The following is a 57,671-nucleotide window of genomic DNA, read 5'->3' on the forward strand; positions in this document are numbered from 1 at the left end:
TCTTAAGAAGATTTTAAATCACCAAGATAAGTTGACTAGAAGCAAAACAGTTTCTTTTACAGAAAAAAAAGATCAAATAAACGAAAGACAATCGCTGATTTTAAAACTTCGATGTGAGGGAAAACAATCGTTTACAACCATTGCTAAGACATTAGAACTTTCTCAGAAAGAAGTACACAATGAATTTATAGTCGCTTATAAATTCACTCAACAAAATAAAGCTCAATCCCTAAACTATTGATGATGGAAAAATCTACTTTAATACTCACTCGAAAAATACGATTAATCGTTGATTTACCGATTGATTTTTGCATCAATAATAAAGCAGGAACGCTTATTTTATTGGATCAAGAAGAAAAGATGGAGCTAGCGAAAGATGAAGAATTTGTATTGAGGAATTGGAGTTATTATGAACTGATGACTAAAATAAAATACAAAGCTGACAAAGCAGGAATTGAGCTTATTATAGCATAAATTATAATTTTGGAGGGTGATTGTACACCCATAAGGTGAGGTTGATTACAAACACTCACTAAATGTAAACAACGTATACAACATTTTTATTCCATGTATAGATAGTAGCAGGATACTCCCAACATAAAGGCAGGATAAAGGGAACATAGTGGCAGTAGAATGTATGTAAACGATTTTTGTAGTTCGTGTGATCTAGAATAGTTGTTTTTTTACACCTTAAAACATTCAATGACTGAAATTTATTATGATCATCGAAAATAAAAAAAAAAACTCAAGTCTTTAATCTTAATAAATACTCCCTAGATAAAAGCAGTTAACTATATTCAAATTTTTGTATAAACTTAAAAATAAGATGAATTCAGGAGTAATAATATTCCTTTATTCATTAAAAATAAGTCAATCAGTTTTTATAGTATAATAAATAACTATTTAATTTACATTCTGTATAAAATAAATTGATTAACTGATAAAACAATTTGATTTTTAATTGATAAGACAAATTATTATATTTATGATATTTACAAAACAAAAGTATTAAACATAAAATATTAATTATATGGAAAATCAAGGAGGAGATATTTCAAAATGTCCTTTTCACAACGGAACTATGTCTAAACCAGTTGCAGGAGAAGGAACACAAAATCAGGATTGGTGGCCGAATCAATTAAAGGTTGATATTTTGCGTCAACATTCAAATAAATCGAACCCAATGGGGGAAGATTTTAACTATGCAGAAGAATTTAAAAAATTAGATTTAGAAGCTGTAAAAGCTGATTTAAAGACTTTAATGACTGATTCTCAGGATTGGTGGCCAGCAGATTTTGGACATTATGGACCATTTTTTATCCGTATGGCATGGCATAGTGCAGGTACTTATCGTGTACAAGATGGTCGTGGTGGAGCAGGAGAAGGACAACAACGTTTTGCACCACTTAACTCTTGGCCAGATAATGTATCGTTGGATAAAGCACGTCGTTTAATTTGGCCAATCAAACAAAAATATGGACGTAAAATTTCTTGGGCAGATTTAATTATTTTAACAGGGAATGTAGCTTTAGAATCGATGGGATTCAAAACATTAGGTTTTGCAGGTGGGCGTGCAGATGTTTGGGAACCAGACATGGATGTTTATTGGGGAGCTGAAAAAACATGGTTAGAAGAGAGTGGTGGACCAAATAGCCGTTACAGTGGAGAAAGAGATTTAGAAAATCCTTTAGCTGCAGTGCAAATGGGACTGATTTATGTAAATCCAGAAGGACCAGATGGAAATCCAGATCCATTAGCTTCTGCTAAAGATATTCGTGAAACTTTTGCGCGTATGGCAATGAATGATGAAGAAACATTGGCTTTAATTGCTGGTGGGCATACATTCGGAAAAACACATGGTGCTGCTTCTGCAGATCATGTTGGACCAGAACCAGAAGCTGCAGGTTTGGAAATGCAAGGATTAGGTTGGAAAAACTCATACGGAACAGGAAATGCTGGAGATACAATAACATCTGGTATTGAAGTAACTTGGACAAGTAAACCAACAGAATGGTCAAACTTATTCTTAAGTTATTTATTTGGATTCGAATGGGAATTGACAAAGTCTCCTGCAGGTGCTCATCAATGGGTAGCAAAAGATGTAGGCGAAATTATTCCGCATGCACATGATGCTTCAAAAAAATTAAGACCAACGATGTTGACTTCTGATATTGCGTTACGTATGGATCCAGCTTATGAAAAAATTGGACGTCGTTTCTTAGAACATCCAGAAGAATTTGAAGATGCTTTCCGTAAAGCGTGGTTTAAATTAACTCACCGTGATATGGGACCGATTTCTCGTTATCTAGGTACAGATGTACCAAAAGAAGTTTTTACTTGGCAAGATCCAATTCCAGCTGTTACGTATGAATTAATTGATGAGGCTGATATCGCTGACTTGAAAGCTAAAATTTTAGCTTCAGGATTATCTGTTTCAGAATTGGTTTCTACAGCTTGGGCTTCGGCTTCTTCTTTCCGTGGATCGGATAAACGTGGAGGTGCGAATGGTGCGCGTATTCGTTTGGAACCAATGAAAAATTGGGAAGCGAATAATCCAATTCAATTGAATAAGGTTTTGACAACTTTAGAAAATATTCAACAAGAATTTAATTCAGCGAATTCTTCAAAACAAGTTTCGATTGCCGATTTAATTGTCTTAGGAGGAAATGCAGCGATTGAAAAAGCAGCAAAAGATGCAGGAAAAACAATTACTGTTCCGTTTGCAGCTGGTCGTGGAGATGCAACGCAAGAAGAAACCGAAGTAGAATCTGTAGCATATTTAGAACCAATTGCAGATGGTGTGAGAAATTACCGAAAAAATGCAAGAAAATCTGTTTCGACAGAAGAATTGGTGATTGATAAAGCACAATTGTTGACATTGACTGCTCCAGAATTAACTGTTTTAGTTGGTGGAATGCGTGCAATGAATGCGAATTATGACGGTTCTAAACATGGTGTTTTTACAGATCGTCCAGGTCAATTGACAAATGATTTCTTTGTGAATTTATTGGATATGGGTACTGTTTGGAAAGCGACTGATGAAACGAAAGAAATCTATATGGGATCTGATCGTAAAACAGGAGCGCCAAAATGGACAGGAACTCGTGCAGACTTAGTATTTGGATCAAATTCTGAATTGCGTGCCGTAGCAGAAGTTTATGCACAAGCCGATGCACAAGATAAATTTGTAAATGATTTTGTTTCAGCTTGGAACAAAGTGATGAATGCAGATCGTTTTGATTTGAAATAAATACACACATCATTAAATAAAAAAAATGAGCATCACAAAGGATGCTCATTTTTTTTATTTTTGCTTTACACTTAGAACGGATATCCAATCGCGATATTAAGGATTAAGTTATCTTTTCGCCATGCTTTGTCTCCAAAATCTATTTTATCAAAAGTCCAGCGGTCATTCTTTTCATAATATGGAACTCGAAGAGGTGTTGCTAAATCTAATCTTAATACTAAGATACTAAAATCAAGTCGTATTCCTAAACCAGCTCCAACGGCTATTTCGCTCATGAAATCTTTTGAGAATTTTGCGCCTGGACGTGTTTCATCTTCGTTAATTAACCAAATATTTCCTGCATCAACAAATAACGCAAGGTTAAGAAAACTGAATAATTTTTGTCTAAATTCTGCATTTACTTCTAATTTAATATCACCCGATTGATCAAAAAAGAAATTTGCATTTTGATTGCGTGGATCATAACTTCCTGGTCCTAATGTTCGTGCTCTAAATGCACGAATACTGTTACTTCCTCCTACAAAAAATTGTTTGGAATAAGGAACAAACTCAGAGTTTCCATACGGATAGGCTATTCCTCCAATGAATCGTGTAGCGATTGATGATTTTTCTGAAAATTTGTGATAAAAACGGAAATCGTGCTCCATTTTTGAATATTGACTAAATGGTATTTTGAAAATTTCTTTTTCCTTATCTTTTTTCGCATTCGCACCTGTAATTAATCCTGTTAAATTTCCAGCCAAATCAATTAAACCTCGGTAATAGAATGTGCTTTTTCGAGGTAACATCGTTGTCGTGTAAGTGTACGAATATTGTGGTCCAAAAATTAATTGTTTGTCAACAACGCGTTTCAAACTTGGATTGATGATATTTCCAATTGAATCGTAAATCTTGCTATTGTATTCGTCTGTCACTTTTTCTGGAAATAATAAAGTCGCACTAAAAATCTTTAAATTATGTTCTTTCTGCGCATTCTCTTTCCATACATAACCAAAAGAAGTATTGAAATTGTGAAGCGTATATAATCTCGATCTGTTTTGATATTCGTAACCAATCTCAATATTGGTTCTCGGTACAAACGCACTTGATGAGTGAAATTTGAAAGGCGCTACAATTCTTGGAATAGAAAGTTGCGTATTGAAACCAGCTCTAAAAATATTATTAGCATCTTTTTGTCCACCCAATTGCATATCAAACGCTCCATATAAAGCCATTTTAAGCTGTTCTGCTCCTTTGAAAATGTTTCGATGTGTCCAGTTTAAATTTAATTCACCACCACCATAACTAGCGGAATTTGTTCGTCCTAAAACTTCAAGTCGCAATGATTGAAATTCGCGTGGTGTTAAGGTATAATATACATCAAATTTATTGTTAATAGAATCAGAGATCACAAAATCATTTTTCACAAATTTGAATACACCCAAATTAATTAATCTATTTAGTGTTAAGTTATGATCCGCTCGGTTATAAATTTCACCTGTTTTAAAATATAATGCACGATCAAAAACTTTTGGTTTAAAAATCTTTTTCGAATCGACCATGTAAAAACCATTTTGCTCATATTTTGTTAAGGAATCATTTTCCATTGGCATTTTATACAAACCTTTACGCGCTTCTCGAATGTTATAATCAGGGAAAACAATTACTTTATCAATGCTATATTGTTGTTTGGCTTGCTCTGGTGTCTTATCTTTTAACTTTACAAAAAGTTCGACATCTTGCTTATTGGTAACTGTACTATCCGCTTGCACAATGATGTTATCGGGATGAAAATAATAGTAACCATTTTCTTTCAGACGCGCATCTATTCGTTCGCGTTCAGCTTTGATCACATCCAAATCGAAAGGTTGTTTATCTTTCAGTAAGGTATTTGCTTGCGTTTTTTTAATTTCCTTGTTGACCGCTAAAGTGGTATCTTTTGGGAAATTAACTTGGTTGATGTAATAACGTTTGCGCGGTTGTAATACATAATGTATTTCTGCTTTTTTGTTTTTACTTATTGTATCATCTTGTGCTTTGGCATTGAAATATCCTTTGTTTTCTGAATAATTAACCAGAATTTTTTTATTGAATTCGATGTCTACATTACCCAATAAAACAGGTTTTTGTCCTACTTTATATTTTAACCAATATTTCAATCCTTTTTGTTTTTTCGGTTCACTTGTGATGTTGTAAATGTACAAGCGAGGACGAAGTCCAAAAAAGCTCGAATTAGGTTTTGGAATAATATTTTTTTCGAGATTATCTTTTAATTCAGCTTTATCAGTTTTACTCAACGAATCGCCTTCTATTGTTAATTTAGAACCTGTGTAAAGCATTTCACCATCTTTCAGAAAACGTGTATTGCTACAAGAAGAAATCCCTAAAATTGAAATTGAACAAGCAATAAATTTGATATAGGTTAAAACTGATTTTTTCATGGTTTCACTTCTTGATTTTGAGTATTTCTATTTGCTCTGTTCGTTCTATTTTTTCTTCTTTTCTCGAAAATTTCTTTGAATTTATCGTAATCTAATGTGATGATAAATCCAACACCTGTTTCTACAATTTGTCCTTGTAATGCGACTTGGTATTCATCTTTTCGATAAGCTCTTAACATGTATCGACCATCACGAGATAAGCTATAATCAATTGTAATATCACCCGCAATATTAGTCATGTTTTCATTTTCTCGTGCATCACCATCTAAACCAAAATTACTTCCAACCGAAACTTTCAATCGGTCGTTTAATAAACGTTTGCTCACAGCAACATTCAGGTCAGTTCGTGTGTTTTTAGAGCCAGAAGAATAATCGTCTTGTGTGTCTAATCCCAAATCGATATCAATTCCTTGGATTAAATCATCCGCCAAATTATTCAACTGTTGTGACAAAATATTACTTACACTTTGTAGCGCCATTGTTTCTGCGGATACACTTGTTTTACTTTCGAACGGATTTTCGCCAATAAAACGATTCAATAACAATAATGCAAAAACCTGTTTGTTCATTTCAGCTTCATCATTTTTCAACTGATCCAATTTCGATTGTGTATTTTCAATAACTGCAGTTGCAATGGACGGGTTGTCTTTATCCATTGAAATATTGAATTTAATATCAGGTTTTAATAACTCACCTTTCAAAATTAACTCGGTATTAAACGGAATTCGTTGTTTGTACATGTTCATTTCAGAAGAAGAATAGCCCGAAATTTGTTGTTCGATTAAATCAATAGGAGCGGCTTTTGTTTTGTAAATCGCCGTAATGTCTAAATTGGCTGTAGTTGGCTCACCAGTCCATGTAATGGTACTTCCTTTCTGAATATCAAAACGACGTTTTAACAAGCTTACCGAAAGTTCGTACGCACCTTTTTCTACTTGATAAACGCCAACCAAAGTCATTTTTCCTGAAGGATCCATTCCGCCTGTTAATTCGGCTTCACCTTGTATTTCTACAAAATCTCCGTTGGCTTTGTCGATGATAATAGACGTTTTGGCTTCTTTACTGATTTCAATGTTTACACTTACATCCAAGCCTTTTATTTTAGATTCGGCTATTAATTCATCTGTTTTAATCGTTTCTTGAAGCGCCACTTGATCTTGATCGATGAACTCGACAATTCCTTCGCGCTCTTGTAAAGAAGGCGAGGATTGAGGTAAAACAAATGTAAAATTCGTGTCATCAGTTACTGTTAAACTTCCGTTTACTTTCGGTAAATCTAAATCACCTTTTATCGTTAAGTTTGCATTGACAGCTAACTTTCCATACATAATCGCATCGTTCGATTTTTCTGAATTTACGACATTGAAATCTCGTCCATTTGCTGTTAAATTGAAGGCAAAGTCACGGTAAGTTTCCGTTAAAATTTCTCCTCTTATCGTTAATGAATTGCCATCGTTGTCATTAATTTTGAATCGATTGAACTCAATTCCTTTGTTCGTGAAATCAATCGCGTCATCAATTTTTCTGAAATTACTTCCTGTTTCAGCAATCGTTAAACCAACTTGATTAAATTTGACTTGACCTAAAATACTTGGTTTATCTACTGTTCCAGCGATTTTTAGATTTCCAGAAATATAACCTTCTGTGTCTTTGATTTGATTCATTGCAAATCCTTGTACCGATTTCATTTCTAATCGATTGATATCTAAAGCTAAATCAAACGCACTTTCTTTGGTATTATAATCTCCAAAAATCTTCATGTTGTTACTGTTTCCATCTAAGGTAACATCAGCGTTAATCATAGTTGGAGAAGTGTTTTTTACTTTTGCTATAATATTTCCAATAGGATTTCCGAAAGCTTTTAAATCTGAAACGGTCAAATCAGCATTAAAGGTCATTTCTTTATTTAAATCTTTAATTTGAGCTGTTCCATTGATTGTTCCCTCGGCAGGTAAATCATCTTTTTTAATGATTTCTGCAATGGTTTCAATTTTGAGATCTTTGATAGTAATATTCAGCGGACTTGTTCCTTTTTCCGATTCAGATTGCAATAAAATTTGACTTCCATTGTTCATCAAACTGAAATTATGCGCGACAATTCCGTCTTTTCTCAACTGAATTAAATTTCCTTCACCAACTTGCCATTGATCGTAGTTTAAAACCAATCCATTCGGATTTAGACTAATTTCCGTTATATCATTCAGTGTTTTTAGATTTCCAGCCACCAAAAATTGCGTCGCATCTTTCGCATCCTTTGTCGAAACATTATAATTGATGACATTATTTGTAATATCACCATTCAAATCAATTTTTTGTAATTGAAAACTTTCACTTTTTAACGCATCCACATTCAACGAATACAACAAGGCTTCATTTTGGTTGGATAGTTTTAAAACTCCGTTGTTAATTGTATTTGTTCCGTACGTTAAATTTGGGATTTTTCCATCAACATTGATTTGTTTTGAATCTGCATCATAAGTTGCGTCAAGTGTCATGGTTTCGAAACTTTTCAAATCTGGAACAAATCTTCGAATCAATTCATCATCTTTTATTTTTGCATTCAAAGTAAAGAATTGATGAGGTTCTATTTTTTCTTCTTTATTCGGTTTCTGAAATTCATAATATTGGTTAATAGTTGAAGTTAGCGAACCAAAAATTTGTGTCAATTTAAATTTTCCTTTCATATCCAAATCAGCCAATTGCGAAGTCAAATTAATACGATTAGAATCAGCAGTTGAAGTTGTAATTAAACTCACTTCTTGCATTGGAAAAACATCTTTTGTATTGGATAATGCAAAGTTTTTCAGGTACAAAGAACCATTTAAATAATCTGGATTTAAATCAGCAAAATTGGCATCAATTTCTCCTGCAACAATCATCGGTTCGTTGTAAAAACCAAGTTTTTGAACATCTAATTTGACAATATTTCCGTTCAATTTTACATCAGATAAATCCTTTTTGTAAACGCCAGAAGCAGTCAAATTAAGATTCGCGTTTGGATCTTTTGAGAAAACATGCGCATCAAACGCTCCATGATTCACTTTTGCATCAAGTGTTATATTTTGATAAGTGTATTTGTTGTAATAAGCTGATGAAATAGTTCCTGAAAGTTTTGTAACCATTTTTTCAGGGTTGAAACTTGTTCCAATAGCGTTAATTTTTCCTGTTATTTTACCTAATTCGTTGTTGCTAATAAGTGTTCCAATATCCAAATTTTGTAGGTCTGCTTTGACATTATATTTCTCAGCATCCTTTTTTAGCATGTCCACAATTGCATCAATTTTAGCATTTCCCAACGTAGAATTGATAGCCAATTGTGTATTGATAATTTCGGTTGTTCCTTTCGCTTTTCCTTTGACAGAAAGATTTGAAGGAATTCTAATGTTATTTGGAATAGTATTTTTCGGAACTAAATTATAAATCGTTTTTGAAGATGTCGAAAAGTTTTTTATGTTCAAATCATAAAATAAATTCTTCGGATTCATCGCATTTTTAACTCTTCCAGAAGCCGAAAGTTGCAAATCATCTAAACCAGAAACTTGTAAATTATTAATCAATAAATCGTTTACTTTTCCTTTTACATTGGTGTTAACACTCAGAATGGCGTTTGGATATTTGTCGAAAGGCGTCGTATTTCTAAGGGTTGGAGCAAGATTTAGAATATCTGAAAAACCAATTTTTGAGTTTTTGATATTCGCATTCACTAAAACATTTTCTGGATGAGAAGTTAACTCATTAATCGTATTGTATCGCAAAATAACTTCGTCACGAAGAACAGTTCTTGGTGTTTGTAAATAAAGGTTTTTCAGATACGCTTGTGTGTCAGCGTACAAGAAATCTGTTGTCAATTTCTGAATATTCAACCCTCTTGATTCCTTTATTTCAGCACTTTTTATTTGTCCAGCAAATGTGTTATTTTTCATTTCGAAATCGCGCAAATCAAGATTTAATTTAGAAAAATCCAAATGATTAAAATCCATTCCTTGAGTAGTTCGACGTTCAGCGGTATTGTTGTATTTTACTTTTACATTTTCTAATTTCGTTTCGTTCAAAACCAAATTCATTGGTGATGAAGTGGAAGATGAAGTGGAAGTAGAATTGTTCGAAGAAAGGAATAAATTCGCTTCAATATCAGCGTCTTTCAAAAGAATATTTTCGATGTCGAAAATTGAATTTTCAAGATCAAGTTTATTGACTTTCGTTTCGAATTCGTTTAAGTTAATTTTGACAAAAGTCTTCGAGTTTTCATCCCCATAATTAACTTTGATATCATTCAAATTAATCTTATTCACCCCAATTTGCAATGGAGTTTGTTTTGTATTTGGATCAATTTTATCAACATTATTTTCTTTGATTTTATTAACCATTTTTTGATTAAAATCAACCAATAAACCATTCACTAAAATATCATCAACCGCATAAGAATTTTGTTGTAAATCAAGTTTTTTAACACGCGTTTTGAAATCTTTGAACTTTACTTTTGCAAACATTCCCGAAATATCATCGCCATAATCGACGTCAAAATTGGTTAAATTAATTCCATTCAACTCAATTTTCATTGGCTTTTGATCATTCAAAGAATCCACTTTTTCTTCTACTTTTTTCGCAACTTCTTTTACAATATCTTGTTTCAATTTTAGCTTTAAACCATCCAAATTAATATCGCCAATTCCATACGAATTTTGCTCTAAATCGAATTTTTTGACACGTGTATCAAACGAATTTAGATGAACTTTTATGTTATTTGCTGTTTGTTGATCATTGAACGAAACATTAATATCATTCAGTTTTATTTTATCTAACGAAATGATAAATGGCTTTGAAGGACTTTCATCTTTTTCATCTGTTGCAAAAGCATTGATAATATAATCGAAGTTGAATTTCCCATCTGGTTTACGGATAACGTTTGCGTGAACGCCACTCAAATCAATAGATTTTATATCTGCTTTACTTTTGGTCAATTGCCAAATATCTAACCCAACGTCAAACTTTTTGACCGATAAAAGCGTGTCGACATCTTGTCCTTGTAAGTATAGATTTTCCATTACCAAACTGTTTGGGAAATCGACATAAACACGATCTAATTGTACTTTTGTATGTATTTTATTTTCGAGGTAATTGACTAGTTTATTTTTTACAAAATTTTGTACAGCGGGAAATTGTAAACTAAAAATTGCAATTATCAATAACAAAATTATTGACAAGATAGAAATTGAAAAATATTTGAGTATTTTTTTTAAGTTGAATTTCAATTGGTTAGATTTTATTCGTTTTGGATCGTGATTATATAACAATTTTCCTACAAGGATGATACCAAAAATATTGTTTTATAATTACTTAATAAATGTTTTGAAGATAAATATTTTTACCTAACTAAATTACTTTTGAGTAAACTATTTTTGAATTGTTTTTCGTAGAAATAATAATCTTCTGAATCATCTGGCATTATATTTTGCAAGACAATCAAACTAACTTTTGATTTCGGAAAATAGATGTTTAAAGAAGAAAAACCATCACCTAAACCTGTATGTCCAACATAATTGACATTATTTTCGTTTACATTTCTGATGTTATATGCGTATCCTTGTGGTGTTTTTCCAAAAACATCGTGTTGCGAAAGAGTAGAAGGTGTTATCATAAGTTGATAAGTTTCCGGTTTTAAAATCTTGCCATTATGTAATAAATTATTCCATTTTGCTAAATTATTTGTAGTCGAAATTATTCCGTCAGCCGGTAATTCTTCTTCTGTAATCATTGTTTGATAATTGGGAACAAGCGAATCATTTCGGTAAAAGTATCCTTGTACTAATTGATGCTTTTCGGTTTTGGAATAAACAAAAGTTTCATTCAATCCAATTTCTTTGAACAAATTTGTAGCCAATTCTCGGAATGTTTTATTGGTAACATTAGTCAAGATTTTGCCTAAAAGTACATTCGAATAATTTCCATATTTGAACTCTGTTCCAGGTTTAAATAATAAAGGTTTTGTAATGTCTTTTATTCCATGCGTGTGATTCAGTAATTGATGTACAGTAACAGAATCTGCCCAAGGTTGAGAGATTTCTGGTAAATAAGTTTTAATTGATTGTTGCAAATTGATATTTCCTTTTTCGGCTTCTTTCAAAATCAAAACTGACGTAAACAATTTCGAATTTGACATAATCTCAAATTGATTTGAGTTATTTAAAGCAATTTTATCTTCAAAATTCTTAAATCCGTGTACTTTTTCATAAATCGTTTTACCATTTTTGGAAACGATCACAACTCCATTAAAAGGAAATGAATGTTTTGAATTGATAATTTTTTCGAAGTCGTGTTTTACTTGTGCATTTTTTTGTGCAAAAATTGGTTGACAAACAAGATAAATTATTCCTAAAGTTAATATTTTTAGAAGAGTTTTCATTTTTGTGTTTTGGTTGATGTAAAAGTAAAATATTATCTGTTTTGAAATTGATAATATTTTAAAATTCTCTTAAAACTTTTTAATTTTCATTGGTGAAACCAATATTCTTTTATTAAATTTGAGTCAAACAATAGAAGCTATGAGAAGAATTTTTTTTGAAAAAGATAGCCACAAAGATTACTTATTTGTAATAATAGATCATGAAAGAGAATTAGATCAAATTTACAAAGTAGACAACTTCACAGATGAAACAGGTCGTGAGTATGTATATACTTTGATAGGAGAACGTAAAAAATTAACTTCAGATTTATTAAAGGATCATGTTGTTGCTCAAGAGAATGGAAGTTATATAGATTATAATGGAAACGGAATTGTTGAAGATCCACATTCTTATATAGAAAGTATTATTGATAATAGAGAGTTGAATAGAGAACAAGAAATATTTGTTTATGTTCGAAATAAATAAAATTTAGAAAAGGCTTTGAAGTTTTACTCAAAGCCTTTTTTTATGAGATTTCAACTTGATTGAAAATTAATTTCTGAACAACTTCGTCTAATTCTTCTTTATGTTTTACAACATAATCATTTGCTACATCCAATAATGTTTTGATGTTACTATTGGAAACATTTCCTAAATCCAATGCAGATTCTGGAATTTCTGGGTTGAAACGATAATAATTTTGTTGATATTTTGGTTTTAGTAAAGCATACATACTTCTCATTTCTTGATCGACCATATCTACACCAGTAGAAATAAATATGTCAACCAAAGGATCAACCCATTTCGATTTCGATATTCCACTTAAATGTTCATGCTTGTATGATTTTGCACGAGAGCCATTTCCAATAGAAATTATAATAAACTCTTGTAAAGTAGCAGTTCCATTAAATTTTAAATCATCTTTGAAATATTTACTGAAGTTTATTTTTTGAGTTTCTATAAAGCCTATAAAAGTAGGATTGTTTGCAAAAACTCCTCCATCAATACAACAAAACTCCTGATCTGCAAATGATTTTATTTTAGCTGGTTCAAAATATGTTGGAGCAGCAGATGAGGCACGACAAATGTCTTTGATATAAAAATTTCGGAAAGGAGAAATTCCATCAATTGAATTGAATATTTTTGGTTTCTGATGTTCTGTATCGTACGAAACAATTGCACAAGGTCGAATAAGATCTTTTAATTCGTTTTTTTCAAATACTATTTTTAATTGTTCTTCTAAAACAATAGTTGCTAAATTATCTTTAAAAACACTTAAAGGATTATTAAGAATAGTCCAAAATGTTTTAGAAAAAATATTTTTTCCTTCGCCTAAATAAATATTAAGAGCATCTGTGATTGAATGTTTAGCTTTCCTTGGATTTTCTGTAGAAGGAGATAATAACAAAGAGGCAATTAAAGCTCCAGTGCTTGTACCAGCAATGAAATCGACATAATCTCCAATTTTAGCATTTTCGTCATGAATTTCTTTTAATTTATCTTCTATGTATTTTAAAATTACACACGATATAATTCCTCGAATTCCTCCGCCATCCAAAGAAAGTAAGATAATTTTTTTCTCTTTAAATTCCATTTTTGATGTTCTGATTGCTTAAAGTTAAACTTTTCATTTCAAATATTCTCAATTGTATCTATTTTTACAGTCAAGAATTCGCTCAATTATGACAAAAAAACTGTTTCCTACATATGATATCTGTAATTTGAATACAGAAAAAAATAGTAATGAGTTGTTTTCTGTTGATCGGTTTAGAGGTTATGTTGATAGTAATCCACACTTGCAAGAAGTGCATAGCCACAACTATTACCACTTGGTTTATTTTACAGAAGGAAGCGGAGAGCATTTAATCGATTTTGAAAAATTTGATGCTAAATCGGGGACGATGTATTTTATGAAACCTGGACAAGTACATCAATGGTATTTTAAAGAAGAATATGATGGATTTGTTGTTAATTTTTCTGACAATTTTTTGGATTGGATCGGAATAAATTCTTCGTTGTTGCAACAGTTTAAGTTTTTACAATCTATTTTGGTTCAAGATCATGTCGTAGAAATTTCTAAATATTTACGAGAAAGTGTAGCGAATGCTTTTGAGGAAATGATTATTGAAAATCAACAAAATAATCAATTTTCAAATTTGAAGATAGGGTTTTATTTAATCAATATGTTGATTGATATCGATAGAAGTTTAAAATCATCAAATCATAATACAAATGATTATCAATCGCTGTTATTGAATAATTTTCAAGCATTAATTGAGCAAAATTTTAAGACAAAAAAATTACCAAAAGAATATGCTGAACTTCTTTACATAACACCTAACCATTTGAATGCTCTTTGTAAAGATGTTTTAGGAACATCAGCAGGCGAATTAATAAGAAGTCGTATTGTTTTAGAAGCAAAAAGATTGCTTGTGAATAAAGAAGTTTCTGTTACGGAAATAGCTTATTTACTAAATTTCCAAGATGCTTCTTATTTTGTGAAATTTTTCAAAAAATATACCAATTTTACTCCTGAACAGTTTAGAAAACAATATTATTCTTAACTTTTAATATTCTTTTATTTGTTGGTATAATGAACTGAAATATTAAAATACACTTTTACAGGATTTCCGTTAACCAATGCAGGTTTTATTTTTGTTGAATTTTCTTTTTGTTCTCTGTTTATTCTATATAGAGTTTGAGTAGAGATTCGAGCTAATGTTTCGTTTCCTTGAGACGTTATATTGGTAAAATATCCATTTTCGTCAATAATAAAATTCAATTTTGCAAAATAATCACCAGATCCGTGCAATATTTTATCCAATGTCATTTTTGACAGTTTATCCGAAATCTCTTCGTTAAGTTTATTTTTAAAGCATTCTAAATAACTATTTGAATCATCTTCACAGCTTGGATAAACAGCAAATTCATCCACATTATTAGAATTGTAAATGTCTTGAGAAAAAGTGAAAACGGTAATCAATAAGGTAAAGAAGGTTAATAATTTTTTCATAAGTAGGTAGTTTAAATGTATATTAGTAAATCTTTATGAATTAATGATTTATATCAATCCGTAAATACTACCATAAATACCATAAATAGTGCCAAACTCTAGAGGAGGTATAGTGGTAAATTTGTATACTAATATCAAATGTAATATGAACGAGCTGAATAAAACTGCTTTTGAGGAAAATGTAGCTGAAGAAAATGAAAAGTTTAGAACAGAGGCTGCTACTTTTACGAAGTCAGGAACACGAAAATGGGTGTATGCTAAAAAACCATCAGGAAAATTTACGAACTATAGAACAATAGTAACAACAATATTATTAGTTCTGCTAGTTGTTATACCTTTTATCAAGTTACCAAATGGTAATCCGTTGTTTAAATTTGATGTATTTAATACCAATTTTATTTTATTTGGGTATCCTTTTTTTACGACCGATTTCTTCTTATTAGCATTCGGAATGATTATTAGTGTTGTTTTTGTTATACTTTTTACATCTGTTTATGGACGACTTTTTTGTGGATGGGTTTGTCCTCAAACCATATTTTTAGAAGGAGTATTTAGAAGGATAGAATTTTTAATAGAAGGAGATCGAAATAAACAAATAAGACTTGATAAACAAGATTGGAATGAAGAAAAAATATTGAAAAGAGGGGGGAAGTGGTTTGTTTTTTATATTATTTCTTTTTTAGCAACGAATATTCTTTTTTCATACATAATAGGAATGGATGTATTGATCCAAATGTATAAAGATGGACCTGCTGAACATGGAGGAAAATTCTTTGGAATGTTTATTTTTAGTTGGTTATTTTATTTTGTTTTTGCTTGGTTTAGAGAACAAGTATGTACATTGGTTTGTCCTTATGGTCGCCTACAAGGAGTTTTACTTGATAAAAAAACAATGCAAGTTTCTTATGATTATCTACGAGGAGAAGGAACAAATGGACGAAGTAAATTTAGAAAAAACGAAGATAGAAAAGCTTTAGGAAAAGGAGATTGTATTGATTGTGGACAATGTATTGCAGTTTGTCCTACAGCGATTGACATCAGAAATGGATCTCAGCTAGAATGTGTTAACTGTACAGCATGTATGGATGCGTGTGATGAGATTATGACAAAAATTAATTTACCAACAGGTTTAATTAAATATGCATCAGAAGAGAATATAGCAGAAGGAAAACCATTTAGAATTAACGGACGTTCAATTGTATTTTCAATAATTTTAGTTTTGATGATTTCGGCTATGGGAATTTTTATGTCAAAAAGAAGTGATGTTGAGATTAAATTTTTACAAGTTCCAGGAAAAGATTATGTTGTAGATGGTGATTATATAACTAATACAATGCAATATAGTTTGATGAACAAAACAAACAAAACGTATAAATTGATTGTAAATGTCACAGAATTTAAAGGAGGTAAAACTGTCTTGTTAGTAGAACCAAATAAATATATAGAAATAAATGAAGGAGAATTAAAGCAAGGTTTAATAGATATTAAAATTCCTAAAAGTGAGCTGAAATCATATAAAGTTCCAGTTATTTTAGAATTGAAAGATTTGAATGGTAAAACAATTGATCATTACACAATCAGCTTTATGGCACCATTCTAAATTAAATAAAAAAACGTCTTACTATGTAAGACGTTTTTTTATTTTAAAATTATTAGTTATAAAATAATAACTAAATTTCATCTATCCATTTGTATAAATCAACATCTGAAGATATATTAAAAGATTTTCTAAGTCTACTTTTTCTAGTTTGAACGGTTCTAATAGCTAGATTGTTATATTCAGCAATATCTTTTGTTGTAAAACCTAATTTAAGAAGAGAGCAGAATTTAAACTCATCAGGAGTTATTTCAGGATTTATTCTTATGAGGTTATTGTAAAGTTCTGGAAATACAAGTTTAATTTTTGGGATGAAAGCTATATCATCTTTCATAGCTAGCTTTACGATGTCTTCTATAATAATATGTTGAGAGTCAACTTGATTTTTTCTTCTTAATTCTTTGATTATATTTTCGCTTCGTAGAGTTTGTTTATATAGTACAGCAATTTTAAAGTGTTTTGATAAAATAAAATATGCAAAACAAATTATTCCTATAAATGTTTCTAGAAAAGTGAAAATCCTTTGATTTTTAGTAAATTCATCGTTATTATTTTTTTCTATTGTAAATATTTTAAAATCAAAATGATGACTAACCATAAATAAGATTAAAACAAGCATGTATAATACAATGTTGTATTTTACAGTGTTTTTTTCATTAAAGATAAATAATGAGGAGATTAAGATAACAAAATAATAGAGAGATATTCCATTTTCAAAACCTTTTGTAGTGGAGAAAAAAAATATAATAAATAATATGAAGACTAAGTTTAAAAACCATGTAAGTGGGTTAAACTGAATTTTAGTAAAGAAAAAGATAAGAAAATATATAGTTCCTAACCCAATTAAGACAAAGAAATAAATAGTGTATCCAAAGTATAAATCGCGTATACCATTTATAAAAAATATCACACTAATCGCTAAAGAAAATAAATTCATTCTCTGAAAATAGATTAACTCAAGCTCATCAATATCTTTTGGAATGTACCGATTAATAATATAATTCCATGTTTTTTTCATTTTTTGTTGTTGATGTTTTTTATAAATTTAAGTAAAAAGAGGATGTTTTAATTGTATAAGTTTATTTTTTTGTGATTAAAATCATTTTTATTTAATTGTATTATTAAAAAAAAGATTTATTATAGAGTGAAATAAAATACCCATTGATAAATACCTTTATCAATGGGTTGAAAACACTATTTAGGTGAAAACTGAAGTTAAAGATTAAAGATGTTTAATCATTTTTATTTTATTAGAACATTCTAGTAATTCTACAAAACCATCTACGAACATTATCTGTGTCACTTGATGTATTCATATTATCAACAGTAAAAGACATTTCTACTCTATACCATTTGTTACCTTCTAATATGAAGTCAAAGCTATAGCCTTCAGTAGCATTACCATATGCTAATGCTGTTCCAGGAGTAGAAGTCCCCATAATCATGTTTTTTCCGTATCCTAAATACATTCCATTGTCTAGATTTTGATATCCACCAGGAGCAAGTATAACGTTAGCATCTCCACGACCTTCTATAGATGTCATTCCCATCCACCAAAACTTTTGAGGTTTATTAGATACATTATAAACTCTTGGAATAATTGAAACAGGTCCAGTTGCATTTGAACTTGTGTAAGCTTGAGCATCAAATCTAAAAGTATCTTCAATAGTAGGCATTTCTTGATTTGGACCAAGAAAATCACTAAAAATCACATTTGCCCCATAAACATTTGCAGGAAGTTGTCCATCCCAGTATTCTGATTCACCACGAGCAAGTTCGTTTTTACCAACAGTAGCAAAACAAGATTGTCCAAGAAAATCAATATTGAAAGTAGCTTCTTCTGGAGAATTAGCACTAGGAGTTCCAGCTATTGTATATACTAATTGTCCTACTCCAAATTCTAAATCACCATGTTGTAATGTAGCAGTAAGTCCAGTAACACCAGTTGATTGAATAGGAGCTCCTGGAGAATAAGAACCTCCATTTCCACCAGAGTACGGTAAGATTAAAGTACCTACATAAGGCACTCCAGCTTCGTATTTTTTTGGATTAATATAAGCTAAGCTACAATCTAGTCTATTAATTGATGGAGAAATACTACTTCTTGTAGAAAATTTTACCCATTCAACTCCATTCCAATATAAATAACCTTCAGTAGTTAAACCTGCAGTACCTAAATTATAGATTAATAAACCTGTTGCTGGATTAGGTATAGTTATTATGTCTGTATTGCTTTCAAGAGCGACTTTAGGACCTAAAAATCCTTTTTTGTTTCCATTAGAAGCATTTGTTACATTGATATCTAAAATAGCAGATGGATCAGGTGAAATAGTTCCGATACCAACACTTCCTGAAGATGTTATTATAAAATCATCAGAAGCTTGTAATCCATTAGGTATTCCAGTTTCTGGGTTTGTTGTTTCGGGCGTAGATTTACCATCTACATTAAAAATTCCTTGAGGATTTGATGTATTAATACCTACTTGAGCATACGAACTACTAAAAATTAGTATTGTTAAGATAATAAATGATTTTCTCATTCTAATTTAAATATTTGGTTATTGTATTGATTAAAGTAAAAAAGAGTATAAATAATGAGTGTTTTAACTAATTTATTTTCAGTTATTTATTTCTTGTTTGCATTTGAATATTGGCGCAATTTAATACATTTTTGAAGTAATATTTTGAATAGTAGCTAAGATGATGTCTATGTAGTATGACAAAGTATTTTTGATGTAGTTAAACGTATATATAACGTATGTAATTTACAAGGTTTAAGAGAAGTGATAGAGTGTGTTTGGTATTTAAAAATTAGAAAAAGTAACCTTTTATATTCAATATTTAATTTGCTTTTTTATTTTTTCTTTAAAACTTCATTTTCGAATTTAATTCCTTCCCAACCATTTAGCATAAATTGACGAATATTGTTATGATCTACTCCTTTAGGATTCTCTAAAACAGATTGATAATGTTCAGCAAATAATTTTAATGTATCTTCTTTAGAAAAATCGTTCAATTTGGCAAAGGCAAATACTTTTGCGCTTCCTTGATTTTGATCTTTTGAATTTTCTTGATTTCCATTCAAAAAAGCAGAAGCAGTATAATTATAATTTTCTTCGATATAATTTATAACATCTACAAAATTGGCTTCATTTAAGTTTAATTTTTCTAAAATCATATTATCTTTTTTTCAAAAATATGAACTTATTTTTAATACAATAAATCATTTACTATGTTAATTTTTTTACTTGCTTAAATAGTTAACGAATGTTTAACAAAATACTGTAAATTAATTGATTAGATTTATGATTATTAACCAATAAAACTATTTTTATGTTTGAAAGAAGGCAATTTAATTATGAAACTTCTAGTGTCGCACTTAGAGAGTTAGCAGAAAAAGGATATCAAGAAGATTTTAACTTGTTGGAAAGTGATTTAATTGATCATCCTCACGATTTTAAGATCATATATATATATCGCTACGAAGGAAATTCAAATCCTGAAGATGAATCAAGTGTTTATGGAATTGAGAAAATTTCGACAGGAGAGAAAGGTGTTTTGGTTGTAGGTAATTTAGGATTTGTTCAAACGAGTTTAGCTTCAATACTTATACAGTTGGAAATAGAAGGACGAGGAACTATTCTGAAAAATTAAATTCGAAGAGAATGTATAGACTACTAAATATTACCATAACAAACTAAAAAGCGTTATCAAATGAAACTGATAACGCTTTTTAGTTGTGAAATATTTTACTTCTCTATTTCAAGCAATATTTTATATTCTTGAAAACGATGTTCGCGAATTGGACGAATAAAAGGTTCGGTTTTAAAATGTAAAAGTAAACATGGGCTTATATTTTTATATTTCGTTACGAATTCATAGGAAATCAATTCCCCATTTTTAATTCGTTGTTTTATTTTGTTATGATATGGATACATTTTGAATCTTAAATAATCATAAACAAAGATATTGAAAAACATTAAAAATATTTAGAATCTTAAATCTTAAGCTCTGTAAATAGTCTATTACTTCAAAGGAATGATTTTTAATATTTCTTTTAAAAAATATAGATTTCATTAGAAAAAAATATTTTGTAAAAAAGGGCTTTCTAAATTAAAAAGAGATCACATTAAAAAAACCACCAATTAAAGATGGCATCTTTAATTGGTGGTTTTTTAATAAGGAATTTGTTATCTAATTTTATTTAGCTTTTCTACATAAAACTTTAAAAGGTATAGAAAATGCGCTATTATATTTTGATTTCAAACGACGAATATCTTTAGAAGCAGAAGCTCTTGTGAAATAATCTCCTACTAAAACACGATAATCAGGAGAATAATATACAGTTTGAGCAGACAAGTCAGGGTATGAACGCATAAACTCATTTCTTACTTTATCAGCATCTTTTCTGTCTTTAGAATAATAAATCTGGATTTTAAATCCATTAATTTGTGGATTTCCTGCACATGGATCACTTGATTGTACTGTAGCTTTTTTTTCCGTATTTTTTTTCACTGGAGTAGCGTATGTACAAGTAGCATCCTCTTTTGTTTTTAGTATTGTATTTATTCTACTATCAATCTCGATATTTAAAGTACCATTATTAATAAATTGAACAGTATCAATTTTATCTTGTGCAAAAATAAAAGTCGAAAAAGAGACAATGAATAAAAAGATAAATTTTTTCATAGGATGAAATTAATTTGTGCAAATATACTTCTTACAATTAAGTTATTAAATTTTATAGTCTTTTATTTTCCTACAACTAATATTGTTCCAATTTTTAAAATAAATTAAAAAAAGAATTTAGTTGAATATTATTGATTGACAATTTGAAAGAGTTTAAACTTTATATTTTTATATAGTTATGTTAAATGGGACTTTTTTTCAAGTTAATCATCTCTTATGTTGATTGAATAAATATTATTTATAGAGCTATATTTTTTAACAATTAATTTAGAATTGTTTTAAATTAAGCTCAATGATAAAGTTCAGTATATAAACTTTATGATTTTGTTAAGTATTGAAGCTATTTTTGCTGTTGTTAAGTGTTCAAATAAAAACGAGTTAAAAGAAACAACGAACTGAGATTATTTAAGTAAATGAAGGCAAGATTTCTAAAAAGAATACGTTTATGGAGCTGCGCGATAATACTATCGACGTTCTCCCTAGCAAATGCCCAAGATGCAGGAAAAGGCTACGAGTTATTCGAGGCTAATTGTACTGCTTGTCACCAGATTGATGGTAAATTAATTGGGCCGGAATTACGTGGTGTAGAGAAACGCGTACAAGAAGAAGCTGGACTTGGAAAAGAGTGGTTACACGCTTGGATTAAGGACAATAAAGCTTTACGCGAATCTGGAGATGCATACGCAAACAAAATTTATGCTGATTACAATAACACTGAGATGTTAGCTTTCCCTAACTTATCAGATGGTGATATTGATGATATTTTAGCATATACTGCTGATCCTGATGGAGGGGTTAAAGCTTTTGAAGAAGCTAAAGCTGCTAAAAAGAAAGAAGCTGCTGCAAAGAAAGCTGCTGAAGCTGCACAAGGAGGTGGAGCTAATTCAGGAGTTATCGCAGTAGGTTTTGTTGTTTTAGCAACATTGTTATTGTGGATTTTAGTTCGCGTTAATGCGTTAGTAAAAGCTACATCTTCTGATAGAATTGGTCTAGATGAAGAAAAAATGGCATTCTCTTTCGCTAGCTTATTCCAAAAATACCAAAAAGTAGGTAATGTTCTAATTGCTGTTTTGGCTTTCTTTGCATTATATAATGTGTATTGGGGATTAATGGGAATTGGAGTTGATAAAGGTTATGAACCTGAACAACCAATTTATTTTTCTCATAAAGTTCACGCAGGTGTACAAGGTATAGATTGTCAGTACTGTCACAGCTCTGCTAAATACGGTAAAGTGTCTGGAATTCCTTCTCCAAATGTATGTATGAACTGTCACAAAACAATCAAAGAATATAAAGGAGATTACTTCGAGGAAGAATTAATTACTTCTGGCAAATTCGCTGATGAAGATGCAGTAAAAACATTCTATACTGGAGAAATTCAGAAAATGTACAAAGCTATTGGATGGAATCCTGAAACAAATAAATACGATGGTCCACAAAAACCAATCGAATGGGTACGTATCCATAATATGCCAGATTTCGTATTCTTTAGCCACGCGCAACACGTTGTAGCAGGAGAGAAAGCGATTAAGAAAGCGATTAAAGACGGAACTATTCCAAATGCTAAAGAGTTGAACATTGGGTCAGGAGATCAAGTTTGTTTCGCGTGTCACGGACGTGTTGATGAAATGAACGAAGTGAAAATGGCGAATGATTTTACAATGGGATGGTGTATCGAGTGTCACAGAACTACTGAGGTAGATATGGACAACGAGTATAACAAAGAATATTACGCAGAACTACACGAGAAATTGAAAAAACAGTACGGTGACGCAACTAAGATTACAGTTGATGCTATCGGAGGTTTAGAGTGTGGTAAATGTCATTATTAATATAAAAAAGAGAGGAGTATAAATGGCTTCGAAGAAAAATTACTGGAAAAGTTTTGAGGAGTTAACTGACAATACATTAAATGAAAAGTTAACTACCAATGAATTTGCAGAAGAAATTCCTGTAGACAATTTCTTAGGGAATGATAACGCCATGGAGAATAGTCAAACTTCACGACGTGACTTTTTGAAGATTTTAGGGTTCAGTACAGCTGCTGTTACTTTAGCAGCTTGTGAAGCTCCAATCGTAAAATCTGTTCCTTATGTAGTGAAACCAGAAAACATTATGCCTGGTGTACCTACTTATTATGCATCTACAATTTTTGATGGATACGATTATGCGAACGTATTAGTACGTACAAGAGAAGGTCGTCCTATTAGAATTGATGCAAACAAAGGCGCAAAATATTATGGTTCTACAAATGCACGTGTTCAGGCGTCTGTATTATCATTATACGATTCTGATAAAATAAAATCACCTTTAACAAATGGTGGTGAAAACTTCAAAGCAACATCTTGGAAAGAAGTTGATGCACGTGTAACAAAAGCATTAGCATCAGTAGGAGGGAAAAAAGTAGTTATTTTAACTTCATCTTTACCTTCACCAACAACTAAAAAGTTGATTGCTGAGTTTGCAACAAAATATCCAACAACTCAACACGTTGTTTATGATGCAATTTCTTCTACGAATGCATTAGACGCAGCGCAAGAAGTTTACGGAAAAAGAGAAATCCCATTCTACGATCTTAAGAATGCTGAATTAGTTGTTTCTTTCAACGCAGATTTCTTAGGTGATTACAATGGTGGTGGAATGGAAGGTGATTATGGTGTTGCTCGTAAACCAGGAGCAAACATGATGCGTCACATCCAAGTAGAATCTGTTTTATCTTTAACAGGTGCAAATGCTGATACACGTTATCCATTAAAACCAACTGATACTGAAAAAGTATTGGCTGAAGTTTATAATAAATTAGCAGGTGGATCAGCTTCATCTAAAGAAGCATTAGCTATTGCTGCTGAATTAACAGCAAAAGGTTCTAAAGCGGTTGTTATGGCAGATGGTTCGAAAGAAGCATACGCAATTGCATACGCAATTAACCAATTGTTAGGATCAGCTGCAGTTTCTGATAAAGCTGTTTTATTAAAAGAGTCTAACGATGCTGTATTTAATCAATTTGTTGCAGAAGCTAAAGCTGGACAAGTTGGGGTTTTATTAAACTTCCAAACAAATCCAATTTATAATGCTAAAAATACAAAAGAAATTGAAGCAGCTTTCAAAAATATTGGACTTAAAGTTGGTTTAGTTGAAAAATTAGACGAAACTGCATCAGTAATGGACGTTATAGCTCCAGTTACTCACGGTTTAGAGTCTTGGAATGATTTCAATCCATTAACAGGTGTATATTCATTACAACAACCAACAATTCCACGTGTATTTGATTCTCGTCAATTCCAAGATTCATTAATCGCATGGATGACAGGAGTTACTAAAGTAACAGAAGTAGAAGATCCAAATGATCCAATTATGGTGATGGCAGTTTCTGCAACTAAACAAAAAGTTTCTCCATATTATTTATATGTAAAACAAAACTGGGAATCAGCTATTTTACCAAAATTAGGTGTAGATTTCAACAAGGCATTATACAATGGTTATAATGAAGCTACTGAAACATCTGTATTTACTGCTAATACTGGTGTTGCTGCTGCAGCTGCTACAAAATTAGCTGGTGCTAAAGCGACAGAATGGGAAATTCAATTCTATTCTAAAGCTGGTTTAGGAGATGGTACACAAGCAAACAATCCTTGGTTACAAGAATTACCAGATCCAATTACACGTAACTCTTGGGATAACTATTTAACAGTTAACCCAAATGATGCGGAAAAATTAGGAATCAAAATTCAAGATAACTACAACGTTACAAATGGAAGAATGCAATTTGACGGTGAGTATGTAAACTTAACTGTTAATGGAGTTGTTTTAGAAAACGTTCCAGTATTCATTCAACCAGGTCAAGCAATCGGAACTGTAGGTTTAGCTTTTGGTTACGGTCGTACAAAAGCTGGTAAAGTTGCAAACAATGTTGGGGTTAACGCTTTCGCATTATATACGGGTAATGTAGGTGCATCTAACGTTAAGATCGAAAAATCTTCTCGTTCAGATAAACACGAATTTGCTAATATGCAACAGCAACCAACATTGATGGGACGTTATGAAATTGCAAGAGAAGTTTCTTTAGCAGATTTCATCAACACAGATCGTCAAGAATGGAATCCAGTTGCTAAAATGCCAACTTGGAGAGGAGATTCTCCAGTAGGAGAGGTTGACTTATGGGCTAGTTTTGATCGTTCTACAGGACCTCACTTCAATTTAACAATTGATATGAACTCTTGTACAGGATGTGGAGCGTGTGTGATTGCTTGTCAAGCAGAAAACAACGTACCAACTGTAGGTAAAGAGCAAATGCGTATGTCAAGAGATATGTATTGGTTAAGAATTGACCGTTACTACTCTGATGTTACTTACAACGATCCGAATGGAAAATTAACTCAAAAAGTTGCGTTAGAATCTGATCCAGATAACGAACCACAACAATATACACGTTTAATTAAGCCAGAGGCTGAAAATCCAGATGTGATTTTCCAACCATTAATGTGTCAACACTGTAATCACGCTCCTTGTGAGACTGTGTGTCCAGTAGGTGCAACATCTCATGGTCGTCAAGGTCAAAACATGATGGCTTATAACCGTTGTGTTGGTACTCGTTATTGTGCAAATAACTGTCCTTACAAGGTACGTCGTTTCAACTGGTTTAACTGGGCGAATAATGACAAATACGACTTCCACATGAACAATGATTTAGGTCGTATGGTACTTAACCCAGATGTTGTTGTACGTACACGAGGAGTAATTGAGAAATGTTCATTCTGTATCCAACAAACTCAAGCTGCAATTTTAAAAGCTAAGAAAGAGAACAGAGTAGTTAAAGACGAAGAGTTTATGGCTGCTGCTGCTTGTGCTGCTGCTTGTGGAACAGGTGCGATGAAATTTGGAGATATCAATGATGATAAATCTGAAGTAAGAGCAGCATCGAAAGATAAACGTTCTTATGTTTTATTAGAAGAAATTGGTACAAAACCAAACGTTATCTATCAAGTAAAAGTTAGAAACAGAAAAGAACAAGCTTAATTAAATTAGTAAAGAATTAATAAGGTAAACAAATATGTCACATTACGAATCACAGGTAAGAGAACCCCTTATTTTAGGACATAAAACCTACCACGATATCACAGTAGACATTGCTCGTCCAATTGAGACGCCAGCAAGTAAATTGTGGTGGACATGTTTCAGTATAGCAATGGTTGCTTTCATTTTCGGGATTGGAGCAATCGCATATACAGTTGGAACTGGTATTGGTGTATGGGGATTGAATAGAACGATTAACTGGGGTTGGGATATCACCAACTTCGTATGGTGGGTAGGTATCGGTCACGCGGGTACATTAATCTCAGCCGTTTTATTATTATTCCGTCAAAAATGGAGAATGTCGGTTAACCGTTCTGCGGAAGCCATGACAATCTTCGCCGTTGTACAGGCAGCGTTATTCCCTGTAATCCACATGGGTCGTCCATGGTTAATGTATTGGGTATTCCCAATTCCTAACCAATTTGGATCTTTATGGCCTAACTTTAACTCACCATTATTATGGGACGTATTCGCGATTTCTACGTATTTCTCTGTATCAACAGTTTTCTGGTTGATGGGATTAATTCCTGACTTCGCTATGATACGTGACCGTGCAACAAAACCATTCGCTAAGAAAATCTACGGAATCTTATCATTCGGATGGGGTGGTGGAGCAAAACACTGGCAACGTTTCGAAGAGTTATCTTTGGTATTAGCTGGTTTATGTACACCATTAGTATTCTCGGTACACACGATTGTATCTTTTGACTTCGCAACGTCAGTAATCAAAGGATGGCACTCAACAGTATATCCTCCATATTTCGTTGCCGGAGCTATTTTCTCTGGTTTCGCTATGGTACAAACATTATTAAGTGTAATGCGTAAAGTTTTACACTACGAAGATTATATCACACGTAAACATATCGAGTACATGAACATTGTAATCGTTGTTACAGGTGGTATGGTTGCAGTAGCTTACTTAACAGAGTTATGGATCGCTTGGTATTCAGGATCTCGTTACGAAGACTTTACATACTTCTCTCCAGGAGCAGCAACAGGACCTTATTGGTGGGCATTCTGGGCGTTAATTATCTGTAACGTTTTAGTACCAGGATTATTATGGATTCGTCCAATTAGACGTTCATTCTTTTGGACATTCGTTATCTCTATCGTAGTTAACATCGGTATGTGGTTCGAGCGTTTTGATATTATTGTTATCAACTTAGCACGCGACTACTTACCATCGAGCTGGACAATGTTTATGCCTTCATGGGTAGACGTAGGTATCTTCTTAGGTACTATGGGATTCTTTTCTGTGTTATACTTATTGTACGCACGTACATTCCCAGTTATTTCACAATCTGAATTAAAAACTATTTTGAAATCATCAGGCGAAAGCTATAAAAAACATCATACTGAAGATGAGCATCACGAACACTAAAATCGTTTATGGTCTTTACGGAGACGATGATGATTTATTAAAAGCAGTAAAATCTATTCGTAAACAAGGTATTACGATAGACGAAGTATATACACCTTTCCCTGTACACGGTTTAGATAAAGCGTTAGGATTAAAGAAAACTCGTATTTCTGATCTTGCTTTCTTTTACGGTGCATTTGGTACAACATTAGCATCTTTGATGACATGGTTTATTATGAATCATGACTGGGCTCAAGATATTGGAGGTAAACCATCTTTTTCTTGGGGTGAGAATATGCCAGCTTTCGTACCTATTATGTTCGAGTTGACAGTATTCTGTGCTGCGCACTTTATGTCATTAACATATTTAGTACGTAATAAAATGTATCCTGGTGCAAAAGCTAAAAACCCAGATCCTCGTACAACAGATGATAAATTCTTAATAGAAATCAGAACTGCTGATGTTGAGAAAATCAAAAATGTATTTGTAGAAACTGGAGCTGAAGAAGTAACTGTAAAAGGTGATGTAGTCGTAGAATCAAGTGTTAACAATTTAGTACAAGAAGCATAATGAAAAAGATAGCATTACTTATAGGATTAGGAAGTATTATCATCACTTCTTGCTCTGATAAAAAACGTCACGCAAGTATTGTGTTTATGCCGGATATGTATTATCCAACAGCATATGATCCATACGAAAAAGCAACTTACGGTTATCCTGAAGATAAAGAGAATTCTGAAGTTCCTGTAATGAGTAAAAATTACAATATGTCAGCATTAGAATCTGTAGATGGCGCTGTAGCAAGAACAGATGGTGATATTTTACCTTGGACTTTCAAAAATAATAACGCTGGTTATGCACAAGCGAAAGCTATAACAACTTCTCCTTTAAATGCAGGAAATAAAGCAGCTGATTTAGAAAGAGGTAAATTATTGTATGGACAAAATTGTGCTGTATGTCATGGTGACGCTGGAGATGGACAAGGATCAATAGTAAAATCTAAAGCTTACTCTGGAGTTCCTACTTATGGAGAAAGAGATATTACAGTAGGTTCAGTTTATCATGTAATTATGTATGGAAAAAATGCGATGGGTTCTTACGCATCTCAATTAACTCCTGCAGACCGTTGGAGAGTTGCTGAATATGTAATGAGTTTGAAAGGTGGTTCTGCTACTGCTGCTCCATCTGGAGAAGCAACTGCTGAAGCTAATCCTGCAACAGAAACTGAAACAGCAACTAATAAATAATAAAATAAGTTAATTATTATGCAATATACATTTTCCCCAAGATTAAAAAATGCATCACTTATCTTAGCTGTTATAGGTGTTGTACTTTACGGGATAGGATTTTTCTTACATCAACAAGATGTTGCTAATTCAACTGAATATATTAACGGTTTGATTGAAGCTCACCCAACTCAATTTTTTGGTGACTACATTTCAGATTCTTATGCATCTATGAATACAGATCATGCTGGACACATGGAGCATTTGACAAATTTATTGAAAAACAGACCTTGGGCTGCTTTCTATGTACCAGCTTATTTATCGTTTGGTATTGCGGCGTCTGCGTTGTTTTTCTTATGTATTCAATTCGTAGCTAACGCTGGTTGGTCTATGGTAGTATCTCGTGTTATGGAGGCTATCGCATCATTTTTACCAGTTGGTTCTGTACTTGTTGGTATTATCGTTTTAGGATCTTATTTTCACATGAATCACTTATTCCACTGGATGGATGCTGATTTAATAAATCCTGATAGCGAGAAGTATGATATCTTCATGGCGAACAAAGCTCAACTTTGGTTAAGCCCTAACTTCTGGTTAGTACGTTGTATTATTTACTTAGTAGTATTATCTTTAATGTTACCAGTAATTAAAAACGCAACACGCAAATTAGATGATACAAACGGAGACTTAAAAGTGTACGCTCAATTGTACAAAAAATCAGTAATTTACTTAGTGATTTTCGCAATTTGTTCTGCAGCATTTGCTTGGGATTTCGTGATGTCTTTAGATCCACACTGGTTCTCTTCATTATTTATGTGGTACGGAATGGTTTCATATTTAGTTTCTGCGGTTTCTATTATGGCAATTATTTCTATCTATTTAAAAAGAAAGAATTCTTTACCATTATTCAATGACAACCATTTACATGATTTAACAAAATATATGTTTGGTTTCTCATTATTATGGTCATACTTATGGTTCTGTCAATTCATGTTACAATGGTATGCAAACATTCCTGAGGAAGCTCAATACTTCCAACAACGTATGGCGCAATACCCATTATATTTCTGGATGTTGATTATTAACTTAGTAGCTCCATTCTTGATATTAATTTCATCAAGTATGAAACGTCGTTACCAAATCGTTTTCGTTATGGGATTCGTTATCATTTTTGGACACTACTGGGATTTCTACAACCAAATTATGCCAGCAGCTGTTGGACCATTCCACAACTTCGGTTTAATGGAAATTGGAGCATTAGTTGGAATTGGAGGATTATTTACATTCGTAGTTATGAATGCAGTTTCTAAATTAAACTTAGAAGCAAAAGGTCATCCTTACTTCCACGAATCAAAAATTTATGAATATCCTTTCTAATCAGAAAGAAGTTATAAAACTTAAAAAGCTCGATGCAATTGCATCGAGCTTTTTTATATTTATTTAATAAATATTACTGAATTGTTTTGCGCTTAATTTCTAAATTGACTAAGAAATGATCAACATCATCATCTGTAGATAAGTTTCCTACAACGTAAACACCTTTATCTCCGTTTTGGCTATTGATAATTCCATAAACAGAAGATTCATCATCAGGATCAGACATGCCTTCGTAACGATAAATACAAACTATGTCAAAATTCTCAGGGTTTTGCTTTAATTGCTCTTTTTCGATATTATAGTCAATTGTGAACCCATTTTCATTTAACTCTGTTAAAGCCTCGTTAGTCGTTTTATAACGATATTGAATTTTTTCTTTCATAATTTTGATTGTTTAACAATTGATTCTCAAATACTATTCCATTAAAGTTTTATTGAAAAAGAACAGATTATTTTTTTGGTAAGGTTCTTGTCTTACTCAGTAAGAATATAATGAATGTGATTATGAAATTAACAGTATTAAGAAAAATTAATCTAATAGCAATTTTTGCTCTTGCTGCTTTGTTTTTGACATCTTGTGATGGTTCAACTACAATTTATGGTATTGAACATCAACATAGAAATAAGAAGAAGTATAAAAAACAGCGATATGATAATAACCATAGAAATTTACCTCCAGGGCAACATAAAAAGGTTCATGGTGAAAAATCTGCAAAAAGATATGCTCCTGGACAACAAAAAAAACATGATAATAAGTATTATAAAGAGAAAAACCATCATAAACATCATGATGATTAAATAAAAAAAGGGATTGAAGATATTATCTTCAATCCCTTTTTTTATATCTATCTAAAAAATCGTTTTATTCTACAACTTCCATTTCTACGTTTAATGTTCCAGAATTTGTAGAACCTATAGAAGAAAACGCTGCTTTACTTAAATCTAATAATCTTGATTTTGTATGCGGTCCTCTGTCATTTATTTTTACAACTACTGATTTTCCGTTATTTGTGTTTGTAACTTTTACTTTTGTACCAAATGGTAAAGTTTTATGAGCAGCAGTAAAGTTATTTTTATTATATAATTCACCACTTGAAGTCTTTTTTCCATGGAATTTATCTGCATACCACGAGACGATTCCACTTATTTTATTTCCTGCTTTTTCAACAATTTCTGCAACAGTTGTATTATCTACTTCATTAAAATCTGAAACTTTTTTTAATAAGTTAGATTTTATATTTTTAGTATACATTGAAACTGGTAAAGGTAATGGACTAACTGTTGAAAAATTTGATTTTCCTTTTGCATGAGCTATAGGAATAATCATCAGCATTACTAATAATGTTAAAAAATTCTTTGTCATTCTTTAGTTTTTTCTGAATCTTTATCTAAAATAAGCATTATAGAAATTATTTAGATAGGAATAGTCTTTTTTGATAGTTTTATAATAAGAATATACATCTAAACCTTTATGTCTAGTAATATTAAGAACGATTGTTAATGATAAGTTAAAAAAATAAAGACTTATTAAAAATTTTAAGAAATAAGAATGATATTTATTTAATACATAGAATATCAGGTTGTTATATGTTTATTAAAAAAAAGTTAAATTAAATAACACGATTAAGATGTTGATTTAAGATATTTTTTAAACCAGTAAAATGTATTATTTGTTGAAGAATTTGATTATTCTCTTCAGTAGTTAATTCTGTTTTTTTTGTTTGTAGCATTAACTCTTTTATCACGTTATCAATGTAAATAATTTTGAATCGGAGTAAAACATCAAATAAATCTTTGTGAACAAATTCCTCTTTCTTTTTAATATTAATCCCTTGTTTGACAGTCCAGTTTTCACTTAAACTGTGTTTTTCTAACATCATTTCCGATGCAAGATTGACAATTTCAGGATTTGTTAAACGAGAAAAATAAGTACCTGTGCGTAATTCGTCATTTTCTAAACCAATTTTTACGTCTTCTAATATTGTTTGAAAAAGTGGATTACTTAAACTTAAATCGTTTTCTTCAAATTGAGAAATGATTTCCTGATTGACTGTTGTTTTATATAGTTCGTTGTTTTCATTTTTTAAATCAACTTCTAAATCACCAAATTGCATGATTAACTTGATAATTTCATTTTCAACAGTTTGCTGAACATTTATAATTTCTTTTGTTGAAGGAACAATTGAAATATTCGTTTTATTTGTTCTGGAATTATCCGAAATATGGGATATAGTTGAAGTCGATTTGTCTCCAGATTTTTGAAGTTGTGCCAACTCTTTAAACAAAACTTCTTCTCGAATTTCCATTATTTTAGAAGTTTCAGCAATGTAAACTTCTTGTTTGATGATATTCGGAATAAGTGAAATCGATTTTACAATTTCTCGAATTAATTCAGCTTTTTTGATTGGATCATTCTTTGCATCTTCCAACAAAACATTTGCTTTAAAACGAATAAAGTCAGTAGCATTATCTTTAATATATGCTTCGATTTCTGTTGTAGAATGTTTTTTAGCAAAAGAATCAGGATCTTCTCCTTCTGGTAACAAAAGAACTTTAACGTTCATTTCTTGTTCCAAAATCATATCAATACCACGAAAAGAAGCTTTAATTCCAGCATTATCACCATCATACATGACAGTAATATTTTCAGTTAAACGTTTTATTAAACGGATTTGTTCATTTGTAAGCGCTGTTCCAGAACTTGCAACAACATTCTGTATCCCCGATTGATGAAGAGATAAAACGTCAGTATAACCTTCAACCAAAAAACATTGATCGGCTTTTGTAATATGTTGTTTCGCCTGAAATAATCCGTAAAGGGTTTTACTTTTATGATAAATTTTATTTTCAGGAGAATTTAGATATTTAGCAGCTTTTGCATCATTTCGCAAAATTCGCCCACCAAAACCTAATGTTCTACCTGAAAAACTATAAATAGGAAACATAACACGCTCGCGAAACTTGTCATATTTCTTATTATCTTCTTTGAAAGTTGCTAAACCAGCTTCTTCTATCAATTCTTTGGAATAACCATTTTTTATAGCATATTCTGCTAAAGCATCCCATTGTTTTGGAGAATAACCAAGTTCAAATTTTTCGATAGTTTCTTTGGTAAAACCACGTTCACGGAAATAACTTAAACCAATTAAATTTCCTTCTTCCGAATTATGTAATTGATTAATAAAAAATTTCTTTGCAAAATCAGTTAATATATATAAACTTTCTCTATCTTTTTCTTCTTGCTGTTGCTCAAAAGTATATTCACGATCTTCTTCAATTTCTATATTGTATCGTTTAGCTAACCAACGTAAAGCTTCTGGGTAAGTGAATTGTTCTACTTCCATTAAAAAAGTAACAACATTTCCTCCTCGTCCAGATGAAAAATCTTTCCAAATTTGTTTAGCAGGTGAAACAACAAAAGAAGGTGTCTTTTCATTACCAAAAGGAGATAGCCCTTTTAAGCTAGAACCAGCACGTTTTAAAGTAACAAAATCACCAACAACTTCTTCTACACGGGCGGTTTCGAAGATTATATCTATTGTTCTTTGAGAAATCAAACTGAATTATTTTTTGAGAATTTTATAAATAAATTATTTATCAAAATTAAAACAAATTCTTAATATCAATTCATCTTTTCAAAACCTTTATTGAAAACCTTTAAACAAATTAGAAAATTGGTATGATATTAGCATATTAGCTAGAAACTTGAAATTAAATTTTTATGAAATCAACAATTTTAAAAATATCTTTTGCTGCGATTTTAGCAACAGGTTTTTTATCGTCTTGTTCTACTGTAAGTAACGTGATTGAAAATAATGAAAACACAAATAACAACTCAATTTTAGGAAAATGGGAGTTGAGTCAAATTAATTTTATGAAGGCTGCATCTATTGCAGAAGCTTATCCAATGGGAGCACCTTATTTAAATTTTATTTCTAATAGTATGTTAAATGCTTCAGACGGTTGTAATACTTTGAATGGAGGGATAACAATTTCTGGAAATGAAATAACTTTTGGAAACATGATGTCTACAATGAAAGCTTGTCAAAATGTAGAAGATTCTAATTTCAGTTCAAAATTAAATGGAAAATTAAAATATTCTATTTCAGATAATAAATTATTATTAATCCAAGGTGATATTGTGATTATGACTTTTGTACGTCCTGGTACCTTAGCAGGTTCTTGGGAATTAGAAGAATTTATTGGTAAAGATAGAAGTGCAAAATCATTAGATGATCGTTTTCCAAATCAAAAACCTACATTAACATTCCAAAATAACAAAGTCTCTGGTAATGATGGATGTAATAATTTAACTGGAGGATATTTAGCAGTAGGTAATTCGTTGACTGTGAAAAATATTGCAACTACGCGTATGGCTTGTCAAGGAGTAGATTCTGATGCTTTTGGAGAACGTTTTAATAATGTAAACAAATATGAAATTAAAGACGGAAAATTAATATTGTTTGCAAATGATGTTAAAACAATGGTTTTCAAGAAAAAATAATGAAATTCAAATCATAAATCATTAAAGCTGTCATTTTTTGACAGCTTTTTTATTTTTATATTTGTATACTTTTTAAAAGGAGAGAAAGATGAAATTTCCACAAACACATCAATTAAAAGATATAGCATCAATTATAGATGCGAAATTTATTGGAAACGAAAATTTTCCAGTCGAAGGAATCAATGAAATTCACCGAGTAGAAGCGGGAGATATTGTTTTTGTTGATCATCCAAAATATTATGATAAAGCGTTACAATCAAATGCAACAATTGTTTTGATTAACAAAGAAGTTGATTGTCCCGAAGGAAAAGCTTTGTTGATTTCTGATGATCCTTTTCGTGATTTTGTCAAAATTGGACAACATTTTATGGCATTTGAAGCTGCTACAAAACAAATTTCTGATTCAGCTGAAATAGGTGAAGGAACAATTATTCAGCCAGGTGCATTTATCGGAAATCATGTGAAAATTGGGAAAAATTGTGTGATTCATTCTAATGTTTCAATCAATGATTATGCAATTATCGGTGATAATGTAATTATTCGTTCAGGAACGGTTTTAGGTGCTGATGCATTTTATTACAAAAACCGAGAGACTGGTTTTGATCGTTTAAAATCTGTCGGAAATGTTATCATTGAAAATAATGTAGAAATTGGTGCAAATTGTACGATAGATAGAGGAGTTTCTGCATCTACAATTATTGGAGAAGGAACAATTATGGATAATTTAATTCAGATTGGTCATGATACAATTATTGGTAAAAAATGTTTGATTGCTTCACAAGTCGGAATTGCTGGTTGTGTAAACGTAGAAGATGAAGTTTCTATTTGGGGACAAGTTGGAATTACGAGTGGTGTAACAATTGGTACAAAAGCAGTATTGTTAGCACAAGCTGGAATTAGTAAATCTTTAGAAGGAGGTAAAACATATTTTGGTTATCCAGCAGAAGAAGCAAGAGGTTTGTATAAAAAAATGGCTGTTACAGAATTAATGGTTCGTGATTATAGAAAAAAATAATTTATAGAGAGAATAAGATAAAAGCTGAGCTATGCTCAGCTTTTTTATGATAAATATCTTATGCTTTTTTGTCCTATTAAAATAAAGGCTTAGTGTATTTTTTACATTGAATATTTTTTAAAATGCAAAAGTCCTTTTATATTTGTGTAAATTAAAAATCACAATGTCTGTATTAGTAAACAAAGATTCAAAAATAATCGTTCAAGGATTCACAGGGAAAGAAGGAACTTTTCATGCTGAACAAATGATTGAATATGGAACTCAAGTAGTAGGTGGTGTAACTCCAGGAAAAGGAGGACAAACTCACTTAGGATTACCAATTTTTAACACAGTTAAAGATGCTGTAGATCAGGCAGGAGCTGATGTTTCTATTATTTTTGTTCCACCAGCATTCGCTGCGGACGCTGTAATGGAAGCTGCAGAGGCAGGTATTAAAGTTATTATCTGTATCACAGAAGGTATTCCGGTAGAAGATATGGTAAAAGTACAAGCGTATGTTGATCAAAGAGATGTAACATTAATAGGACCTAACTGTCCAGGTGTTATTACTTCTGAGGAAGCTAAAGTAGGTATTATGCCAGGATTTATTTTCAAAAAAGGTAAAGTTGGTATTGTTTCTAAATCAGGAACTTTAACTTACGAAGCTGCTGACCAAGTAGTAAAAGCTGGTTACGGAATTTCTACAGCAATCGGAATTGGTGGAGATCCAATTATCGGAACTACAACTAAAGAAGCTGTTGAATTATTTATGAATGATCCAGAAACGGAGTGTATCGTTATGATTGGTGAAATTGGTGGACAATTAGAAGCTGAGGCTGCTCGTTGGATTAAAGCGAATGGAACTAAACCAGTTGTAGGATTTATCGCAGGTCAAACTGCACCAAAAGGTCGTACAATGGGACATGCTGGAGCTATCGTAGGTGGAGCTGATGATACAGCACAAGCTAAAATGGCAATTATGGAAGAATGTGGAATCCACGTTGTTGCATCTCCTGCTGATATCGGAGCTACAGTTGCAAAAGTTTTAGGATAAGAATATTCTTAATCAAAAATAGTAAAGGAACTCAAATTTGAGTTCCTTTTTTTATTCTCTTATTCAAACCAATATTTACTCATTTCTGTTAAGAAAATTGGGTCATTAATGGGAAAACTGTCGTCAATAATAGAATCTATTCCACATTTTGGACAAACTGCAGTTTCATCTTTTCCTTCTATTTCTTCAAAATATTCTTTAATTTCAGCGGTAGAGAAAATTTCTTCACAACAAAAACATGCACAACCATTTGTATTCAATATTTTTGATTTATTAAATATAGATTCTCGATGGGCTTGTTTTAAAAAATCAATTGTATATTTCATATTATTTACAAAAACTCATCTTCATCATCAAAATCATCCTCCATTTCGTCATCGTCTGGAGAATAATCTTCGATAAAAACTTTGAATAATCTTGGACAAATAATTTGTAAATTTATTAAATTCTCATCATCCCAATCAAAATCAGGTTTTGGAGATTTTTCGGTAAAAAATTTAAAATATTCTTTGTCTACAAAGTCAATAATTTTGTGTTGAAATTTATGGTAAAAAACAGTGTCAGCGATCAAATGAAACTCTTCAAATTCATATAAATCATCTTCGTTGAAACCTTCATTAAAATAATCTGCTAAATTATCAGGATTTAAAATTGCTTTTTCAAATAATTCTTGTCCTTGCGAGATAATCCAATTCTTAAAATAGAAAAAATGTTTAGGATCTGTATCATCATTCATTATGCAAGCTGCACACCATATTTCAGGAGAATGTAAAGAATATGAATAAAACTCTAATCGCAATTGAAAACCAATAATATCTTCTGCAGTTAAATTTTCGAGTTCCTGAATCAAAGCTGTTTCTTGATCTTGTAAATTATTTGCATTTAATAAAGAATTTTCAATAATCAACCAAAATAAATCCTCTTCTAGCATACGTGAAATACGATCAGAAGGAAGAGTGGAAGAATTGAATAAATCATCTAAAAAATCCATATTTCTACTTTTTAGTTTTTATTTAGTTGGTTTTGATTTACTGAAACTTGTCTAACGTTTTATTTCTTAAACATTTAATTTATAAAACATTTTAACAAAATCTTTTTATAATTTATAAATAAAATATGATGAAACCTATCAAATTTTAAACTATTTACAATTTTTAAGGTAATTATTTGATTTTGTTTAAACTAAAAAAGTCTAATTCGAAGTAGAATTAGACTTTTAGTGTTGTGAATGAAATTATTATTTGTTGTAATAATTCCAAACAGCTTTTGTAATATCAGCAATTACTTTTTCAGTTTCAGTTCTTTCTTCTGTTATATTTTTCAAATAAATAGATAAAATAATTGGTTGATGATTAATAGGTTTTATTATTCCAATATCATTCATCGCAACTCTTAGATTTTGGTTATTTGTATCACTAATTCCTGTTCTGTGAGCTAACTCTGTGTTTGTAGGTAACCCAGCTTTCATCCAAGTTAAACCTCTGGATGTTTCTACCATAAGTTGATATAAATAGGTTGTAGAAGTTTTTTTGAGTACTTTATTCGAATAAAATTTCTCAAGTAATTTTGTGGTAGCATTTGCGGAAGTTGTATTGAGATATAAATTATCCCAAGTCTGCATTTCTTTCTCATTTACTTTTATAACAAAATCTTTAATTCCTTGATTATTAATAAAATTTTGAACAGTTTTAGTTCCGCCAATAATCTTTAAAAGTATATCACAACCATTATTATCGCTATGAGAAACTGTATATCTTAAAAGTTGGTCAAGTGTTAGATACATATTTCCTTCTGGATTATCTTCAAGAATTGGACTCCAAGTATTAGGTAATAAATCTTCTTTTTTTATAAAAAATTGTTGATTAAGTTGTAATTTATTTTGATCAACTTCATGTAAAACAGCCAATGCAATATGAAATTTAAACACACTCATCATTGGCATCATTTGGTTTCCGTTGATACTTAAGGTGTCTTTATTTTTAAGATTTTTTAATGAAATACCTGCTGTTAAATTTTTTGAAGAAATAATTTGATTGATTTCTGTTCTTAAACTTTCAATGGATTGAGCATTTAAACAAAAACCTAAAAGGATAAATAGGAAAGAAAAAATCAGTTTATTCATAGTTGTGATTAATATTTTGACCAAATTAGTTAATTATTTAAATTTGATCAAACTAAAAAAGTCTAATTCGGAGAGGAATTAGACTTTTTGATATATTACTGCCACTTTTTGTTTAGAGTATAATTTTCGGGAATTTCTGAAATTTCATGCCCTAATTTATTCCATATTTCAATATATATAATTTTGTTATGGATAATTGAAGTACTTATTTCACAAAGTAAATTTTTATCTTTATTGATTAATTCTAAGGCATCGAATAATAATTCATCTTGACTTATATTTTTATTAAATGATTCCATTTCTAAATTAGAATTTTTATGATTTAGATTAATGTAACATCCATTTGAGGTATATTCAATATTAAGAATAGAAATATTTTCAAGGTATTTTATAATACTAGATTTAGAATATTCTGTTTCTAATAATTTGATTGATACATCAATCATAAAATCTTTTAAATTATTCATAATTTAAATTACTCAATAACATGCGGAACAAAACGACTTTTATCAGTTGTAATAAATTGGTCACTTTCGCGGAATGTAATTCCACACGATTCTTGTCCAATAATCCAACTTCCGATAATGGTATAACCCGTTTCTTCGTGATGTAAATTAGCCAATGCTTGATAAATAAAACCTTCTTCGCCATATTCGCCAGAAGTTTGTTCAGAAATAGTTCCGTTTTTTACAACTTCTACATTTGCTCCTTCACGCGATAACAATGGTTTTTTGACATAATTTTTCATCTCTTTTGGTGAATCTGTATAAGCTTCTAACAACAGCGGATGATTTGGATATAATTCCCACAAAATTGGCAAAATAGCTTTGTTTGAAAGGATCATTTTCCAAGCTGGTTCTATCCAATTTGCGTTGATTTCATCATTTTTGATGTTGTAGGCAAACAACTCGTTCACCATCCATTCCAACGGATAAAGCTTGAAAATATCTGTAATTGGTTCTTCTTCTAAATCAACAAAATTGACATTATTCCAACCGATTTCGTCGACGTAAATTAATTTGGTATTAATTCCGGCTTGTATTGCGCAATCTCTGATATATTCGATATTTGTCAAATCTTCTAACGATTCTCTCACACAAGAAAAATGCAAGGTTTCACCTTTCAAATAAGGTTTTAACATTTTCCATGTTTCAATTAATTTATCGTGAACAGAATTGAATTGATCTTTCGTTTCTCCAAAATAATTTTCCATCCAAAGCCATTGTACAACACCACATTCGAACAACGAAGTTGGCGTATCAGCATTGAATTCTAACATTTTTAATTGATCATTATCATAAGCAAAATCAAAACGTCCATAAATACTTGGCGCATCATTTTCCCATGTATCAATCAAATAAGGTTGAATAAATTTTGGAATTTTAAATTCGTCCAAACGATTATTTTGAATCACATGTTCCACAGCATTCAAGCACATTTCCCACAATTCGTTTGTCGCTTCAAAGATTTTATCTGCTTCTTTTTCTGAAATTGAATAATAATAATCTTCTACCCAATAGGTTTGTTTATTTTCGTCTGTATGATAGCCAAAGCCGATATTTTCTAACCTTTCTTGCCAGTTTTCGTCCGCTTTTATTCTTTTTAATTGCATAAAATTAGTTTAAGATGAAACTGAACGAGAAGAAGCAGATTTTCCGAATCCACCGCGAACAGTTTGACTTTTATACGCTTGCGCTTTTGCTGCGTTTGTTCCGACATTAGATTGTTGATGCAAACCTTGACTTGCATAGCCCATTCCGCCACCAGTTAAGCTACGAAAAGCCATAAACCAAAGTAACGAACTTCCCATTCCGCCATGATGCGAACTACTAGAATTCGAGGAATAATTTGACGTAACATCTGTGTAAGGCGCAGTAGAATCTGCACGCATATATACCTTTTGCGCATTATTTGTAATGGGCGCTTCTTCACGATTCATACACGAACTAAGAACCGAAGAAATTAACACTAAAGTCACTACTTTACTTGCTCTTTTTTCTCTTTTATTCATGATAGATTATTGAATAGTTACGTAAATAGGAATTTTGGTAGAATCGGTAGGTGTATATTGTTTGTGCGTAATCAACGTATCTACTTTTTCTGCAATCATCAAATCGTTTGCCCAAATTTTTTGTTTGGTAATATGTAAAACTGAATCGCCTTTTGTTTCGGTTGTTAAAACAACTTCACGAGCAGATTTTTTATCAATTTGTTCTAAATTCTGATTTTCGTTTTGATTAGATTGACACGCAAAAAAAGTTGTCAATGGTAGTGTTATTAAAAGTATTTTTTTCATGTTTCTTAGACTTCTAACAAAGTTACATTATTTCACAAAAAAAGCACAATTCAGAAATTCTGAATTATGCTTTTTAAAAAAGTATAGTTTTATTATTTATTATTCTAATGATTCAAAACTAATAATTCTTCTTTTTTCATAGAACCTGTTTGTTTCAATCTTGTGTGCCAAGAGAACGCTTCTTCTAAGATATGTGGCGTTTGACCACCTCTTTCGGCACAAGCTCTTTCGAAATAAGATAATAATTCTGCTTTATAATCTGGATGAACACAATTATTGATAATTTCGATGGCTCTTTCGCGTGGTGCTAAACCTCTCAAATCAGCTAAACCTTGCTCAGTTACAATAATATCTACATCATGTTCTGTATGATCTGTGTGAGAAACCATAGGAACGATAGAAGAAATATTACCACCTTTTGCGATAGAAGCTGTAACGAAGATTGAGATAAATGCATTACGAGCAAAATCTCCAGAACCTCCAATACCGTTCATCATGTGTGTACCAGAAACGTGAGTTGAGTTTACGTTTCCATAAATATCACACTCTAAAGATGTATTGATTCCAATAATTCCTAAACGACGAATAACTTCGGCAGAGTTAGAAATAGATTGCGGACGTAAAAGAATTTTTCCTTTATAACTTTCGATATTTCCGATTACACGATCATAACATTCTTGTGAAACTGTCATAGAAGATGCCGAAGCAAATTTCATTTTTCCAGAATCGATTAAGTCAAATGTAGAGTCTTGTAAAACTTCTGAATACATCACTAAATTTTCGAAATCAGAATGCTCTAAACCACCTAAAACTGCGTTAGCAACTTTACCAATACCACATTGTAATGGCATTAATGATTTTGTAAGACGACCTTCTTCAACTTCTTTCTCGAAGAATTTTACAATGTTTTCTGCAATTGCAGCTGTCGCTTCATCAGCTGGTTGAATGTCTCCAGGAGCATCTTGAATATCGTGAAAAACAATTCCAACAATTTTAGAAGGATCTACTTTTATTGTTTCTGTTCCAATTTTTGTATCACAAGAAGTGATGTTAATTGGAGTTCGTTTCCCGTATTCTTCTACACTATAAATATCGTGTATCCCTTTGATATTTGTAGGAATAGATGTATTAATCTCAATGATTAATTTGTCTGCATTTGCAGCAATTTCTGCATTATTACCAATAGAAGTAGTAGGTACTAAAGAACCATCTTCTAAAATTTCAGCAACTTCTAAAACACCTAAATTAATTTTAAATTGTCCATCTAAAATATGTTCAGCTGTTTCTCCTAAATGCTGATCGATAAATAATATATTACCTGCATTTATATTTTTACGCATTACAGTGTCAACTTGGAATGGTAAACGTTTTTTTAAAGCTCCGCTCTCTACTAAAGCAGCGTCTGTACCATGTCCTAATGAAGCTCCTGTGACTAAAGTGATTTTTAAATTTTCAGATTTGGCACGCTCCGCAACAGCTTTTAATACAACTTTTGTATCGCCTCCTCTTGTAAAACCACTAGAACCTACAGTCATTCCATCTTCAAAAAATTTAGCAGATTCTTCTGCTGTCATTACTTTTGACTGTAAGTCAGTTAATTTTATTCTTTCCAACATAATGCAACTTTTACTTTCTAATACTTTTCAATAATTGTACCCTTCTAATTAGAGGGAATTACAAATATTGGATTATTTAATAAAAAGTTAATATTAAAAATAGTCAAATAATTATTTATTCCAGACACTTTTATTTGTGTATATAATACAATATATCAAATTAATTATTATATTAGTTCGCAGATTAAAGAAACTATGAATATACATTTGGATAATAAGTTCGAAACACGATACTACTTAACCGAAATAGATAAATTACCTACATCAATTTTCTGTTATCACAAGGAAATTTCGGAAGCATACGTAATAGAACATAAACATAATAAAGCACAATTTCTTTATTGTGAAGGAGGAATTGTTTATGTCAAAATAGGAAAAGATACCTTTTATTTACCAGCAAGACATTATATGTGGATACCTCCAAATGTGGAACATAGTATACACCCAAATACACCAGAGGTCGTAATGAGGAATTTATATTTTCCTATCAATGAGAGTGATAATTCATTTTATAAAAAGGTAGGTATTTATCCTGCAGATGGTTTACTATTAGAACTTTTGTTATTTTCTAATCAATGGAAAGGAGATATTATACCAGAGAATAGAAGCGAGTATATTATAGCACAAGCTTTCAAAGAAATATTACCTAAAGTAAGTAAAAGTAGTTTGCGATTAGCTTTACCACTTCCACATGATGAACGTTTGAAAAAAATTGTTCAATTCTTAGATGATAATATGGATACTTCAATAACAATGAAGAAAATTACAGCTGAGTTTGGATTTTCAGAACGATCATTATCACGATTATTTCAAAAAGATTTAAATATGACATTCGTTCAATATTTTACAATTTTAAGAATGTTACGTGCATTACAATTGTTAATTGATAATACGTATTCAATCAGTGAAATTTCGACAATGGTTGGTTATAATAGTTTACCAACATTTAGTAATACATTCCAAAAAGTAATCGGTGTTCGCCCAACAGATTACTCAAAGAAAAAAGATATATTATAAATTTAAGGTATGAAAATTTATCAAGTAAGTGGATTAGGTGCAAATGCAAATGCTTTTCGAAATCTACGCTTGGAACAAGATTTTGAGCAAGTTTATATTCCTTGGTTAGATCCAGAGAAAGATGAAACTTTGGCTCATTATGCCGAAAGATTATTAGATAAAATAAATCCCACAGAAGATTTTCTTTTGATGGGATTATCTTTTGGTGGAATAATTGTGCAGGAAATGAATCGTTTTATAAATCCGAAACATACATTTTTGATTTCTACGGTAAAGAATAGGGCAGAGCTTCCAAAGTTATTTCGATTTTCGGCTTCTATTAATGCTCACAAAATAATTCCGATGAGTTTTTTAACTTCAGACCGAACATTTTCGTATATGATGATGCGTAAATTATATTATACTGGTCGAGAGAAAGATAATATTGATGATATTTTTGAGTTTCGAAATGAAGAATATTTACGTTGGTCGATTCATAAGATTGTAAATTGGGAACATTCTATGGCTTATCACGAAGATAATATTACGCATATTCATGGTACGAAAGATATTGTTTTTCCAATAGAATATATTAAAGATGCAATACAAATAGAAGGCGGAACGCACATTATGGTAATGCAAAAACCAAAATTAGTGAGTGAAGAAATAAATAAAGTATTAATTACTTTATAAACTAAAAAAGCTTGAACATTTGTTCAAGCTTTTTTAGTTTATAATTCTTCTGTTGTATTTTCTTCTTCAAAATAACTTTTTTCTAAAGCGAAATTTTCAGCATTCATGACATCAAATTCGCCAATTTTTGTACGACGAAGTGCTGTTAAATATCCACCTGAATTTATTGCTTTTCCAAAATCAAAAGCTAAAGAACGAATATAGGTTCCTTTACTGCAATTCACTTCAAAATCTACAAAAGGTAAATTTATCTTCGTGATTTTAAAATCGTGAATCGTGATTTTACGTGCTTTACGTTCTATTTCTTGACCTTCTCGAGCTAATTCATACAAACGTTTTCCATCCACTTTTACAGCTGAATGCATTGGTGGAAATTGTTCAATCTCTCCTATAAATTGTTTCGTCGCTTCGTGAATGATTCCTTCTGTGATATGTTCAGTAGGAAAAGTTTGATATTCTTCCGATTCCAAATCATACGTTGGTGTTGTAACACCTAATTTGATTGTACCAGTATATGTTTTTTCTTGCGCCTGAAATTCATCAATTCGTTTTGTCCATTTCCCTGTACAAACCAATAAAAGTCCAGTTGCTTTTGGATCTAAAGTACCAGCATGACCGACTTTTATTTTCTTTAAATTATATGCTTTTCTAATGTTCCAACGAATCTTGTTCACAACATCAAAAGATGTCCAATCAAGAGGTTTATCAATCAAAAAAACGTGACCTTCTTGTATTTTTTCTACATTCATCTTATTTGTGCTGAATCATTGTAGTTTCTACTGAAGCGGCATTATCTTTTTCTGCTTGTGTTGGAGAATTGTATGAGAAATAAATCAGTAAAATAATACCGATGATAATTCTGTACCAACCCCAAAATTTGAAACCGTATTTTGTTAAAACTGCGATAAATGTTTTTACAGCAATTAACGCCACAATAAATGCGACAACATTTCCAATTACGAATAACATAATATGGTTTTGATCTTGCAAAATCATTTCGTAACCTTTCATAGGTGTTGCAGTATCTTCTCCCCAAGTTTTCACAAAAACAGAATAAACTGTAACCGCTAACATTGTCGGAACCGCTAAAAAGAATGAAAATTCTGCAGCTGCTTTACGCGATAAACCTTGCGTCATACCACCAATAATAGAAGCGGCAGAACGAGAAGTTCCTGGCATCATCGCCAAACATTGCCAAAAACCAATAATAATTGCTTGTTTTAATGTAATGTCTTTTTCATCATTAATTTTAGGATTTTTGAACCATTTATCTACAAATAATAAAATGATTCCTCCGAAAACTAACATTCCAGAAATAGCAACTTGATTTCCTAAAACAGCTTCGATTTTATCATCAAATAATTTTCCTAAAATAAGTGCAGGAACAACAGCACAAGCTAATTTGATATAAAAATTGAAATTGAAATTTTTGAAGTCAAAGAATTTTTTCCAATATAAAACTACTATTGATAAAATTGCTCCAAATTGTATCGAAACTTGAAACATTTTTAAGAATTCACTTTCTGGCATTCCCATCAAAGCTGCTGTGAACCCCATATGTGCTGTAGAAGAAATTGGTAAATATTCGGTAAGGCCTTCTATAATAGCAATTATAATTGCTTGTAAAGTATTCATTATTTTTCTTTATTCGGATTGATTAAAATGGCATAAATCTCTACAATGAAACCAACGACAACTAAAAATGGCGCTAATCTAATTCTACGAAAAGAATAGATTTCGTCGTTCCAATAATTTGCATCCCATGTTCCATCTGGTCTTGTGTTTGCATCATGTCCTGTCATCAATAAAAATCCAAGACCAATTAGTGCAACACCAATTGCCATGAAAATGTAATTTCTTTTTCCAAATAAAAAAGTAAAACCAGCATCATTTGTAGATGCTGATTTTTTTGTTGTATCGATAGAATTTGTTTTCATTAATAAAGTTGATCAGTTTTTAATCTTAAATAACGCCATGCCGCAAATAATGTACTGAATACGGCAATAACAACTCCAATCCCAATTAAGATAATAATAAGAGGAGTGAAGCTTGGGTTCCAAAGTACTAAACCAACTTTTGTTGCTAAAATGTACCATAAGAAACCTAATCCTACAGCTGCAATAAATGCTGCCAAGAAACCTAAAAGCGCAGCTTCTATCAAGAAAGGTTTTACAATGAAACGTCTACGCGCTCCAACTAATTGCATAGTTTTGATACTGAAACGTTTTGCATAAATTTTCAGACGAATAGAGTTGTTGATTAATACGACAACGATTACCAAGAAGATAACAGCAAAAATCATAATCCAGAATGTAATTTTATTGATGCTGTGGTAAATCGTTACCATCGCTTCTTTGTCACTTTTTACTTCGTCTACAATCGGATTTTTAGCCAATACCTTATTAATAGAATCAATTTGTTCAACAGATTGTATTAATGCAGGATTCAATGTAATTTGAACTGATGCAGGGAAAATACTTTCTTCGAAGAAATCGCTACCATCTGTACCCAAATCTTTTTTCGCAATTTTAGCTGCATCCTCTTTGCTGATATACTGTGTAGCTTCAACAAAAGGATACTTCACTTTCAACGAATCGATATAAGATTTCTGTAAATCAAGCTCCTTATCTTTTAATTTTGGATCTTCGACATCTTTAAAATATGCCTCGATTTTTAACTCTCTTTTTAGATGTTCTGCGTAACTTTGTGCATTAATGACAATTAAGCCGAAAATACCTAATAGAAATAAAACAAGCGAAATACTAATCACAACAGTGATGTTTGAAGATCGCAGTCTTTTTTTCTCAAATTTATCGTTCGTTTTTGACATTTGGGTTAATTTTGGGGCTAAGATAAAAAAAACTTATTTCGCAAGAAAGATATTCCGTATATATTCTACGGTAAGTTGGTTAAAGAAAACTTAAAATTTAGAATTTTTGAAAGTAAAAGCTAAAAAACATTTAGGTCAGCATTTTTTGAATGACGAAAATATTGCACGAGACATCGCCGAAGGTTTAACTTGGGAAGGCTATGATCGTGTCTTAGAAATTGGTCCAGGAATGGGCGTGTTGACAAAATATATTTTACAAGCAAAGAAAAATATAGAGGTTGTGGAGATTGATACAGAATCAGTCGAATATTTAAAAGAATATTATCAACCATTTTATCCAGGATTCAAAATTCATTCCGAAGATTTCTTAAAAATGGACTTTTCATCAAAGTTTGATGAACAAATTGCTATTTTAGGAAATTTTCCGTATAATATATCTTCGCAAATTATTTTTAAAGCTTTAGAAGAGCGTTACACCGTTCCCGAAGTTTGTGGAATGTTTCAGAAAGAAGTTGCAGAACGTATTGCATCAAAAAAAGGAACTAAAGATTATGGTATACTTTCTGTATTAGCTCAGGCTTATTATCATTGCGAGTATTTATTTACAGTACCAGAACATGTTTTTACACCGCCACCAAAAGTGAAATCGGGTGTAATTATTATGAAACGCTACCGAACAGAAATTGAAGGAGTCGAACAAAAACGATTTTTTCAAGTGGTAAAAGCTGGTTTTGGACAAAGAAGAAAAACACTTCGTAATTCGTTAAAAGCTTTGGGTATTCCTGAAGATTTAAACGATCACGATTTTTTGAATATGCGCGCAGAACAATTATCTGTCGAAGATTTTATTGAGTTAACGAAAAGAATGAAATAGATTATGGAGATAAAAATTACAAAAGATTTTATTGAGTTATTAAATGAAAGAATTGATGAACAAAATGCAAAAGAAGTTAAGGAGATGTTGCAAGATTTGCACCCCGCTGATATTGCAGAATTGTTTGATGAACTTTCAACCAAAGAACAATCTTTTGTAATTGATTTGCTTGATAATGAGATTTCTGCAGATATTCTTCTTGAGTTAGAAGAGGATGATCGACGGAAGTTTCTGAAAACACTTACAGCTAAAGAAATCGCTGAAGATGTCATCAACGAGATGGATACTGATGACGCTGTTGATGTAATCAATGAACTTTCTGATGAAAAGAAAGATGAGGTAATTGCACAATTGGAAGACCAAGAACATGCTCGTGAAATTGTAGATCTTTTACGTTATGATGAAGATACTGCAGGTGGTTTGATGGGAAAAGAGCTGATTAAGGTAAATAAAGATTGGTCAGTAATTACTGCTGTTAAACAAATGAGAAAACAAGCTGAGGATTTTGAAGAAGTTTTTTCGATTTATGTAGTAGATGAAGATGATAAATTACTTGGAACTTTAAGTTTGAAGCGTTTATTGACAACTTCTGCTAAGACAAAAGTAGCTGATGTTTACAATGAGAAGATTCAATATGTAAAGACCTATACAAAAGATATGGAAGTTGCGAAAGTAATCGAAAAATATGATTTGTATGAAGTTCCAGTTGTGGATGAATTAATGCGTTTGGTAGGTGTAATTACCGTGGATGATGTGATTGATGTAATTCGTGAAGAAGCCGAGGAAAACTATCAATTAGCAGCCGGAATTACCCAAAATGTAGATTCTGATGATAATATCTTGAAATTGACTCGTGCTCGCTTACCTTGGCTTTTATTGGCTTTGGTTGGTAGTTTTGTGGCAGTTAATGTTTCGCAAAGTTTTAGCGATGCGATGAACTTGTATCCTCAATTGTTCTTTTTTACCCCACTTGTAGCTGCTATGGCAGGAAATGTAGGTGTGCAATCTTCTGCAATCATTGTACAAGGTTTGGCAAATAGTAATATCTCAGGTTCTATTTGGAAACGATTAGGAAAAGAAATGTTATTAGCATTGCTTAATAGTGCATTATTAGCAATGGTTTTACTATTAGCAACACATTTTCTGATGAGTACGAGTTATGAAATTTCTTCAACTATTGTATTAGCTTTAGTAATAGTTATGATTTTAGCAAGTTTGATAGGGACATTTATTCCAATCATGCTGCATAAATATGGTGTTGATCCCGCAATTGCAACAGGTCCATTTATCACAACAAGTAATGATATCTTTGGGTTATTGATTTATTTTTCAATTGCTAAAATTATTTTAGGATTTTAAAAAAAAATATAAAAATGAACACGTTAAAGATAATAGGAATAGCGACTCAAACGTCTAACAATAATAGTCAAGCGATTGAAGATTTAGGAAAATTGTGGAGTCAATTTTTTGATGAGAATGTAATCGGTAAAATTCCAAATACAATAAGTTCAAATATTTATTCTGTTTATACAGATTATGAAAGTGATTTTAAAGGAAAATATACGACTATCATTGGTTTAGAAGTTTCTTCATTAGATGAAATTCCAGAAGGTATGGTTGGTCGAGAATTCGAGCCACAAATATTCAAAAAATATATTGCCACAGGAGAATTGCACGAAGCAGTTGGGAAAACTTGGACAGAAATTTGGAATGATGATGCAAATCTAAATCGTACGTATAAATATGATTACGAATTGTACACTGAAAAAGCTCAAAATCCTGCTGATGCCGAAATTGAGATTTATATTGGAGTGAAGCAATAGTATAATTTACTTGTTGATTCTAACTTAAAAAGAGATGAAAGAACCAAATCTGAGATTTGTAACTAATAAAGCAATAGAGGAATTAACAAAAGGTTTAAATCTTATATATGATTTAGATGATTATCAGGATTGGGAATATATTGTAGGTAAGCCAGCAGATGTAGAAAAGTATATCAATTATTACAATTCTGAAATTAATGATGATTGTAAATTTGCATTGATGGAAATTATAATTCAAACGATTGAAGATCAGGAAAAGAAAAGTGATTTTTTGAAATATTTAGAAATTACACAAAAAATACTTTCCATAAATTTCAAAATACATGAATATTCGATATTTTATTGGTGTTGTTTTGATAATGAAAATTTAGAAGATTGTTGGAAAGTAACTCCATATTTGAGAACTTTATGGGAAAAAAATAGTATTAATAATATGAGCTGAAAGTTTTACTTTCAGCTCATTTTTTATTTTGGATATTTTGTAGAATTTCTATGTGTATTAAAAACTGCTTTAATAAGAATTATTTTTGTTGCTCATCTAAGGTGAAGAAAATAATATATGGAAACTTCTTTATTGGTTTGCCTCTAAACTTTTTGTAATAAACATTGTAAAAAGGATTTTGTCTAATCATTTCTACGTTTATTTCATAATCTTTCAAAAAGCTTTGCGCGACTTTTAGTGTTGCATTTTCCTTGTAATAAGTTATTGCTTCTCTAATATTTGCTTTTGCAATAGAAGAAATACTAACTTTATAATCCGTATTCATTTTTAACTTCTGCTAAAAAATCCGCATTATTTTGGTATTGGCTTAAAGGTAAATTTTCTTGATTATCCAAAATTTCTTTTTGTTCTTCTATTAACTGAAATTCAGTTTCTTGATTATGTTTATAAGTCAAAAAATCAATATAATGTTCAACAACTTCCAAAAGTGATTCAGGAAGTTGTTTCAATTTAGAATTCACTTGTTCAATAGTCGTTGCATTCATGATTATTAATTTTCAAAACAGTTGTCGTTCTAATAAAGTCACAAAAAGTATACCTTATTATATAATCAAGATTTTGTGTGATATTTCTAATTATTTTTTCAATAAAATCTTAAACTCAGTTCCGATTTCTTTGGATGATTTGGCAACAAATATTTTTCCTTTGTGATAATCTTCAATAATTCGTTTTGCTAATGATAACCCCAATCCCCAACCACGTTTTTTGGTTGTAAAGCCAGGTTGAAAAATCTTTTTCTGTAATTTGGTCGGAATTCCAGAACCTGTATCAGCAATAGAAATTTCGACAAATTTACCTTTCGTTTTTATATCGATATCCAAAACGCCTTTATTTTGCATTGCATCAGCTGCATTTTTCATCAAATTTTCGATTACCCAACTGTATAAAGAAGTGTTAAGATTGATATTAAATTCTTCGACATCGGTAGCAAAATTTACTTCAATTCCTTTTGAAATGCGTTGCGAAATATAATCCACTGTTTGTTTGGAAGTTGAAATGATATCGGTTTGTTTGAGCTCAGAAGTAGAACCAATTTTCGAGAAACGTTCGGCTATATGTTTTAATCGATCTACATCTTTTTCAATTTCTATGACCGAAGTTTGATCGATTTCTTCCAATTTCAATAATTCGACCCAACCCATTAAAGAAGAAAGTGGTGTTCCAATTTGATGAGCAGTTTCTTTCGCCATCCCAGCCCATAAATAACTTTTTTCGGTGTCACGAATCGTTTTGAAATACCAATATGAAAATCCAAAAAACAGTAAAATCAGTAAAATAATGATGAGCGGATAATATTGTAATTGATTGAGAAGTTTTGAATTTTTGAAATAAACATAATTTTTAGTTCCGATTAACTCAACATCAATTGTTTGTTCGGATGATTTCATTTTGTTGACATATTTTTTTAATTGAACCGAATCTTTTACGATTGATTCATCAATGTTTTTAGTGTCTACAATAATGCCTTTTTCATCTACAAGTGCAACAGGAATAGATTTGTTATCTTCAATTAATTTGAACAAAAAATCTTGTGTTTTAGAATCTAAAAATTCAGATGAGCTAACCAATTCTAATGATCGTGCATAATTCTCTACACGTTTGTGTTCTTCACGTTTTAGTTCTTGTACAATTTTGTTGCTCGACCATATTGTAATGGCGAAAATCACAAATATTATGAAGAAGCCAATCCAACGTTTACTTATTTTTTTTGTTAGAAAATTTCTCATCTAAATGTAAAATCTTTCTTAAATTTATATCAAATGTAATGATTATTTGATTATAATATATTTTTATGGCGAGATAAGATAAATATGATGAAAGTAATTTTTTTTAAAGCCTTAAATAGTTTATTTTTGTAGCTAAATCTCATAGAGAGTAAAATTTATGGATCGTTTTTCGTTTTTAAATGCCGCTCATTTAGAGTTTATAGGCGACTTATATGATCAATACGTCCAATATCCGGATAGTATTGAACCAAGTTGGAAAGCTTTTTTCCAAGGGTATGACTTTGCAAATGCAACATATGATGGAGAGCCATTATTTGCACCGCAAGCAACATCTAATAGAGGTAGTCAAACACCACAAGCAGTTGTAAATCCTGCTGTTTCTAATCAAGTTCCAGACAATGTACAAAAAGAGTTTAAAGTAATCAATTTGATTGATGCTTACCGTACACGTGGACATTTGTTTACGAAGACTAACCCTGTTAGAGCACGTAGAATTTTTGAACCTTCATTAGACATCAAAAACTTTGGTTTGACTGATGCTGATTTAGGTTTGACATTTAATGCTGGTGAAATTTTAGGTATTGGTGGACCAATCACTTTACGTGAAATCATTGGACACTTAGAAAACATGTACTGCGAATCTATAGGAATCGAGTATATGTATGTAAGAGAACCTCAAAGAATTAATTGGATCCAGAATTGGTTAAACCAAAATTTGAATCAACCAAAATTATCTAAGGAGGAGAAAGAGCGTGTATTAGAAAAATTGAATGAAGCAACTGCTTTTGAAAACTTTATGCACACGAAATATGTTGGACAAAAACGTTTCTCAGTAGAAGGAAATGAATCTTTGATTCCTGCTTTGGATACATTGATTAATCGTTCTGCAGATCACGGCGTACAAGAGGTTATCGTAGGGATGGCTCACCGTGGACGTTTGAATGTTTTGGCTAACATTTTTGGAAAATCATATTCTCAAATCTTTTCTGAATTCGAAGGAAAAGCTTTTGATACAGATTTAATGGCTGGTGATGTTAAATATCACATGGGATCATCTAATCAAATTAAAGCATTGAATGGAAAAGAAATTTTAATCAATTTAGCACCAAATCCATCTCACTTAGAAACTGTAGATGCAGTTGTAGAAGGAATTACACGTGCAAAAGCTGAGGAAGATTACAAAGATGATTATTCTAAAATTATTCCAATCTTAATTCATGGTGATGCTGCTGTAGCTGGACAAGGAATCGTTTACGAGGTTGTTCAAATGGCAGGATTAGACGGATACAAAACAGGTGGTACAGTACACGTTGTGGTAAATAACCAAATCGGATTTACAACAAACTATTTAGATGCACGTACATCTACATATTGTACAGATGTTGCAAAAGTAACATTGTCTCCTGTAATGCATGTAAATTCTGATGATGTAGAGGCTGTAGTTCACGCTTTCCGTTTCGCAGCAGATTATCGTGCAGAATTCGGTTCTGATGTATTCATCGATTTATTAGGATACCGTAAATATGGACATAACGAAGGTGATGAACCAAAATTCACTCAACCTAAATTATATAATTTAATCTCTAAACACCCAAATCCTCGTGAAATTTACAAGGATAAATTATTAAAAGAAGGTGTAATTGGAGAAGAAATCGTTAAACAAAAAGAAGCTGAATTTAAAGCTTTATTAGAAACGAATTTCGAAGCTTCTAAAGAAATTGAACGTAATCACATTTTCCCTTTTATGCCAGAAGAATGGGAAGGATTTGAAATTGCTGATGATATAAAAGTTTTTGAGCAAGCAAATACTGCTTACGACGAAGCAAAATTGAAAGAAATTGCAAAAGCTGTTTCTACAGTTCCAGAAGGTAAAAAAATAATCAAAAAAGTTTCTCGTTTAATTGAAGGACGTGGAAAAATGATTGAGGAAGATAAAATCGACTGGGGATTAGGAGAAGCTTTAGCTTTCGGTTCTATCTTAACAGATGGGCGTAACGTGCGTGTTTCTGGGGAAGATGTAGAACGCGGAACGTTCTCTCACCGTCATGCAGTTGTAAAAACTGAAGACACAGAAGAAGAAATTATCTTATTAAACCATATTAATGAAGAGCAAGGTCAATTAAGAATCTACAACTCATTATTATCTGAATATGCAGTTTTAGGTTTCGATTATGGATATGCAATGGCAAATCCTAAAGCGTTAACTATTTGGGAAGCTCAATTTGGAGATTTCGTGAATGGAGCGCAAATCGTAATCGATCAATATATTTCTGCAGCAGAAGATAAATGGAAGTTGCAAAACGGTTTAGTAATGTTATTGCCTCATGGATACGAAGGGCAAGGAGCTGAGCACTCTTCAGCACGTTTAGAGCGTTTCTTACAAATGTGTGCTGGTAACAATATGTTTGTTGCTAATATCACAACTCCAGCTAACTTCTTCCACGCATTAAGAAGACAGGTTGTAACAGATTACCGTAAACCATTGGTTGTAATGTCACCAAAATCATTATTACGTCATCCATCAGCAGTATCATCATTAGCAGATTTTACAAATGGAGGTTTCCAAGAAATCATCGAAGATGTTACAGTAGATGTGAAAAAAGTGAAAAAAGTAGTTTTCTGTTCAGGAAAAATCTACTACGATCTAGATAAAAAACGCCAAGAATTAGGAGATAAAGAAACTGCAATTATTCGTTTAGAGCAATTATATCCTTTAAATGAAGAAAAAGTAGATGCTATCATCTCTAAATTTGGTAATGCTAAATTGATTTGGGCACAAGAAGAACCAGAAAATATGGGTTCATGGATGTATATCTTACGTAAGTTAAGAAAATATCCATTCGACGTAGTTTCTCCAGCAGAAAGTGCTGCAACAGCGCCAGGTTCAAGTAAACGTTGGGCTGCAATTTACGAAGATGTAATTAATAAAGTATTCAATTAAAAAATAAAGCTAATAGATATGTTAGAAATGAAAGTCCCATCACCAGGGGAATCAATCACAGAAGTAGAGATCGCTACGTGGTTAGTAAAAGACGGTGATTACGTAGAAAAAGACCAAGCAATTGCAGAGGTAGACTCAGATAAAGCAACATTAGAATTACCAGCAGAAGAAAGTGGAATTATCACTTTGAAAGCGGAAGAAGGTGATGTTGTAGAAGTAGGACAGGTTGTTTGTCTTATTGATACATCAGCTGCTAAACCAGAAGGAGGAAGTGCTCCAGCAGCAGAAGCACCAAAAGCTGAGGTTAAAGAAGAAGTAAAAGCTGCTCCAGCTCCAGTTGCTACACCAGCACCTGCTGCTCCAGCTGCAACTTACGCTACGGGAACTCCATCTCCAGCGGCTAAAAAAGTTTTAGATGAAAAAGGTATCGACGCTTCTCAAGTAAAAGGTTCAGGACGTGACGGACGTATCACTCAAGATGATGCAGCTCGTTTTACACCAGCAATGGGAACTTCTACTCAAGGAACTCGTGCTCAATCAGAGAAAAAATTATCATCATTACGTCGTAAAATTGCACAACGTTTAGTTTCTGTTAAAAATGAAACTGCAATGTTAACTACATTCAACGAAGTTGATATGTCTGCAATTTTTGCTTTACGTAACCAATATAAAGACGAATTCAAAGCTAAACACGGTGTTGGTTTAGGATTCATGTCTTTCTTTACAAAGGCAGTTACACGCGCATTAGAGTTATACCCAGACGTAAACTCTATGATTGACGGTGACTACCAAGTAAAATTTGACTTTGCTGACATTTCTGTTGCAGTATCAGGACCAAAAGGTTTGATGGTACCAGTTGTTCGTAATGCAGAAAACTTAACTTTCCGTGGTGTTGAGCAATCTATCAAAGATTTAGCAATAAAAGTACGTGACGGAAAAATTTCTGTTGATGAAATGACAGGAGGTACATTTACAATTACTAATGGTGGTGTATTTGGATCTATGATGTCTACACCAATTATTAACCCACCTCAATCAGGTATCTTAGGAATGCACAATATTGTTGAGCGCCCAGTTGTTAAAAACGGACAAATTGTTATTGCTCCAATGATGTATGTTGCTTTATCTTATGACCACCGTATCATCGACGGACGTGAATCTGTAGGATTCTTAGTTGCAGTTAAAGAAGCGGTAGAAGATCCATTAAATGTATTAATGGGAGGTGATGCTAAAAGAGCTTTAGAATTGTAATACAAGAAAACATTCTAACAATCCATAAATTGAAAGCCATTCGAAAGAATGGCTTTTTTTGTTTTTTTTATATTGTAGTTTTTTATTAATTGATTTAAAGAAATTCTGTTTATTTATTATATAATTTTTGTTGTTTATTCTTCTCGAAAATAGTGACTTATGTTTTTATTTTTGAGTAAGTTAAAATGCTAATTAATTACTTATTAATACTTATTGAAATAAAAATTAATTTTAAAGGTAATGAATTAACACTATTAAAATTATGAAAAAAAATTATTTTATTGCATTATCATTATTAATGCTTTTAGAATCAAATGCTCAAGTTTATGATGTTGGTACTTGGGCTCAGGTTACAGATATTTCTAATGATGGTGTCGCCGTAGGAAATGCAGGAGGAGTAGTACATTTTAAATGGACAAAAGAAGCTGGTACTTTGGTTATTGGAGAAATAGCAGGTGATAATGATTATATTTCAGGAAACACAACGATTTCTGCTGATGGAACATTGATCTCAGGGACAATGACAAATCCAAATACAGGAATTGATGAGATGGCGATATATGATGCTTCTACTCAAAAATGGGAGTATTTAGGAGCAAGTGCAAATGGAAGTGACACCTCTTCTTGGGGAATGTCTAGTGATGGAAAAACAATTGTTGGACTAGGGTGGAAGTCTGCTTCTCAAGCGAACGGCATTGTTTGGAATAGAACCTCAGGAATGAGAAACTTAAGCTCTACTGTTACAGGTAAAAGTTCAAGATCAAACTCTGTTAATGGAGATGGAACTATTATTGTTGGTTGGCAAGATGCTGAGAATGGTTTTAGAAAAGGTGTTTATTGGAAAAACGGAGAACAAACATTTATCAAAGATAAACAAGGTAATCTTGTAGGGGAAGCTTTAGCTGTGTCTGGTGACGGAAACATTATTGTTGGTTTCAACGAACCAGAAGCATATATTTATAATGTAACAACTAATACTTACACAGAAATAGTTCATTCAGATCCAGATTATAACACGTCAATAGTAGCCATTTCTGATGACGGAAACACAGCGGTGGG

52 protein-coding genes and 1 pseudogene (1 of these 53 running past the window's edge) are annotated in these 57,671 nt (G+C 31.5%); 26 read left to right on the forward strand and 27 right to left on the reverse strand.

Annotated features, from left to right (window positions below; all coding sequences use genetic code 11):
- The 3 genes and pseudogenes from E4J94_RS17735 to katG all read left to right on the forward strand — a co-directional run.
- Positions 1-241: pseudogene (locus E4J94_RS17735) on the forward strand (sigma-70 family RNA polymerase sigma factor); the annotation flags it as partial.
- Between the two features lie 2 nt (positions 242-243).
- Positions 244-474 (forward strand): hypothetical protein, encoded by a 231-nt coding sequence (locus E4J94_RS14960; protein WP_135836601.1) that lies wholly within the window; start codon positions 244-246, stop codon positions 472-474.
- Positions 475-1,030: 556 nt separating this feature from the next.
- Positions 1,031-3,250 carry a catalase/peroxidase HPI gene (gene katG / locus E4J94_RS14965; RefSeq protein WP_135836602.1) on the forward strand — a complete coding sequence of 740 codons (2,220 nt, stop codon included), beginning with the start codon at positions 1,031-1,033 and terminating at the stop codon, positions 3,248-3,250.
- Positions 3,251-3,321: 71 nt separating this feature from the next.
- Here the strand turns inward: katG and tamL are convergent, their stop codons facing one another.
- From tamL to E4J94_RS14980, 3 genes are all read right to left on the reverse strand, one after another.
- Positions 3,322-5,670 carry a translocation and assembly module lipoprotein TamL gene (gene tamL, locus E4J94_RS14970; protein ID WP_135836603.1) on the reverse strand — a complete coding sequence of 783 codons (2,349 nt, stop codon included), beginning with the start codon at positions 5,668-5,670 and terminating at the stop codon, positions 3,322-3,324.
- Entirely contained in the window at positions 5,667-10,901 is a 5,235-nt protein-coding gene (locus E4J94_RS14975; protein WP_449390377.1) for a translocation/assembly module TamB domain-containing protein, read from the reverse strand. The genes tamL and E4J94_RS14975 overlap by 4 nt, the downstream gene beginning before the upstream one ends.
- Positions 10,902-11,035: 134 nt before the next feature.
- Entirely contained in the window at positions 11,036-12,073 is a 1,038-nt protein-coding gene (locus E4J94_RS14980) for a serine hydrolase domain-containing protein (RefSeq protein WP_135836605.1), read from the reverse strand.
- Between the two features lie 139 nt (positions 12,074-12,212).
- On the opposite strand from E4J94_RS14980, the gene E4J94_RS14985 reads away from it, so the two are divergent.
- A complete protein-coding gene (locus E4J94_RS14985; protein ID WP_135836606.1) occupies positions 12,213-12,539 on the forward strand; it encodes a hypothetical protein in 327 nt (108 codons plus the stop codon).
- Positions 12,540-12,579: 40 nt separating this feature from the next.
- On the opposite strand, the gene E4J94_RS14990 is transcribed toward E4J94_RS14985, so the two are convergent.
- Positions 12,580-13,647 (reverse strand): patatin-like phospholipase family protein, encoded by a 1,068-nt coding sequence (locus tag E4J94_RS14990; RefSeq protein ID WP_135836607.1) that lies wholly within the window; start codon positions 13,645-13,647, stop codon positions 12,580-12,582.
- Between the two features lie 88 nt (positions 13,648-13,735).
- Between E4J94_RS14990 and E4J94_RS14995 the strand changes: the two genes are divergently transcribed.
- The gene (locus E4J94_RS14995; RefSeq protein WP_135836608.1) at positions 13,736-14,617 is read left to right on the forward strand and encodes an AraC family transcriptional regulator; all 882 of its coding nucleotides are present in this window, start codon (positions 13,736-13,738) and stop codon (positions 14,615-14,617) included.
- A 14-nt stretch (positions 14,618-14,631) separates the two neighbouring features.
- Here E4J94_RS14995 and E4J94_RS15000 read toward each other — a convergent pair whose 3' ends face one another.
- Complete coding sequence (locus E4J94_RS15000) at positions 14,632-15,066, reverse strand: hypothetical protein (RefSeq protein WP_135836609.1); 435 nt, start codon at positions 15,064-15,066, stop codon at positions 14,632-14,634.
- Positions 15,067-15,211: 145 nt separating this feature from the next.
- Here E4J94_RS15000 and ccoG point away from each other — a divergent pair, with 145 nt between their 5' ends.
- A complete protein-coding gene (gene ccoG / locus E4J94_RS15005) occupies positions 15,212-16,666 on the forward strand; it encodes a cytochrome c oxidase accessory protein CcoG (RefSeq protein ID WP_135836610.1) in 1,455 nt (484 codons plus the stop codon).
- A gap of 70 nt (positions 16,667-16,736) precedes the next feature.
- Here ccoG and E4J94_RS15010 read toward each other — a convergent pair whose 3' ends face one another.
- From E4J94_RS15010 to E4J94_RS15020, 3 genes are all read right to left on the reverse strand, one after another.
- A complete protein-coding gene (locus E4J94_RS15010; RefSeq protein WP_246034351.1) occupies positions 16,737-17,681 on the reverse strand; it encodes a helix-turn-helix transcriptional regulator in 945 nt (314 codons plus the stop codon).
- A gap of 232 nt (positions 17,682-17,913) precedes the next feature.
- Positions 17,914-19,203: a hypothetical protein gene (locus E4J94_RS15015; protein ID WP_135836611.1), complete on the reverse strand. Its 1,290-nt coding sequence runs from the start codon at positions 19,201-19,203 to the stop codon at positions 17,914-17,916.
- Between the two features lie 314 nt (positions 19,204-19,517).
- Entirely contained in the window at positions 19,518-19,841 is a 324-nt protein-coding gene (locus E4J94_RS15020) for a HopJ type III effector protein (protein ID WP_135836612.1), read from the reverse strand.
- A gap of 155 nt (positions 19,842-19,996) precedes the next feature.
- Between E4J94_RS15020 and E4J94_RS15025 the strand changes: the two genes are divergently transcribed.
- Positions 19,997-20,317 (forward strand): hypothetical protein, encoded by a 321-nt coding sequence (locus tag E4J94_RS15025; RefSeq protein WP_135836613.1) that lies wholly within the window; start codon positions 19,997-19,999, stop codon positions 20,315-20,317.
- 546 nt (positions 20,318-20,863) lie between these two features.
- Here E4J94_RS15025 and E4J94_RS15035 read toward each other — a convergent pair.
- Entirely contained in the window at positions 20,864-21,352 is a 489-nt protein-coding gene (locus tag E4J94_RS15035) for an SPOR domain-containing protein (RefSeq protein ID WP_135836614.1), read from the reverse strand.
- A 413-nt stretch (positions 21,353-21,765) separates the two neighbouring features.
- On the opposite strand from E4J94_RS15035, the gene E4J94_RS15040 reads away from it, so the two are divergent.
- The 6 genes from E4J94_RS15040 to E4J94_RS15065 are packed head-to-tail and all read left to right on the forward strand — an operon-like array spanning position 21,766 to position 30,389.
- A complete protein-coding gene (locus E4J94_RS15040; RefSeq protein WP_135836615.1) occupies positions 21,766-23,184 on the forward strand; it encodes a c-type cytochrome in 1,419 nt (472 codons plus the stop codon).
- 22 nt (positions 23,185-23,206) lie between these two features.
- Complete coding sequence (locus E4J94_RS15045) at positions 23,207-26,368, forward strand: TAT-variant-translocated molybdopterin oxidoreductase (RefSeq protein ID WP_135836616.1); 3,162 nt, start codon at positions 23,207-23,209, stop codon at positions 26,366-26,368.
- A gap of 34 nt (positions 26,369-26,402) precedes the next feature.
- Complete coding sequence (gene nrfD / locus E4J94_RS15050; RefSeq protein ID WP_135836617.1) at positions 26,403-27,806, forward strand: NrfD/PsrC family molybdoenzyme membrane anchor subunit; 1,404 nt, start codon at positions 26,403-26,405, stop codon at positions 27,804-27,806.
- On the forward strand, positions 27,787-28,356 hold the full coding sequence (locus tag E4J94_RS15055) for a DUF3341 domain-containing protein (RefSeq protein ID WP_390891535.1): 570 nt from the start codon (positions 27,787-27,789) through the stop codon (positions 28,354-28,356). Before nrfD ends, E4J94_RS15055 begins: the two co-directional genes overlap by 20 nt.
- Positions 28,356-29,033, forward strand: a complete 678-nt coding sequence (locus tag E4J94_RS15060; RefSeq protein WP_135836618.1) for a c-type cytochrome — start codon at positions 28,356-28,358, stop codon at positions 29,031-29,033. Before E4J94_RS15055 ends, E4J94_RS15060 begins: the two co-directional genes overlap by 1 nt.
- Positions 29,034-29,051: 18 nt before the next feature.
- Positions 29,052-30,389, forward strand: coding sequence for a hypothetical protein (locus E4J94_RS15065; protein ID WP_135836619.1), 1,338 nt, complete (start codon positions 29,052-29,054; stop codon positions 30,387-30,389).
- A gap of 73 nt (positions 30,390-30,462) precedes the next feature.
- On the opposite strand, the gene E4J94_RS15070 is transcribed toward E4J94_RS15065, so the two are convergent.
- Positions 30,463-30,771, reverse strand: coding sequence for a hypothetical protein (locus tag E4J94_RS15070; protein ID WP_135836620.1), 309 nt, complete (start codon positions 30,769-30,771; stop codon positions 30,463-30,465).
- 122 nt (positions 30,772-30,893) lie between these two features.
- Here E4J94_RS15070 and E4J94_RS15075 point away from each other — a divergent pair, with 122 nt between their 5' ends.
- A complete protein-coding gene (locus E4J94_RS15075) occupies positions 30,894-31,187 on the forward strand; it encodes a hypothetical protein (RefSeq protein WP_135836621.1) in 294 nt (97 codons plus the stop codon).
- 64 nt (positions 31,188-31,251) lie between these two features.
- Here E4J94_RS15075 and E4J94_RS15080 read toward each other — a convergent pair whose 3' ends face one another.
- Both E4J94_RS15080 and dnaG read right to left on the reverse strand, forming a co-directional pair.
- Positions 31,252-31,752, reverse strand: a complete 501-nt coding sequence (locus tag E4J94_RS15080) for a septal ring lytic transglycosylase RlpA family protein (protein WP_135836622.1) — start codon at positions 31,750-31,752, stop codon at positions 31,252-31,254.
- Positions 31,753-31,999: 247 nt separating this feature from the next.
- A complete protein-coding gene (dnaG, locus tag E4J94_RS15085) occupies positions 32,000-33,946 on the reverse strand; it encodes a DNA primase (protein WP_135836623.1) in 1,947 nt (648 codons plus the stop codon).
- Between the two features lie 164 nt (positions 33,947-34,110).
- Here dnaG and E4J94_RS15090 point away from each other — a divergent pair, with 164 nt between their 5' ends.
- The 3 genes from E4J94_RS15090 (at position 34,111) to sucD (ending at position 36,941) form a co-directional block, all read left to right on the forward strand.
- Positions 34,111-34,893 (forward strand): META domain-containing protein, encoded by a 783-nt coding sequence (locus tag E4J94_RS15090; RefSeq protein ID WP_135836624.1) that lies wholly within the window; start codon positions 34,111-34,113, stop codon positions 34,891-34,893.
- 88 nt (positions 34,894-34,981) lie between these two features.
- The gene (locus E4J94_RS15095; RefSeq protein WP_135836625.1) at positions 34,982-35,908 is read left to right on the forward strand and encodes a UDP-3-O-(3-hydroxymyristoyl)glucosamine N-acyltransferase; all 927 of its coding nucleotides are present in this window, start codon (positions 34,982-34,984) and stop codon (positions 35,906-35,908) included.
- A 163-nt stretch (positions 35,909-36,071) separates the two neighbouring features.
- Positions 36,072-36,941: a succinate--CoA ligase subunit alpha gene (gene sucD / locus E4J94_RS15100; protein WP_038337297.1), complete on the forward strand. Its 870-nt coding sequence runs from the start codon at positions 36,072-36,074 to the stop codon at positions 36,939-36,941.
- A gap of 59 nt (positions 36,942-37,000) precedes the next feature.
- On the opposite strand, the gene E4J94_RS15105 is transcribed toward sucD, so the two are convergent.
- The 8 genes from E4J94_RS15105 to E4J94_RS15140 all read right to left on the reverse strand — a co-directional run bounded on the left by E4J94_RS15105 (position 37,001) and on the right by E4J94_RS15140 (position 42,975).
- Positions 37,001-37,267, reverse strand: coding sequence for a hypothetical protein (locus E4J94_RS15105; RefSeq protein WP_135836626.1), 267 nt, complete (start codon positions 37,265-37,267; stop codon positions 37,001-37,003).
- A gap of 5 nt (positions 37,268-37,272) precedes the next feature.
- A complete protein-coding gene (locus E4J94_RS15110; RefSeq protein ID WP_135836627.1) occupies positions 37,273-37,932 on the reverse strand; it encodes a DUF4240 domain-containing protein in 660 nt (219 codons plus the stop codon).
- A 246-nt stretch (positions 37,933-38,178) separates the two neighbouring features.
- Positions 38,179-39,063 carry a class A beta-lactamase gene (gene bla / locus E4J94_RS15115; RefSeq protein WP_135836628.1) on the reverse strand — a complete coding sequence of 295 codons (885 nt, stop codon included), beginning with the start codon at positions 39,061-39,063 and terminating at the stop codon, positions 38,179-38,181.
- Positions 39,064-39,158: 95 nt separating this feature from the next.
- Entirely contained in the window at positions 39,159-39,530 is a 372-nt protein-coding gene (locus E4J94_RS15120; RefSeq protein ID WP_135836629.1) for a hypothetical protein, read from the reverse strand.
- A gap of 8 nt (positions 39,531-39,538) precedes the next feature.
- The gene (locus E4J94_RS15125; protein ID WP_135836630.1) at positions 39,539-40,675 is read right to left on the reverse strand and encodes a glutathionylspermidine synthase family protein; all 1,137 of its coding nucleotides are present in this window, start codon (positions 40,673-40,675) and stop codon (positions 39,539-39,541) included.
- 9 nt (positions 40,676-40,684) lie between these two features.
- The gene (locus E4J94_RS15130) at positions 40,685-41,074 is read right to left on the reverse strand and encodes a hypothetical protein (protein ID WP_135836631.1); all 390 of its coding nucleotides are present in this window, start codon (positions 41,072-41,074) and stop codon (positions 40,685-40,687) included.
- A 6-nt stretch (positions 41,075-41,080) separates the two neighbouring features.
- The gene (locus E4J94_RS15135) at positions 41,081-41,359 is read right to left on the reverse strand and encodes a hypothetical protein (RefSeq protein ID WP_135836632.1); all 279 of its coding nucleotides are present in this window, start codon (positions 41,357-41,359) and stop codon (positions 41,081-41,083) included.
- A gap of 104 nt (positions 41,360-41,463) precedes the next feature.
- Positions 41,464-42,975: a succinate CoA transferase gene (locus E4J94_RS15140; protein ID WP_135836633.1), complete on the reverse strand. Its 1,512-nt coding sequence runs from the start codon at positions 42,973-42,975 to the stop codon at positions 41,464-41,466.
- Between the two features lie 195 nt (positions 42,976-43,170).
- On the opposite strand from E4J94_RS15140, the gene E4J94_RS15145 reads away from it, so the two are divergent.
- Both E4J94_RS15145 and E4J94_RS15150 read left to right on the forward strand, forming a co-directional pair.
- The gene (locus E4J94_RS15145; protein ID WP_185145648.1) at positions 43,171-43,992 is read left to right on the forward strand and encodes an AraC family transcriptional regulator; all 822 of its coding nucleotides are present in this window, start codon (positions 43,171-43,173) and stop codon (positions 43,990-43,992) included.
- A 9-nt stretch (positions 43,993-44,001) separates the two neighbouring features.
- Positions 44,002-44,664, forward strand: coding sequence for an alpha/beta fold hydrolase (locus E4J94_RS15150; RefSeq protein WP_135836634.1), 663 nt, complete (start codon positions 44,002-44,004; stop codon positions 44,662-44,664).
- Between the two features lie 38 nt (positions 44,665-44,702).
- Here E4J94_RS15150 and truB read toward each other — a convergent pair whose 3' ends face one another.
- Genes truB through E4J94_RS15170 form a run of 4 tightly spaced genes read right to left on the reverse strand, consistent with a single transcriptional unit; the run spans position 44,703 to position 47,494 of the window.
- The gene (truB, locus tag E4J94_RS15155) at positions 44,703-45,413 is read right to left on the reverse strand and encodes a tRNA pseudouridine(55) synthase TruB (RefSeq protein WP_135836635.1); all 711 of its coding nucleotides are present in this window, start codon (positions 45,411-45,413) and stop codon (positions 44,703-44,705) included.
- A 1-nt stretch (position 45,414) separates the two neighbouring features.
- Complete coding sequence (locus E4J94_RS15160) at positions 45,415-46,299, reverse strand: undecaprenyl-diphosphate phosphatase (RefSeq protein WP_135836636.1); 885 nt, start codon at positions 46,297-46,299, stop codon at positions 45,415-45,417.
- Positions 46,299-46,601 carry a DUF3098 domain-containing protein gene (locus tag E4J94_RS15165; protein WP_135836637.1) on the reverse strand — a complete coding sequence of 101 codons (303 nt, stop codon included), beginning with the start codon at positions 46,599-46,601 and terminating at the stop codon, positions 46,299-46,301. The genes E4J94_RS15160 and E4J94_RS15165 overlap by 1 nt, the downstream gene beginning before the upstream one ends.
- Entirely contained in the window at positions 46,601-47,494 is an 894-nt protein-coding gene (locus E4J94_RS15170; protein ID WP_135836638.1) for a cell division protein FtsX, read from the reverse strand. Before E4J94_RS15170 ends, E4J94_RS15165 begins: the two co-directional genes overlap by 1 nt.
- Before the next feature lie 106 nt (positions 47,495-47,600).
- Here E4J94_RS15170 and rsmA point away from each other — a divergent pair, with 106 nt between their 5' ends.
- The 4 genes from rsmA to E4J94_RS15190 are packed head-to-tail and all read left to right on the forward strand — an operon-like array spanning position 47,601 to position 50,633.
- Entirely contained in the window at positions 47,601-48,368 is a 768-nt protein-coding gene (gene rsmA / locus E4J94_RS15175) for a 16S rRNA (adenine(1518)-N(6)/adenine(1519)-N(6))-dimethyltransferase RsmA (RefSeq protein WP_135836639.1), read from the forward strand.
- A gap of 3 nt (positions 48,369-48,371) precedes the next feature.
- Positions 48,372-49,727 carry a magnesium transporter gene (gene mgtE / locus E4J94_RS15180; RefSeq protein ID WP_135836640.1) on the forward strand — a complete coding sequence of 452 codons (1,356 nt, stop codon included), beginning with the start codon at positions 48,372-48,374 and terminating at the stop codon, positions 49,725-49,727.
- 14 nt (positions 49,728-49,741) lie between these two features.
- Positions 49,742-50,191, forward strand: coding sequence for a GyrI-like domain-containing protein (locus E4J94_RS15185; protein ID WP_135836641.1), 450 nt, complete (start codon positions 49,742-49,744; stop codon positions 50,189-50,191).
- 34 nt (positions 50,192-50,225) lie between these two features.
- Positions 50,226-50,633 (forward strand): hypothetical protein, encoded by a 408-nt coding sequence (locus E4J94_RS15190; RefSeq protein ID WP_135836642.1) that lies wholly within the window; start codon positions 50,226-50,228, stop codon positions 50,631-50,633.
- Between the two features lie 79 nt (positions 50,634-50,712).
- Here E4J94_RS15190 and E4J94_RS15195 read toward each other — a convergent pair whose 3' ends face one another.
- The 3 genes from E4J94_RS15195 to E4J94_RS15205 form a co-directional block, all read right to left on the reverse strand.
- A complete protein-coding gene (locus tag E4J94_RS15195) occupies positions 50,713-50,958 on the reverse strand; it encodes a type II toxin-antitoxin system RelE/ParE family toxin (protein ID WP_135836643.1) in 246 nt (81 codons plus the stop codon).
- Entirely contained in the window at positions 50,942-51,178 is a 237-nt protein-coding gene (locus tag E4J94_RS15200; protein WP_135836644.1) for an inorganic diphosphatase, read from the reverse strand. The genes E4J94_RS15195 and E4J94_RS15200 overlap by 17 nt, the downstream gene beginning before the upstream one ends.
- Before the next feature lie 90 nt (positions 51,179-51,268).
- Positions 51,269-52,420 carry a sensor histidine kinase gene (locus E4J94_RS15205; protein ID WP_135836645.1) on the reverse strand — a complete coding sequence of 384 codons (1,152 nt, stop codon included), beginning with the start codon at positions 52,418-52,420 and terminating at the stop codon, positions 51,269-51,271.
- 157 nt (positions 52,421-52,577) lie between these two features.
- Here E4J94_RS15205 and E4J94_RS15210 point away from each other — a divergent pair, with 157 nt between their 5' ends.
- The 3 genes from E4J94_RS15210 to E4J94_RS15220 form a co-directional block, all read left to right on the forward strand.
- Entirely contained in the window at positions 52,578-55,361 is a 2,784-nt protein-coding gene (locus E4J94_RS15210; RefSeq protein WP_135836646.1) for a 2-oxoglutarate dehydrogenase E1 component, read from the forward strand.
- Between the two features lie 18 nt (positions 55,362-55,379).
- Positions 55,380-56,612: a 2-oxoglutarate dehydrogenase complex dihydrolipoyllysine-residue succinyltransferase gene (gene odhB, locus E4J94_RS15215; RefSeq protein ID WP_185145649.1), complete on the forward strand. Its 1,233-nt coding sequence runs from the start codon at positions 55,380-55,382 to the stop codon at positions 56,610-56,612.
- 262 nt (positions 56,613-56,874) lie between these two features.
- On the forward strand, positions 56,875-57,671 hold the 5' portion of the coding sequence (locus E4J94_RS15220) for a T9SS type A sorting domain-containing protein (protein ID WP_135836648.1). It continues 484 nt past the right edge of the window; 797 of the gene's 1,281 nt are visible here — the first part of the coding sequence; it begins with the start codon at positions 56,875-56,877; the stop codon falls past the right edge of the window.

It is taken from the genome of Empedobacter tilapiae (genome assembly GCF_004785645.1).
GTDB classification, from domain to species: domain Bacteria; phylum Bacteroidota; class Bacteroidia; order Flavobacteriales; family Weeksellaceae; genus Empedobacter; species Empedobacter tilapiae.

Bases quoted from the DNA above. Each gene is read 5' to 3' on its own strand.
- bla (WP_135836628.1), bottom strand. From the start codon at position 39,063: ATGAATAAACTGATTTTTTCTTTCCTATTTATCCTTTTAGGTTTTTGT.
- E4J94_RS15110 (WP_135836627.1), bottom strand. From the start codon at position 37,932: ATGGATTTTTTAGATGATTTATTCAATTCTTCCACTCTTCCTTCTGAT.
- tamL (WP_135836603.1), bottom strand. From the start codon at position 5,670: ATGAAAAAATCAGTTTTAACCTATATCAAATTTATTGCTTGTTCAATT.
- E4J94_RS15070 (WP_135836620.1), bottom strand. From the start codon at position 30,771: ATGAAAGAAAAAATTCAATATCGTTATAAAACGACTAACGAGGCTTTA.
- E4J94_RS15190 (WP_135836642.1), top strand. From the start codon at position 50,226: ATGAAAGAACCAAATCTGAGATTTGTAACTAATAAAGCAATAGAGGAA.
- sucD (WP_038337297.1), top strand. From the start codon at position 36,072: ATGTCTGTATTAGTAAACAAAGATTCAAAAATAATCGTTCAAGGATTC.
- katG (WP_135836602.1), top strand. From the start codon at position 1,031: ATGGAAAATCAAGGAGGAGATATTTCAAAATGTCCTTTTCACAACGGA.
- E4J94_RS15045 (WP_135836616.1), top strand. From the start codon at position 23,207: ATGGCTTCGAAGAAAAATTACTGGAAAAGTTTTGAGGAGTTAACTGAC.
- odhB (WP_185145649.1), top strand. From the start codon at position 55,380: ATGTTAGAAATGAAAGTCCCATCACCAGGGGAATCAATCACAGAAGTA.
- mgtE (WP_135836640.1), top strand. From the start codon at position 48,372: ATGGAGATAAAAATTACAAAAGATTTTATTGAGTTATTAAATGAAAGA.
- E4J94_RS15130 (WP_135836631.1), bottom strand. From the start codon at position 41,074: ATGAATAAAAGAGAAAAAAGAGCAAGTAAAGTAGTGACTTTAGTGTTA.
- E4J94_RS15150 (WP_135836634.1), top strand. From the start codon at position 44,002: ATGAAAATTTATCAAGTAAGTGGATTAGGTGCAAATGCAAATGCTTTT.
- E4J94_RS15035 (WP_135836614.1), bottom strand. From the start codon at position 21,352: ATGAAAAAATTTATCTTTTTATTCATTGTCTCTTTTTCGACTTTTATT.
- truB (WP_135836635.1), bottom strand. From the start codon at position 45,413: ATGAATGTAGAAAAAATACAAGAAGGTCACGTTTTTTTGATTGATAAA.
- E4J94_RS15090 (WP_135836624.1), top strand. From the start codon at position 34,111: ATGAAATCAACAATTTTAAAAATATCTTTTGCTGCGATTTTAGCAACA.
- E4J94_RS14995 (WP_135836608.1), top strand. From the start codon at position 13,736: ATGACAAAAAAACTGTTTCCTACATATGATATCTGTAATTTGAATACA.
- E4J94_RS15015 (WP_135836611.1), bottom strand. From the start codon at position 19,203: ATGAGAAAATCATTTATTATCTTAACAATACTAATTTTTAGTAGTTCG.
- E4J94_RS15065 (WP_135836619.1), top strand. From the start codon at position 29,052: ATGCAATATACATTTTCCCCAAGATTAAAAAATGCATCACTTATCTTA.
- E4J94_RS15075 (WP_135836621.1), top strand. From the start codon at position 30,894: ATGAAATTAACAGTATTAAGAAAAATTAATCTAATAGCAATTTTTGCT.
- E4J94_RS14985 (WP_135836606.1), top strand. From the start codon at position 12,213: ATGAGAAGAATTTTTTTTGAAAAAGATAGCCACAAAGATTACTTATTT.
- E4J94_RS15145 (WP_185145648.1), top strand. From the start codon at position 43,171: ATGAATATACATTTGGATAATAAGTTCGAAACACGATACTACTTAACC.
- E4J94_RS15040 (WP_135836615.1), top strand. From the start codon at position 21,766: ATGAAGGCAAGATTTCTAAAAAGAATACGTTTATGGAGCTGCGCGATA.
- E4J94_RS15120 (WP_135836629.1), bottom strand. From the start codon at position 39,530: ATGAATAATTTAAAAGATTTTATGATTGATGTATCAATCAAATTATTA.
- E4J94_RS14980 (WP_135836605.1), bottom strand. From the start codon at position 12,073: ATGAAAACTCTTCTAAAAATATTAACTTTAGGAATAATTTATCTTGTT.
- E4J94_RS15010 (WP_246034351.1), bottom strand. From the start codon at position 17,681: ATGAAAAAAACATGGAATTATATTATTAATCGGTACATTCCAAAAGAT.
- E4J94_RS15200 (WP_135836644.1), bottom strand. From the start codon at position 51,178: ATGAATGCAACGACTATTGAACAAGTGAATTCTAAATTGAAACAACTT.
- E4J94_RS14960 (WP_135836601.1), top strand. From the start codon at position 244: ATGGAAAAATCTACTTTAATACTCACTCGAAAAATACGATTAATCGTT.
- E4J94_RS15135 (WP_135836632.1), bottom strand. From the start codon at position 41,359: ATGAAAAAAATACTTTTAATAACACTACCATTGACAACTTTTTTTGCG.
- E4J94_RS15125 (WP_135836630.1), bottom strand. From the start codon at position 40,675: ATGCAATTAAAAAGAATAAAAGCGGACGAAAACTGGCAAGAAAGGTTA.
- E4J94_RS15160 (WP_135836636.1), bottom strand. From the start codon at position 46,299: ATGAATACTTTACAAGCAATTATAATTGCTATTATAGAAGGCCTTACC.
- E4J94_RS14990 (WP_135836607.1), bottom strand. From the start codon at position 13,647: ATGGAATTTAAAGAGAAAAAAATTATCTTACTTTCTTTGGATGGCGGA.
- E4J94_RS15185 (WP_135836641.1), top strand. From the start codon at position 49,742: ATGAACACGTTAAAGATAATAGGAATAGCGACTCAAACGTCTAACAAT.
- E4J94_RS15205 (WP_135836645.1), bottom strand. From the start codon at position 52,420: ATGAGAAATTTTCTAACAAAAAAAATAAGTAAACGTTGGATTGGCTTC.
- E4J94_RS15000 (WP_135836609.1), bottom strand. From the start codon at position 15,066: ATGAAAAAATTATTAACCTTCTTTACCTTATTGATTACCGTTTTCACT.
- E4J94_RS15165 (WP_135836637.1), bottom strand. From the start codon at position 46,601: ATGAAAACAAATTCTATCGATACAACAAAAAAATCAGCATCTACAAAT.
- E4J94_RS15055 (WP_390891535.1), top strand. From the start codon at position 27,787: ATGAGCATCACGAACACTAAAATCGTTTATGGTCTTTACGGAGACGAT.
- E4J94_RS15105 (WP_135836626.1), bottom strand. From the start codon at position 37,267: ATGAAATATACAATTGATTTTTTAAAACAAGCCCATCGAGAATCTATA.
- E4J94_RS15025 (WP_135836613.1), top strand. From the start codon at position 19,997: ATGTTTGAAAGAAGGCAATTTAATTATGAAACTTCTAGTGTCGCACTT.
- E4J94_RS15060 (WP_135836618.1), top strand. From the start codon at position 28,356: ATGAAAAAGATAGCATTACTTATAGGATTAGGAAGTATTATCATCACT.
- E4J94_RS15020 (WP_135836612.1), bottom strand. From the start codon at position 19,841: ATGATTTTAGAAAAATTAAACTTAAATGAAGCCAATTTTGTAGATGTT.
- E4J94_RS15080 (WP_135836622.1), bottom strand. From the start codon at position 31,752: ATGACAAAGAATTTTTTAACATTATTAGTAATGCTGATGATTATTCCT.
- nrfD (WP_135836617.1), top strand. From the start codon at position 26,403: ATGTCACATTACGAATCACAGGTAAGAGAACCCCTTATTTTAGGACAT.
- E4J94_RS15210 (WP_135836646.1), top strand. From the start codon at position 52,578: ATGGATCGTTTTTCGTTTTTAAATGCCGCTCATTTAGAGTTTATAGGC.
- E4J94_RS15195 (WP_135836643.1), bottom strand. From the start codon at position 50,958: ATGAATACGGATTATAAAGTTAGTATTTCTTCTATTGCAAAAGCAAAT.
- E4J94_RS15140 (WP_135836633.1), bottom strand. From the start codon at position 42,975: ATGTTGGAAAGAATAAAATTAACTGACTTACAGTCAAAAGTAATGACA.
- E4J94_RS15170 (WP_135836638.1), bottom strand. From the start codon at position 47,494: ATGTCAAAAACGAACGATAAATTTGAGAAAAAAAGACTGCGATCTTCA.
- E4J94_RS15095 (WP_135836625.1), top strand. From the start codon at position 34,982: ATGAAATTTCCACAAACACATCAATTAAAAGATATAGCATCAATTATA.
- ccoG (WP_135836610.1), top strand. From the start codon at position 15,212: ATGAACGAGCTGAATAAAACTGCTTTTGAGGAAAATGTAGCTGAAGAA.